Origin of the sequence: Corynebacterium sp. ACRPZ, from assembly GCF_022346205.1 — a bacterium.
GTDB classification, from domain to species: Bacteria; Actinomycetota; Actinomycetes; order Mycobacteriales; family Mycobacteriaceae; genus Corynebacterium; species Corynebacterium lehmanniae.
In genome coordinates this window covers 1-57,671 of record NZ_JAKRMR010000011.1, presented here as the reverse complement: position 1 = coordinate 57,671, position 57,671 = coordinate 1, and the positions used below count along the sequence as shown (strand labels likewise).

Here is a 57,671-nt window from a genome sequence, read left to right as displayed (position 1 = left end):
GAAGAGCCCGTCGCAGTCTTCAAGGATGCCACCCTCAATGCCATGCGCAGCTTGAAATTCCCGAAGACGGCGAACCGCATCGCTATTTCCCGAATCAAAGACCTGCGTTGCCACCTTGTCCATGCAGCACCTCCTGTATGCAAGCAGACCATATACACGGCGGGGTTAGTCCACAATGGTCAATTTTCCTTTTCGAAGCACCGTTGCAAATTTTTGAGCAACCATGCGATGATCGCGTGCAGGAACTCCGAGAGAGACTCCGTTGGTTCACGACCAAGATTTCCACGAAAGAGGGAGACTCGGGTTCGATTCCCGGCCCACCTTGGTGGTGTAGCTCAGTGGCAGAGCCCCTCTTTACTTTTATCCACTGTGGAACTCCCCCAAAATAGCCAGCTGTCCGCCCTCACGCACCACTGCGCGCCCGCCCGCGACAGCAACGGGTCCTTGCCCGCGCCAATCGACGACCAAGGCTTCCACCGCGTCGAGCTGGTCCCCTTGCACCGGCACGCCTTCCTCCAAGAGCCATGCTGCTAATCGACGCCTCCGGACCGGCTCCGCATCCGCCTTCAACTCCGCACAGCAGGTAGTCGGCGCGAGGTCGGTCAGCGACGCGATCAGGGCCTGGTCCGCCGCGATCCGGTCCGCGGTGGCCGCGAGCGCGGGGACGGCGTCGCCGCCGAGAAGCTCGCTGAGCAGGGGCAACACCTGGTTGCGCATCGCCACGCGGCGGAAGGCCGGGTCCGCGTTCATCGGGTCGTGCCACGGATCGAGGCCGAGCTCCCCGCAGGCGCCGACGGTGTCCGCGCGGCGGATGCCCAGAAACGGCCGGACGATGCGCCCATTGCGCGGAGCCATGCCGGACGGGTTGCCGCGCAGCGCGCCAAGCAGGAGCGTTTCCGCCTGGTCGTCGGCGGTGTGGCCGACCCAGACATCACTCCCGTACGCCAGCAGGGCCTCGTACCTGGCGCTGCGCGCGGCCGCCTCCAGGTTGCCCTCGCCCACCTCGACGCGGACGACTTCGGCTGCGAGGCCGAAAGCTTTGACTGTCTGTACCGCCCGTTCCGCCACCGCGTTGGAACCGTCCTGGAGGCCGTGGTCCACCACCACGCAGCGGACGTCCTTCTTCTCTGCCGCTGCCGCGGCGGCCAAGGCGAGCGAGTCGGGCCCGCCGGACAGGCCGATGATGGCGGGGGCGTCGAAGGGGCGGAGTGCTCGTCGGCAGGCAAGGAAGTGCGGCGAGCGGCGCGGCCAGAATGGGTCCATCAGAACTCGCGCAGTGCGGAGGTGAACTCGTCCATGGCGCGGCGCGCGGCGAGGACGTCGGCGTCGTTGCAGATCAGGGCGAACGTGTAGACGTTGCCGTTCACACTGGTCACGGTGCCGGCCAGCGACGCGGTGCCGTCGAGTGTGCCCGTTTTCGCGCGCACCCAGCCGCGGCCCGCGAGGTCGCTGTAGCGGTCCAGGAGCGTGCCCTCGCCGGCGGCCACGGGCAGCGCGGACAGCAGAGGACGCAGCGCGGGCTGGGCGGTGGCGTCGTACAGCAGCGCGTCCAAAAGCTTCGGCGCGATGCGGTTGTCCGCGGACAGCCCGGAGTTGTCGTGCAGGACGAGCCCGGCGGTGTTGAAGCCGCGCTCCTCCAGCACGCTCTGGGTCGCGCCCGGCGCGTCCGTGGTGCCGCGCGCCAGCGCCACTTCGCGCCCGATGGCTTCGGCGTAGACGTTGTCGGAGTTTTTCATCATCAGCTCGAGCCGCTCCACCAGCGTCGGCGACTCCACCGCGGCGACAACCTCGCCGTCGCCCTGGCCTTCACCGACGTTCTGCGCGCCGACGCGCTCCGCCAGCGCCTGCGCCACCTCGAGCGCCGGGGTGTGGGAGCGGGGCACGTCGCCGGAGGTCTCGCCGTTTAACCGCCCGCCGGACAGCATCGCGGGCTGCAGGGGCGCGACGAACCCGCCGTCGATGTCCAACGGGTCCCAGCCCGGCATGAGCTCCGGCATGCCGTCCCAGGCGGAGGTGTCGATGAGCACCGTGCCGGCCTCCCCCACCTGCGCCGCGAGCTCATCCAGAGCTTCACTGTTCAGCCACACGTCGCCTGCCGCCTTGATCACTACTTCCCCCGGGTTCGCACCGCGCACCACCTCCGTGGTGATGCGGTCCTGTGCGCCCAGGCTCAGCAGCGCCGCCGACGCGGTGAGCACCTTGGTCACACTCGCCGGCTTCAGTGCCTCGTCGGAGGCGCGGTCGAACACCGCCTCGCCGGTGCCCGCCTGCGTGACGTGGCCGTGGAACACGCCCAGGTCAGGGTTGTCGGCAAGCGATGCCAGGGTCGTTCGCAGTGAAGTGTCGTCGATAGGCGAAGGCACCGCAGGCTCCAACACAGACGGGGCGGACTGCAGCTGGTACGGCGGCGCGTGCGTGATCTCGGAGAGCTGCTCGTGCGCCGCGATGCCGAAGCCTGCGACACCGCCGACCGCAGCGAGCGCGACGGCGCCTGCGACCCAAGTCCATACCTTCATCGGCCAAAATGGTAGCCGAAGTATGATGGCGTGCAGACATTCACCGAACAAAGGAGAAGTAATGGCTATCGAGGTCATCATCGAGATCCCCAAGGGTTCCCGCAACAAGTACGAGGTCGACCACGAGACCGGTCGCGTCTTCCTCGACCGCTACCTGTTCACCCCGATGGCGTACCCGGCGGACTACGGCTTCATCGACAACACCCTTGCCGACGACGGCGACCCGCTCGACGCACTCGTGATCACCCCGGAGCCCGTCTTCCCGGGTGTGACCGTGATCGCGCGCCCGATCGGCGTGTTCAAGATGACCGACGAGGCCGGCGGCGACGACAAGCTGCTCTGCGTCATCGACGACGTGCGCTACGAGTCCTACCAGGACATCTCCGACGTCTCCGACTTTGTCAAGGACGAGATCGAGCACTTCTTCGTGCACTACAAGGACCTCGAGCCGAACAAGGAAGTCTCCGGTTCCGGCTGGGGCGACAAGGCCGAGGCGGAGAAGATCCTGCAGGCCGCACTCGACGAGTTCAAGCGCGTCGGCGACAACTCCCGCGAGAGCCTCGAGGAAGACAAGGAAGCCAAGACCGTCAACTAACTTGCTTATCGACGGCTAAAGCCGGGCCCGCATTCTCGCGTCGGCCCGGCTTTTGTTTTGCGCTGCTAGAACCAGCTGCGCATGAACGCGAGACCGAGGCCGATCGCGGAGATCGCGGCCGCGGCCACCGGCAGAATGATCGCCAGCGGCGAGACGCGCTTCGGCTGCTCGGGGGTGGGCTCCGGCGCGACCGTGGTTTCGATGACGGTCGTGCGTCGCTCGGTGGGCGTTTCGCTAGTCGTGGGCTGCGTCTTCGGCTCCCACGCCACCGTCGTCCGGATCGGAGTCGGTGCGACCTCGATGGTCGTGGAGTTGCGCTCGCCGACCCACTCGTAGACGTTGCCGTTGTTCGTCGGGGTGGGCTCAGGGGTGGGGGTAGCGGTAGTCGTCGATAGGCGAGCTGCCCGCAGGTCGTTCGCCTGGATGAGCACCTGGGCATCCAGCGGCTGCGGGGTTTTGGCCACCTTGCCGCGGTTGGTGCCGTCCTTCATCAGCGCGCCGTCGCAGGAGTGCGCCAGGCCCATGGCGTGGCCGAGCTCGTGCGCGATGGTCATGACCAGGCTCTCGTAGTAGCCGCTGCGCAGAATGTCCGGGTTGAGCAAAAGCTCCATGTTGTTCACGTTGCCCTGCACGCGGCCGACGACGTAGCCGCCCAGGTTGGCCTCCCGCACGGTGACCACCTTGTAGCCGGGCTGGTCCACGTACTCGAAGCGCATCAGGCCGCCGGTGGCGCTGACCCACTGGTCCGTGGCCTGGGTGATGTACGGCTTGTACTTCGTCGGCGCGAAGATGCGCAGGACGCCGTTGTCGATGGCGTTCTCGTTGCCGCTGAGTAGGTAGTTGCCGATGTTCGGGATCGGCTGGCCCATGTTCGCCGCTGCGGTGGCGGCGCGGCACTCCCGACCAATCGGGTCGACGGCGGCCTGGGCCGGGGTGGCGATCGTGCCTGCCGCGACGGCGGCGGCACAGCAGGATGCGAGCAGATGTCTATAATTCACCAACTCAGAGAACACCATTCTCCAAGCTGGCGCAAATCTGCGCGGCTAGATCAGGCGGCGGCGGGCGAACGCGAAGAAGCCTGCGCCCAGTGCGCTTGCCAGCGCAAGCGCGAACAGCGCGCGGGCGACGGTGTTGGAACCAGTCTCCGCTTCCAGGCCACGGGCGGGTGCGGCGTACGGGGATGCGATCTCGTCGTTGACGGCAGCCTCTACAGCCTCGCCTGCAGCACGCGCGGCCTCAAGCCCCTGACGACCGATCTCGCCAGCGTTGGCCTGGATCATCGCCTCGGATTCCGCAGTCTCCTCCGGGGTGACGTCCGCGTTGACGCGGGTGACATCGGCGACGAAGGTGTGGCCGTCCTTGTTCAGGAAGTACGTCTTGCCGTCCAGCGTGAGCACCGGCGGGAACTTCACCAGGCCGTGGGCGACGGGGTTGTCGTCGGCGGGATCCACGTCCTCGGCGCCGAGCGGCTCCTCCGGCGCGTTTTCCGGAGATGGGACGGGCGCTTCGGTGGGCGTTTCGGCGGGCGTTTCGGTGGCTTCCGTAGCTTCCGGGTCGGTCGGCACCGGCTCGCCCGTCGGCTGGTCGGCGGGCTGGTCCCGAATCACACCGGAGCCGATCAAACCTGCGACCGCGGCATCCGCGACCGCGACCGCGCGCTCCTGCTGGCCGCTGTCCAGCTGCGCATACGGCTGCGCCGCCTCCTGGAGCGTGCGCACGTAGTGGGAGCCCTCCTCGTTGAGGAAGTACTGCTCGCCGCGTGCGTCGGCGGTCTCGGCCGGCAGATCCTGCGCGGTTGCGGCGACCGGCACAGCGAGCAGAGCTGCGGCGGCAGCAGTTGCGACAGCGGCGGCGCGGGTGGTGCGGTTCATGACGGACTCCTAGGAAGTTCGGGGAAGCTCGAGGGGTCAAACCTCAAGCGTTGGTTGAGAGTTTACACACTTTGCCCCCATTTTTCACTCCAGTAACAGCTGTTTTCTTCCTGCTTGGGACTAACCAGACCTCAGCAGCAAACCAGACCTCAGCGGCGGGCGCGACCAGGGGTTTTAGATACGCAAAACGCTTGAGGTCTGGTTACGCGAAAGTAACCAGACCTCAAGCGAAGAAGAGGGGGTCGCCTAGACCAGGAAGCGGCGGCCAGCCACGAACGCGGCAGCGCCCAGCACGGAAGCGATCACCAGCGCGAACAGGGTGCGCACGAGCGTGTTGGAGCCGGTCTCAGCCTCGACGCCACGGTTAGCGGCGGCAGCGACCTGCTGCGCTGCGATCTCGTCGGCGTGCTCAGCGCGGAGCTGGTCGGACTTCTCCTTCTCCTCCGGGGTCGGCTGCTGGTTCACGCGCTCGGAGGAGCCGACCAGGGTCTCGCCGTCCTGGTTGAGGAAGTAGGTCACGCCAGCGATGACGACCGGGATGCCGATCGCAGCGGCTGCGATGCCCGCGATCGCGCCCGGGGACAGCTCGGCGTTGGCCTCGCCAGCTGCACCGTTGGAGCTGCCCGCGCCAGCGCCGGCGCCGCCCAGGTTTGCATCCACAGTTGCGGAGACGGTGGTGTCCGTACCCGCCGGCACCGTAAGCGTGGTCGCGGTGGAAGTGGAGGTTGCAGTAGCGGCAGCCTCGCCGGTCGCCTTCGGCGCCGGGGCCTGGGGAGTGGTGGTGGTGGACTCAGCGGCCGGCTCGGCCTTCCCCAGCACGATCGTCTCACCGGAGCCGTCCGCAAGGGTGGCGACAATGTCACCGTTGTCTGCCAGGGAAACCTCCGCGGCGTTCTCTGCGCCGGCCGGGGTGGTTGCGGCCCCCTTGTATTCGCCGTTGACCAGCTCGTAGTACGTGCCGTTCGGGGCAACGATGACGGCCGGGAAACGAGCCTCGATAGCCTTCGTGGCGATCTCGGTCGGGTCGATGGCGGTCTGGGCGTCGGCGGCGGGGGTCACGGAAATTGCGATCGCGCCGGCCATTGCGGCTGCGGCGAGCGTGCGGACGGTGCGCTTCATTGGGGCTCCTATCGGGAAAGTCTAAACCTCAGGTCGAAGGTTACGCCACAACAGTAAACACGTTTCACACAAGTCTCAACTAAAACTTCAGACTTTTTGGACAACACCTGTAAAGCCGCAGGTCAAACCCCGCAAAAGAGACGCAAAAATCTTGACTACCGCGGCTCGAAGGCCGTCTCAACCTCGTCATCGGTCGCCGTTCCGGCCAGCTGCCACCCCACCACGGCGTTGCGCACGCTGTCCGCCAGCAGGTTCGCCGGCTGGATGCAGGAAATGGTCAGCAGCCGCCCCGGCATCGGCCCCGTCCCCCAGATCTCCGCGTTGCCCGCCAGCGCGCCCTTGTCCGGATCGTGCAGGTCGGTCGCGGTGTACTTCAGCCAGTCGTCGCCCGAGGCTTCCGTGCGCAGGAACAGCGTGTCGCCTTTGGCTACGGTGTGGCGTTCGGCTTTGCCGTCGTAAAGCTTGTTAAACACCGCATCCACGCCCGCGCCGGTATGCCCCGCCACGACCACGATGTCGCCGGCGTCCGTGCCCGGCAGCTCGTACGGGTAGCCCTCCCCCGTCAGCGCGCACGCCTTATCCATGCTTTTCGGGTCGATCTTGCCGTCCACCACGCGGCAATCCGCCTGCTCGAACCCGGCGCGCAGCCCCAGCACCGGCACCACCATCTCCACCGGTCGCCCCTGCGCGATCGAAGCAGCAGCTTGCCGACGGGGCTCCGCCGACACCGACGTCTCCGGTGCTGCCGCTGGGGGGTCCGAAGGTTCGTCGTGAAGCAGTGCCTTGAAACTTGCGCGCACCAGAAGGAACAGAATCAGCAGTGCGACGATGCGGCGGACGTGGTACTTCACGGCAGTTATCATACGAGCCATGAAGGAAGTTTCCGTAGATAAAGTCCCCGCAGGCGCGCAGCTTATCGACGTGCGCGAGCCCGACGAGTACGCCGCCGTCCGCGCCGAGGGCGCCGTGAACATCCCCCTGTCCGAGTTCGTCGCACGCACCGACGAGATCGACCCAGAGCGCGACATTTACCTGATCTGCAAGTCCGGCGGCCGCAGCGCGCAAGCCGGCGAATACCTGGAGCAGGCCCGCGGCTGGGACAACGTCATCAACGTCGCCGGCGGCACCACAGCCTGGGTCGAACAAGGCCTGCCCCACCAGAATTAGGCAGTCTTAGGCGTTCCCAATTGTTGGGCGCCTAAACATAGTTATGATGAAGGCCATGCCCACGCTCCCCGAACTGCCGTCCGCACTGGCCAAGTCCCCCCACTTCCAGGTCGAACGCGTGCGCAGACACACCAAAGACGAGGTCGAGCGCACCCTGGCCAAGCACGACTCCACCATGCGCGAGTACTGGATCCTCACGTGCGTGGACGGGGAGCCGATGAGTCAGCGCCAGCTGTCGGAGCTGCTCACCATCGACGCGTCCGACATGGTCCGCCTCATCGACAACCTGGAGAACAACAACTGGGTCACCCGCGAGCGCGACCCGAAGGACCGACGCCGCCAGATCGTCGCCGCCACCAAGAAAGGCACCAAGGTGCTGGCGAAACTTGCCGCGGACGTGGCTGAGGCGGAGGACCGCGCGCTGGAGGCGTCTTCCAACAAGCAGCTGAAGAGCCTGCGCAAGCTCTCCCAGGCGCTGGACGGCGACGACTAGAACGTGGGCGGGCGCAAATAGTTGGCGTTTCCCATAATTTGCGGTTTTTCGTTGCGCTATTAGCCTTATCCGCATGTCTCAGCCCGACAACCCCCTCCTTCGCAGCCACCTGGCCCCGCCGGAGCGGACGCTCATCGACGTCCTCACGGCTACCGCCGCCGAGCACCCCGATGCCGCCGCCATCGACGACGGCGGCGCGAACTCCGCCGACGACGGCGTGCTCACCTACGCCGAACTGGTGGAGGAAATCGAGCGCCGCGCCGCCGACATGCGCAAGATGGGCGTGCGTGATGGGGGCCGCGTGGGGGTCCGGATGACATCGGGAAGCAGGGAGCTCTACCTTGCGATCCTGTCCACGATGCGCGCGGGCTGCGCGTACGTGCCGGTGGACGCGGACGACCCGGACGAGCGCGCGGAGACCGTCTTCGGCGAGGCGGACGTGGACGCGATCTGGACCGACGACGGGCTGCGCGTGCTCAAGCCTGCGCAGCCGGCCCCGTTGGGCGAGGTCACCCCGGACCACGACTGCTGGATCATCTTCACCTCCGGCTCCACAGGAAAACCGAAAGGTGTGGCGGTAACGCACCGCTCCGCGGCCGCGTTCGTGGACGCGGAGGCGCGCCTGTTCTGCCAGGACAACCCGCTCGGCCCGGACGACCGCGTGCTGGCCGGCCTGTCCGTGGCCTTCGACGCGTCCTGCGAGGAGATGTGGCTGGCCTGGGGCCACGGCGCCTGCCTGGTGCCGGCCCCGCGCGCGCTGGTGCGCTCCGGCCAGGACTTAGGCCCGTGGCTGATCCGCCGCGACATCACCGTCGTGTCCACGGTGCCGACGCTGGCCGGACTGTGGCCGAAGGAGGCGCTGGACAACATCCGCCTGCTCATCGTGGGCGGCGAGGCCTGCTCGCAGGAGCTGACCGACCGCCTGGCGGACGGCCGCGAGATGTGGAACACCTACGGCCCCACCGAGGCGACCGTGGTGGCCAGCGCGAAGCAGCTGTTTCCCGGTGAGGCGGTGACCATCGGTTGGCCGCTGGACGGCTGGGACCTCGCAGTCGCCGAAGACGGGGAGCTCATCATCGGCGGCGTGGGCCTGGCCCGCTACCTGGATCCGGAGAAGGACGCGGAGAAGTACGCCCCGATGGGCGACTGGGAGCGCGCGTACCGCACCGGCGACCACGTCAAGCTCACGGACAACGGCCTTGCCTTTATCGGCCGCGCGGACGACCAGGTGAAGATCGGCGGGCGCCGCATCGAGCTGGGCGAGGTGGAGGCCAACGTCGCCGCGCTCGAGGGCGTGTACAACTCGGCCGTGGCGGTGCAGACCCTGCCGTCGGGCGACAAGGTGCTGGTGGGCTACGTCTCCCCCAACGACGGCACCGAGCTGGACGTTCCGCACATGCGCGAGCGCCTCGCCGAGGTTATGCCGGCGGCGCTGGTGCCGCGCCTGCACGTCATGGACGAGCTGCCGATCCGCACCTCCGGCAAGGTGGACAAGAAGGCCCTGCCGTGGCCGCTGCCCGCCAGCGTGGACGCGGTCGGCCTGACCGAGACTGAAACGTGGGTGGCCGAGCAGTGGGTCGAGGTCCTCGGCCTGGACGTGCCGGGACGCGACGCGGACTTCTTCGAGCTCGGCGGCTCGTCGCTCGCGGCCGCCGCGCTGATCACCCGCCTGCGCGAGCGCGTGCCCACCATCGCGGTGCGCGACCTCTACGACCACCCCAGGCTAGAAACGCTTGCTTCGCTTATCGACGAGCTCACGCTTTCCAACCGCACCGCCAAGCGCGAACGCGAAGTAGAGCCCGTCGGCGCCGGCACCCGCGTGGCGCAGAGTTTGGCCCTGGTGCCGGTGATGACGTTGAAGGCAGCCACGGCGGTGACCTGGGTGGCCATCGCGGCGAACCTGCTGGGCCTGACCGAGCTGAGCTGGCCCTGGCTCGCCGCCGCGTTCGTGGTGCTGTGCACCCCGTTCGGGCGCATCCCGATCGGCGCGCTGGGCGCCCGACTGATCCGCGGGCGGGTGAAGCCCGGCGTGTACACACGCGGCGGCGCGCAGCACGTGCGGCTGTGGGCGGCCGAGCGCTGGCTGGTCGCCTCCGGCGCGCTGAACATCTCCAGCGCCAACGCCGCGAAGATCACCGCCCGCATGTTGGGTGCCAAGATCGGCAAGGGTGTGGACATGCACGCGTTCGCGCCGGTGACGGGCCTGCTCACGGTCGGCGAGGGCTCCGCCATCGAGCCGGAGGTGGACCTGTCGGGCGTGTGGCTCGACGGCGACGAATTCCACGTCGGCGAGGTGTCCATTGGCGCAGAGGCCCGCGTCGGCGCGCGCTCCACGCTCATGCCCGGCACCGAGATCCGCAACGGCGCGCACGTGGAGGCGGGCTCCACGGTCACCGGCCGCAAACCTGTGAAGAAGCGCTCGCGCTGGGCGGGCTCGCCCGCGCGCAAGGTGGGCCGCTCCAAGCACCGCTTCCCCGACGAGCGCCCGCCGCGTCGCCCGCTGTGGGCGCTCGGCTACGGCCTGACGTCGCTGTTCCTCGCGCTGCTGCCGGCTGCGGCCGGTGTCGCCGGCGCCGCCGCGACGGTGGGGCTGGCTCACATTGCGCATACCTCGTCGGTGTGGGGCCTTCTCGTGTTCGCCCCGGTCGGCGGACTCGTCTACATCGGTTGCGGTTTGCTGTTGACGTGGCTGGCCGTGAGGGTGGCGTCGATAGGCGTAAAGCCCGGCGTGTTCCCGGTGCGCAGCGTGCACGGCTGGGCGCTGTGGACCGTGACCAGGCTTATGGACGACGCCCGCACCCGCTACTTCCCCATCTACGCAGGCCTGGCCACCCCGGTGTGGCTGCGGTCGCTGGGCGCGCAGATCGGCGAGCGCGCCGAGGTGTCCACCGCCGTGATGGTGCCGAAGCTGACCGAGGTGCGCGACGGGGCATTCCTTGCCGACGACACGATGGTCGGCACCTACGAACTCGGCGACGGCTGGATCCGCACCGACCACACCGTGGTGGGCAAGCGCTCCTTCGTGGGCAACTCCGGCATGGTCGCGCCCGGCCGCAAGCTGGCGAAACAGTCGCTGGTGGCGGTGCTGTCCGCGTCGCCGAAAAAGTCCAAGGCGGGCTCGAACTGGTGGGGCTCGCCGCCGGAGCGCATGCGCCGCGTCGAGGTGGAGGCCGCCGGCGAGGCGACCTACAAGCCGTCCGCGTCGCTGATGCGCAAGCGCGGGTTTGTGGAGACGCTGCGCCTGCTCGCACCCATGACACAGGCCGTGCTGGCGGCGGTGTTCGCCGCTGTTGTGGTGACGCTTCTGGAGCGCTTCGGCTTCTGGACGTACCTCCTCGGCGGCCTGGTGTGGATGGCCGTGGGCGCGCTGGCCGTGGCCTCCGCCGTGGTGGCGAAGTGGGTGCTGGTCGGGCGGCACCGCGCGGGTGAGCACCCGCTGTACTCCTGGTTTGTGTGGCTCAACGAGCTGCAGGACCAGTTCGTCGAAGTTGTCGCCGCGCCGTGGTTCTTCAACTGGGCCTCCGGCGCCGGCGAGATGAACCTGGCGCTACGCGCGCTCGGTGTGCGCGTGGGCCGCGGCGCGTGGATCGAGTCCTACTGGTTCCCGGAGACGGACCTGTGCGTGGTGGGCCGCGGCGCGTCGGTCGGCCCGGGCACGGTGGTGCAGACGCACCTGTTCCAGGACCGCGTGATGTCGCTGGACACGGTGTCGATCCTGGAATCCGCGACGCTGGCCGCGCACTCGGTGTCCCTGCCGGGGTCCGCGATCGGCACCGGCGCGACGGTGGGGCCGGGCTCGCTGGTCATGCGTGGCGACGAGGTGCCGGCCATGACCGTGTGGCAGGGCAACCCCGTGGAGCCACAGTAGGGGTTTACGGCGCGGTTTCGTCCGCGGTCACCGCTCCCGAAACTCATCGGTTTGCCGAACGGGCTTTCTGCATCGAACAACTTCTGAAGTTTCGTTGTCTCAGCTGACCCCTCCAGAATCCGCTGCACTTGGCGAAAGTCCTCTTCGGAGAGGAAAATCTGCTTCTCTTCCATCGCTGCCTCCTGTGTATGACAGTTTGTACACGTTCCATGGCCGGTCATGGTCCTTGGCTGTGCGGAGGTTGCCTTCCCCCAGACATACTTTCCTATCCCGGAACGGCGCAGGCGTCCTTTCAAGGTTAAAAGCAAACCTCGAACGCCTGCTTGTTGGGTAAAACCACTGCAGCGGAGGTTCCTCCTGCTCCTCAAACCATTCCAGTTTCGATCCCGCGAATCGGTCGGAGTACGTCATCTCAGCTGCGGCTCTAATCAATCGATCCCAATCGGTGTCTCCAGTCGATTGTGGAGCAGAGTGCGCGAGCAAGAACTCTTCGTCTTCGGGTATATCTCGGATGTCAGAGACCACCCGTTTGAGAACCCGAACAGCGAAAGACGGGTCGTTCTCGGTCTGAATTTCGTTGCGCAACCAGTCCGCGAACTTGGGATACGAATAGTGCCGTTCCACAACCACACCTCCTTCCACCGAGGTCAATCAACCTAATGAGCAACAGATTACTTGGCTGGGCAAGCGAAGGCCCCGCCTTGCGACGAATCGCAAAGCGGGGCCGACGATCTCAGAGCACTTCGGCGCTATAGAGCCTTAGACCGTCTCGCGGCGGCTGAAGGCGTAGCCCGCAGCGCCCACGATGGACAGGATCAGCAGCGCGACCAGGCCAGCGGGCAGCTCTGCCACACCGGTGGAGGCGTTCATGCCGCGCTCGCCGTTCGCTGTGGCGGCGTTGCCGGCACCGTTCGCTGCGGCGCCAGCGTTGCCAGTGCCTGCGTTACCTGCGGCCGGGGCGCCACCGTTGGCCTCGACCTGCTGGGCGATCTCCTCGCCGTGGTCCTTCTTCACCTGGTCGGACTCGGCCTTCTCCTCCGGGGAGGCAGGCTGGTCGACGCGGTTCGGGTCCTTGACCAGGTCGCCGTCCTTGTTCACGAAGTACTGCACACCGGCGATGATCAGGCCCAGGCCGGCGAGTGCACCCAGGGAGCCGAGCACGATCGCGGCAGTGTTGTCCTTGGTGGTCGGCGTGGCGGTGGCAGTGGCGGTACCGGTCGCGGTCTCCGTCGCAGTTGCCGTCGCGGTGCCGGTGGCAGTGCCCTCAGTGCCCGCGGCAGCGCCCGAGTCGCCCGCCGTTGCCGTTTCCGTGGCCGTCGCGGTGGCAGTGGCGGTTTCGGTCTCGGTCGCAGCCTGCTCATTCGTGCCCAGGGAGTTCGACGAGGCCGGCTCCGAGCCCTCCGGGGCGCCCGGAAGCAGCTGGTCGTTGGGGTTTTCCGGAGCGTTGCCGGTCGCCTGCGCGGCGCCGTCGCCAGTGCCGTTGCCGAAGATGCCCGTATCGGCATCGTTCGGGCTGTCGGTGGCCTGCTGCACGCCGTCGTCGAGCTTCGGCGCGTTGCTCTCCTGAGCACCCGCAGTCGGGATTACGCCAGCACCAAGTGCGGCGGCGGTCGTCAGTGCGATTGCAGTCTTGTTCAAACGCATTGTCTGCTCCTTCACTTTCGGTTGTTTATCCCACCCACCTAATGCATCGGCCAGGTGGCGCGGTTACGTTACAACCGGACCCTCCACACACCCTGTCAGAACGGTACAAAATACCCGCACGGCGGGGCCCAAAAGCTATCCCCGAGGGATAGAGGGGGCGGGTTCAGCGGAACCGTCGATAGGCCCGGCGACACCTGCAAACTGCCAGCCCACAACCGCATTTCGCACCGACTGCTGGTAGAACGGCGGCTGGATGCAACTGATTGTCAGCAACCTGCCAGGGGTGGGGCCGTCACCCCAGATGGAGGTATCGCTGCTTAGTGACGCTTTCACCGGATCGTGAAAGTCCGTCGCCGTGTACTTCAGCCACGCCTCGCCGGAGGCCTCGGTGCGCAGGTACAGCACATCGCCGGCGCGGACGGTGTGGTGGTCGGCGGAGCCGTCGTAAAGCTTGTCGAAGACTGCCTCCACCCCGGAACCTGTGTGACCCGCGATGACCACAATGTCCTCGGCCTGCGAGCCCGGCAGCGCGTACGGGCGGTCGGGTGAGGTGTACGCGCACGCGAGGTCGAGCGTGGCCGGGTCGATGGTGCCGTCGTGCGCGCGACAATCATTCGGCTCGAAGTCCGCGACCAGGCCAATTGCGGGAATGTACATCTCCAGCGGGCGACTGTCCGCGATGTACGGCGCCTCCTGCTGCGGCGCCGGCGCGGGGGCCTCGGCGGCGGGCGGCTCGGGCGCGGGTTCGTCGGCCGGCTGGTCGTTGCCGGTCCACCACAGGTAGACGAGGGCCAGCAGCGTGACGACGACCAAAGGTCCAATCACGGACCTGCCGCGCCGTGACGCGTGGGAATGGCGAGCCGCCATGACAGGCCTCCTTCCCGGTTCGGTGTGGGTGCGATCGTAGTGCGCGGGATGAGAGGCCGGAAACCTAGGGCGGTTGTGTTCTTTTTATCGTCCAAGTGGCATCTCGGTCTGGAGCGGCGGTGGTACCGGGATGACCCCCTGGGGCCGTAAACGTCTCATCTCTTGCAGCGCCTCGCCCCAATGCGTCTGATCAAGGGGCATCCAATTTTCAACCTCGGACAGGTACGAGCTGGAGAGGATCTTGTTTACCCCAGCGCGTTCAGACTTTGTCAGCTCTCGTTTCGCCTCAGTTCTATCCGCGCACGCGAGTAAGGCGAGCGCATCTTGGACATGACGCTCCCGGTTCGCATCGGGGAGCCGCAGGGCATGGCCCTTCATCGCAAGGGCGGACCAGGCGTTAGGCAACCTGACCGTATGTGCCGCGCTGACCGGAACCTCAAGCACGTCTTTCGGCGTGCCGCTTGCAAGTCGCCCGAGCGCTGACTTGGAACCAGGGCATTTCACAACGTTGTATCCACGCCATCGGTCGGGCGTGCGGTCGCTGTCGATTCCCATCACGTCCACTTGGGGCCCCTCTTGGTGACGAAACTGGTGGAGAAACCCTTCCCGCCTCAGTGGCGTGATTTGCTCGTACCCTCCCTTCTCCAGCGCTTCCGCCACGCCGACCAGCGTCGAATGGTTCATCGGATCAACGACGACGTCCACGTCTTCCGTGGATCTTCCGTAGCCAACATCATTTAAGGTGCAATGCAGCTGGGTCATTGCCCCACCTACGAGCAACCAGTCCTCACCATCCAACACAGCTGCGACCTGGTGTAGCCCGGGGTACACGCCGCCCACCATGCCTATGCCGCGCTCGCCGCGTTCTCTCTGATGTATGTCCGGACTGCACCTTGCACACGTGCTCCCCCAAGCATGTAGGCATCTGCGAGCGCTTGCTTTTCTGAGCAATCTGGCTCTCTGACGAGGACACCTACGCGCGATGTCTGATCGCTCAGCCCTAAAATTCCTGCGTTGATGAGGTCCCTCAAACCAGCTGCCTGAACGTACCTCCGACCCCCTGGGGCAAGCCCCAACGCACTGGCATCCAACAGTCCGAGTTCAGCCGGGAGCAGCCGATCAGCGTGGTTGAAGTACTCCGCTTCAACAAAGCCGATATCCCGAGCAACGAAAGCCTGATCCGTACCGAAAAACTCAACAAACTCGTCGGACACATAGCGCGCCAACGCTTGGGCAAGCATGAGATTGACAGTCCCCTGCTCATCCAGAGCCACGCAACCGCTTTCAACGACACGCGCGATCTCATCGAAATCAGAGCGAAAGTAGTCGGCAGCCTGCGCTAACGTAACCCTCATCTCGCTTGCCCTCCTTTCTGGCCTCTCGGCTCAAGTGGAACTCAGCTTAAACGCTTGAGCTGCGTCTTTCTAGTCCCCTACTGCTGCACCCACCGCGGAATCAAGCGGTCCGGCGCGGGGCTTCGGCGGTGGGAGGCTCGAGCGCGGGCGCGTCAGTGCCGGCCCGAAGCATGCTAGCCGTTGCCCCAGGCGGTCAACTTCTGTACCATAAATGATACAAACCGTGACAAGAAGGGGGAGTCCTGTGAGCGATACATTCAACGCACTGCTGCGGGCACAAACAGAGAAGGACCCAGCGTTCGCTGAAGTCTATGAGCGTGAGCTGAAACGGATCCAAACCTACGACCGGATCGTCAACACGATTGAGGAGCACCGCGAAAATCTGGGGCTCACCAAAAAGCGCATGGCTCAAGATTCCGGCATCCCCTACTCTTCCGTTCGCCGGTTGCTTACCTCGTCTGGGCGTGAAGTGAATCCAACTGTTGGCACGCTCGCAGATTTGGCAGCATCTGTAAATCTACGTCTCACGCTAGAGCCTGATGCTGAACGCTTGGAAACACATTCGTAGGTTCACGTCCGAGCAATATAACTCGCAACCAGGCTAGCCGGGGCAAGAGACCGAACTGGCCGACCGTTTTCGTCGGGCCTGAAGTACTCGTCTCGAAGCTCACTTAATTCCACATAACGGCTCTCCGCGAATACCTCGCCATTCGGCTTCGAATCTGCGTCGATGACGGTTAACAGTGGCCGGTCCACGTTCTCCGCAAGAACATCGAGCACGCAGAACAGGCGGTAGTGCACGCCGTCGATCCTCGCCCTCACCTCATACATCCCAGTGCAGGTGCCATGCATTGCTTCCCACTTACCACCACCAGCGAACTTTTTCGGAGGAGCCTCTGCTACAGCAGCGAGGACAGGTAAGAGCTTCCTCGCTGCTTTATTTGGCCACGCGGCAAAGGTTTCAAGAGACGGCACTGCACCATCATCAGGACGCATGAAGAACTCAACCGAGTGCGATGCGTCGGACGAAAGCCGCGGTGTAGCCCTTTCGCGCGATTTCAACCGTTTACGTTTCCCCACCATTCCCCCTTGATGTTGGGGCAAACTTTAACAAACGCTGCGTCGACGCGCAGCCGAGTGTTCCCCTCAGCGCTACCGGAGCCCCGGGAGCAACCCGCGCAGCTGGTCGCCAAACTGCGAGGCGATGAACGCGAAGGCCCCACCAAGCGCCGCGACGATGCCGATGACCAGGGCGGCTTTCGCGCCAGCAGAGGATCCCTCCGCCGAAACGGAATCAGCATCTGTCTCCGGGGTGGGCTCTGCCGGGGGCTGTACCGGAGGCGTCGATAGGCGGTGCTGCTTTGCAAAGTCCTGGTACTTGATCATCTTCGCCTCGCCGTCGGGGTTGGCCAGGCCATGGCCGTCCTTGAAGTCCCAGGCCTCGACGCGGATGCGGTCGTCGTAGACCTTCACGCGCAGGCCGGTGGCGGCCTTGTCGTCCACGATCTCCTCGTCGTGGTCGCCGTCCGGCAGGTACTCGTTCAAGATCGCGCCGGTGTTAACCACGGGGAAGCCGATGGCGCCTTGCGGGGTGCCGTCGTAACGCCTGGTGCCCCACCAGTTGTTCTGCTTCAGCGAGGAGTGCGAGTGGCTGGTGAACGCGACGATGTCGTTGTACTTGGACAGCACATCCGAGATTGCCTGCTCGTCCTCGAAATCGTTCTGGTACCAGGCGGAATGGCTCATCGACACCGTCCCAGGCAGCAGCGGGTGCGTGAACACCAGCGCGGTCACGCCCTGCTTATCCCAGTGCGCGAGGCGCTGGTCCAGCCACTTCAGCTGCTCGGCGGAGATGCGCTGAAACGGCTCCTTACCGTCGCGGTCGACGTCCGAGTAGTACTCCGTGTTAATGCTGATCAGCGGGGTGCCGTCCACCACCACCTCGTTCCACGGCTTGTCCTGCCCGGAGTATTTGAGGAAGCGCTGCATGTGCACCTCCGAGGATTCCTTGCCGTACATCTCGTGGTTGCCAATGGTCCACAGCTCCACACCCGAATCATGCGGGACCTCCTTGCGCGCGGCGAGAAACTTGTCCCACTGCTCCTGGCTGCCGTTATCCACCAAGTCGCCGTTGATCACCAGCGCGCTCGCCTTCTCCGGCATAGCGTTGAGGCGCCGGACGGCCAGCTTGAAGTCCTCCGGGTCGTCCTGCGTATCGGAGATGACGTCGATGACGGTGTTCGGCTTCTCCGCGGCCTGGGTAAACGGCGCGCGCACCGCGACGTTGTCCACTGCCCACCAGTAGTCGTCGTTGCCCCCGAGGTAGCTAAACGTCACCTGCATTGTCTTCGCACCTTCCGGCACGTCGAGCTCGAAGTACTCGTGGGAGGAGTAGCGATCGCTAGTTAGCCTATCGACGACCTCCGGTTTCCCACCATCGAAACCCACCGCAACCAGCGCGGTTTGCCCCTTCTTGCCCTGCCGGTAGTGCTGGTCGAACTCGAGGGCGACCTTGCTCTGGCCGGCGATGTCGATCGGCTCGGTGGTCATGCGCGCGTCCATGGAGTCGCGCTCGGCAAGGCGCTGCTGCTTCGAATCGATGATGGCGAACTGGTCGTGCCCCTGGGTGAAAAAGTGGCGCTCGTCGGTGCCGGCGGCCCAGGTCCAGTGGCGCACATCCGAGACGGTCCAGCCGTTCCAGCGGGCCTCTCCGGAAGTCACCCCGTCGACGTCCTGCGACCAGCCGTCCGGCAGATCGTGCGTGAAGTGGGCGGGGTTGTCCACCCCGTCGAAGCTCTGGAAATAAGTGAAGCGGGGCGCCACAGGAAGACGGCGCCAATCGATTGAACCCGAGCACGACAGAAGGCGCAACGAGCTGCTCGCCATGTGGGCACTGGGTTTGAATACTGTCGGTGGGTTACGTCAGGCGCGCTAGAGAGTTTCTCCTTGCCACAATCGCACCGATCAACAGGAGAATCGCGCCGAATAGCGCGTGAGCGCCGACCCCGTGCCCGCCCGTGGCAGGGAGATTTCCTTGCCTAACGTTGGCAAGTTCCATCGATGCTGAAAGTCCGTCAATCTTCACTGAAGGGACCGCGATCGGTGGAGTAGACGACCAGGATTCAATGCCGTTCCTGTCCTCGAGAAACTCGACGGATTTACCATCCTCCGCTGCACTAATGCGGAAGACTATGGGCGCGGTCAGAAGGCTATACCTAGAGCCGTCGGCGGCTAACGGGGATCGGGTCTCGAACAGACGGTAAATCCTTCCGATCTCCAACCCATCCACTGCCTTATAGATTCCTGAAGCACTGTCTTCGAAAATAAATACATTGGGGTCGGATTGCCACGTTGAGCGGTCCCAATTCATTTCGTTTTCATCTAGAACTCCATTATTGTCGGCTGTAACGTCAAACAGCACAAACTCCGCACCGTTTAAAGGCACTTGACCTCCGCCTGAATCGACTTTCTTGATTTCAAAAGCGACCTTTTCAGGTTCCGGCTTAGGGCAAGCTGCTTCCGAAGAGTTGTTCCCCGGGTTCGAATCCTTGTCGTTATTCACAATTTCCGCGAGATTCGGGCCACATTTGCCCGTCGTTGAGTTTGCTCGCACGTACAGCCTCAACCACGCATTTGGCTGCATTTCCGGCAAACCGATCTGGAATACGTAGCCTTCGCCTGCATACTTTCTGTAAGATTTCGGGTTTCTGATGTTTTGGCTTTGCCCTTCGGACGCCGCCGTTCCGACCAGGCCAAACGTTCCCGGCTCGTACACCTCGGGTAGGTTCTCGATGAGTGTAGATCCCGAATTGTATGTGCGACCATTTCTAACCTCAATACGCCAAATGTCGCTGTACTTTTCAGCGTCCGGCAGGTTACTCAATTGCGCGTAATCTTGAGCCGTCTCTGGGTCATCTGGTGAAAGTCGCACTTTCCTCACAGACAGATCGCTTTCAGGCGTGGGGTACTGCAGGCCGTTACTTGCCGCATCAGTGTTATACGAAAATGGGGCTTCATCGAGAAGCTGTTCGACTCGGATAACCGGATTATCGGGGTACTGAATACTAATCTGAACGGTTTTGACGGAGCTGTTGCTTTTTCCACCCACACCGAAACCTAGATTACCGTTTCCGTATGTCCAAGCTTTTCCCCAGGTGGTTTGAACCTTAAGTTTCTCTCCATTGAGAGCCTCTGCACGCTCACCCTTCACTTCATAGTAATCAATTTCACCTGTATCTAGATTGATTCGCTCCATAACGGGAACCCCGTTAGGAAGGCTAAGTCCGGGTTTGGCGTTGTACGCGCCCGTACTGACTAGACCCCAGGCATAATTTGGCGCGGATGCAAGCTGGGCATAGTCCTCGGAAAGGGCTAGCACTGCATTGCCATTGTTGGTCATCTTTTCCACCGGGGGTAGCCCCGTAGAAAATTTCTGGTTGTCGGGCAGGGCGACTCTGTAGAGCTGTCTAGTACCCGAAGTTGCGGAGTTTGATACGTACAGATAGCCGTTATAGATGACACCGGAGTTCAGAAGTTCTGCGTCGTTATTCTTGGTCGCGCCTTCATTCGGAAGAGTCACTCCGGTCAAGGGACCTAGATTGGTCACTGCACCCGACAGCGGGTTGATTTGAAGAAGGTGTGCAGCGGGGAAGCAATCTTTGTCGGCTCCCCGGTACTGACTGACCGCATAAAGCCAGTTATCCGCGGGGTTATAGGCCAGCGCGTTGTAGATCCACTCGCTCTTACCCAACTGCTGGAATTTATCGGATCCCTGCTTCTCAAGGTTTAGTACAGTTCGGACCATTTTCCCACGATCAGTTGTCCCTCCGTTAGCATCTTCCGACGTAGAAACGTAGATGCGAGTTCCCGCCTGCTCCTCGGGCGTCAACGTTCGAGCTGGTTTCGGGTCGTTCACGAAACTTTCTGCAGGGCACTTGTAGTACACTTGGTTGCCCCACATTCGTACATCGTAGGTCCCCTTTCCAGGTCCTGAAAGATCGAGTTGCACAACGTCCCCGGAGCTCAACACGACGTCTTCATAGTTAGGCACCAACTCAAACTCAGTCTCGTACGACTTGTTGGCAGAGTTAAGACGCCTGAAATCTAAATTGGCCTTATCAAGCGTTCGGGAATAGATAAGCTTTCCATCCCTGACGACACTCATCCGGAGAGGGCCAGCAATGTCAACGGTGTCTGAATTATCTTTCTTCTTGCTCACCCTTACCCTGGTTATTCTGTAATTTCGCGTACTTTCATCAATGGTGAACTCGAGATGCGGATTCGAATTCGGGAAAGTCACTTGCAGATTCTCGACGTCAAGCGAAGAGTCCGAATAGCCGCTAACGCTCGCACGCGCCATCCCCGCGCCCTCCGGATTCACGGTGGCGGCGGCTTGGTCGATGCGTCCGTACCCGGTCTCCGAAAGTTCGCGTGCCGTCGGAACCTCATCCGGTTCCGCAATCGCGTACTCGCCGGCCTCGGTGGTTTCGACCTCGATCTCGAGCTTCATCGGCGGAATCGTCCAGAAGGCGTCCTCGTCGATGCCGATGACGTCGAAGCCCTCGCCGTTGACGTAGCCGAAGTACTGCGGGTCCAGCTCCTCGCCGTCAGCGACAACCTTCACAATGCGGGTGATATCGCCGTCGCCAATGCGCTTCACACCCCAGATGTACTCGTCAGACGCCTTGCGCCCGGAGTCCCACGGGTTGTCGTCGGTGTCGCGGATGGTGATGTGGTCAACATCGCCGTCGCGCTCGACCGTCACAGAGTTCGGCTCGACCACGACCGGCTTAGGCGCCTCGGAAGACGCTTGAGCAGAAGTAGGCGTCTCCGCCGTAGTCGTCGTGGAAGCTACGGTCTCGGCCGTCGCACTCGTCGTGGTTTCGGCGCTGGTCTCCTGCGCGTCCACCGGGTACGAACCCAGACCAGCGGCAAGCGCCACGGAGGCAACCACGGCAGCGATGCCACGGAGCGAGCGACGCGTGCGCGAGCTAGCAGTTCGCGCTGCAGGCTTCAAGATGTTTCGCATAATCGTTTTCCTAAATCCGCTGTCTTACCGTGATTGCTCTTCGTTTTTGCTGCCTCGGGCCAGGAAGAACCCGACCAGGATCAGCAGGCCGCCCAGGCCCGCCGCCCACAGGACATTCGCGCCGGTGTAGGCCAGGTCGCCGCTGCGTTCCTTATCCGCCGGCGGCTGCGTCACCGTGGTGACAGAACCGTTCGGCTGGGTGGTCACGTACGTCGACGGCCGGGTGGTGATCACCGTGGTCGAGCCGTTAGGCATGGTGGAGGTGATCGTGGACTCGACCGGGGTGAACTCCGTGGTGCGCTCTGTGGAGGTCTCGGTGGTCTTCTCCGTGGTGTTCTCGGTCGTGCGCTCCGTCGTCGTCGACGTCGATGGTGACGGCGTCGGGGTAGAGGTCGGCGGCTCGCCACCGTCGCTGCCGTCCCACTTGGTCACCACCACGTTCTCATACTTGAACTGGGTGCCACGCACGTCACCGAGCGGGAGGATGATCAGCTGTGGGCTGGACACGTGGTACTCGTGCCCGTCGTCCGGGGCGTCTTCCTCCAGCAGGTAAAGCCCGGGCTTCAGGTTGTCGAAGCCGGCTGCACCCTTCTCGCTCGTCTGCGTGGTGGCGATTGGGGTGAGGCCTTTGGCTTTAGCGTCGTCAAGCGAAAGCTTCTTGGCACCCGCGCGCCCTTCATCCGTGGTGACATCCACGCCCTTGACCAACGACAACTTGAACGTCGCACCGGCGATGGCCGGCGGCTTCTCCCCTGCCGGCACATCGTCGTACGGGTTCGTCGCTGCTTTCTTCACCACCAACGAGATCGGCTGGGTGGTGTCCACGCTCGCTGCGGGGATGTCGCGGTCGTTGCCGCTGATCACCTTCGCATCGGCAGCGGGGCCGAAGAACCCGCACGCAAGGACTGACGCCGCGCCGAGCGCCGCCACAAACTTCGAAGTGCGCATTAGGACAGAACCTCTCTAGTCATGGCGTCCTTGCGGTCGCTTTTCTTCTTCTCGCGGATGATCCACCAGATCAGCGCCAGCAGGACAGCGAGCGCCACGGCGCCGAGCACCCACATCCACCACTGGACGGTGGAGGTGGACTCGTCGAGCACCTTGGCTTCGTCCGGATCCAGCGGCACGCGCTCGGCGTGCACCAGCAGACGGTGGGTGTTGATGCCGTACGGGGTGCAGGTGACCAGCGTGAGCAGGTCGCGGCCCGCTTCCGCGCGTAGGCTGTCGGTCTCGTCCGGCAGTACGACCTCGGTCTTGTACACCTGGTACTTCAGACGCTTGCCAAAGGTGGACACGTAAATGGCGTCGCCTTCCTTGACGTCCACGAGGTCGTCGAAAAGCGTTGCCGTAGTCAGCCCGGTGTGGCCGGTGATCACCGAGTGGAAACCCTCGCCGCCGGTGGGCAGCGCCGAGCCGTACAGGTGGCCGAGGCCCTTCTGCAGCGTGTTGTCGCTGGTGCCGTGGTAGACGGGCAGGCGCACGTCAATGGACGGAATCGCCAGCTGCGACATCGCGGACACACCCGCGAGGTGACGCTCGTACTCCTTGTACTCGGCGTTGTCCTCGCTGATGCGCGCCAGCCACGGATCCAGGATCGGGCCATCGGTGTGCGTGCGGTTGTACTCCACCGCCGCGTCGTACGCCCGGTTCACCTGCTCCGGCGGCGCGACCGACAGCTGATCCTCGTACTGTTTGGCCACCTGCTCTTGCACGCGGTTGTTCCACTGCGTGGAAATCACCGGGTACATGAGCACAAGTAGCCCGACAAGAATGATGAGGACAGGCAGGCCGACACGCTGGAAAAAGGACTTCTGCGCCGGCTGTTGCCGGTGCTTCGCCTTCACTGCGGTAGTCACCTGTCGTGTCCTCTCTGTGGGGCCGTCGCCTATCGACGACCTCCGGTTTCAAACTGGGGCAGGAATTTTTCGCCCTCCTGCCGGCGGGCGTGCGCGCCCCGGTTGTTTCGCCGGGGCGCTTCCCGGCCTAGCGTTTGTTATCAGCCGCTAGACCTAGGTCCGCGCTTTCGCTTATGCGGACTGGGAGTTGCGACGTGCCGCGTAGACACCGCCGCCGATGATGGTCAGACCAGCCAGGGCCATGATCAGCACACCCATGCCACCGGTGTTCGGCAGGAACGGGACGCTGTTCTTGAGGTTGTTCACCGCAACGCCGTTCGCAATCTTGTCGCCAGCAGCCTCGAAGTTCGCGGACTTCGCGTTGGTGGTGGTGAGGAAGTTCGCCGGCTGACGGCCGTTCTTGGTCTCGCGCGTCAGCTCGAGCGGGTAGACAGCATCCTTGTCGAAGGTGTATCCGGCCGGCGCGGCGGTCTCACGCAGGCAGTACTTGCCCGGGTTTTCAACCACAGCGTCGTCGGCGTAGTCGGTGACGTGCAGGCCCTCGAAGGTGAGGGTGCCGTTTTCATCGGTTTCGCCATTGGCGATTGCGTCGCCGTCAATTGCGGTGCCTTCAGCGTTGCACTTGCCCACCTCGAACTTCGCTCCCGCGAGCGCGGTGCGCTTGCCGTCTTCCTCACCGGTCTTGAACACCTGGATGTTGCCGAAGTAGGAAACGACCTTGTCGTTCGGGGTCTCGTTCGGCGGGGTGTCGCCCGGCGGGGTGTTCGGCGGGGTCTCCGGCGGAACCTCGGAGAAGTTGCTGTCGTCGGTGGAGTGACGGAAGTACTCGCGAACGGAGTTCTCCACTTTCTGGTCGGCGTTCGCGCCATCGAGCAGGTCCGCGGTCACGGTTGCGATCACGCGGTCGCCCGGCTTGAGCACGGACGGATCCACACCGACGAAGAAACCAGCGTTCGCGCCATCGGCGAGGTTCTCGTCCGCGACGGAGGCGTAGCCCTCATCCGCGCCAACAGCGAAATCGGTGCCCTTGGTCAGGTCCTTCTCGGCACCGTCGACGCTGATGACCTTGACCGCCAGGTTCTCGTAGTCCGGCTTGATCTCGGTGTTGTTGTAAGCATCGCGCAGGCCGAACCAGTCGAGCTTCTTGCCCTCCTGGGCGGACGGAACGATACCGGTGAGGGTGTAAGTCACCTGATCCTCGTTGAGGACGTGCTTGCCCTCATCTTCAACTGCCTTCTCAACGCGTGCGAAGGAGTTCTTCGGATACACGTTGACGTTTGAGATCCAGCCGTCACCAGCCGGGTTGGTCATCGGCAGGAACACGATGAACGGGTCGGCCGGGACGAGAGTCTCCGTACCGTTCGACTCGTAGCCAGCCTCGGCCGGGCGTGCATTCTCCCACTCGGTCTCGGTGACGAGGTATACGCCAGCAGGCAGGTTAGAGAAGGTTGCCTGGCCGTTGCTGTCGGTAGCGATCTTTTGAGCGGTGAACCCGGTATCCTTGGTGATCTCCGGCTTCTCTGCGACGCCGGCCTTGTTGTATTCCTGGGTCAGCTTCGCCAGACGGTTGAACTCCGCCTGGTCGCGGATGTCGCCCTGGAGCTTCTCCACCTGGAACTTCGCGCCCTGAAGCGCCTCGCCGGAAATGCCGTCGTCAGCCTGGCCGGTGCCGATGCGCAGCTCGGTCGGGTTGTAGCGTTTGTTAACCACGAGGGAGAAGTTGTCACCCTCCGGAATGGTGGAGGATGCGGCGAGCTGCTCGGTCGCACGCGGCGTCGGTGCAACGGTGTTAGTGGTCTGCGCCAGCGCGTCCTGCGCGGCGATACCAGCGGAGCCGGCGAAAGTCAGGCCCGCGGCGATGGCGATCGCGGCGGTCTTCTTGATGGCAATTGCCATGGAAAATCCTTTCGGAGAATCGAAATTCGCTGGGCCCGAGTAGCGGTCAGCGATGGGAGGTTGAGCTGGGAGACGACAAACTCGTCCACGCCACCTCTGGGCCCAGCTTGGGCGCCAACGCTGACCATAACGGAACCGTAAATCGGTGTCCATACTCGCTTCACGCGAGCTGTCAAAACCGTAAAGCGCTGAGAAACATCAGGTCAGGTATACCTACGCTCGAAAGGGTGTTAGCCCAATGTTACTTCGCGTCTACCTCTAGGTTTTTCCCACACTTGCCAGCTGTACTGCCGTAATCAGGAAGCATGAATGCGTCAAAAAGTGAGGTTCTCTCAGTAATCAGAGTCCGAAGGGGGTACAGCACGGGGGTGCACCGCTATCAGCGGGTTAACCACCCATCCGATCAATGTCCCTGGGCACAATCGACAGGGGCATGCCTGCGGCCGCTGCCCCGCCCGAAATGTGACTTGCAAGATGCCGTTTATCGCCGTCGGGCCAGTGGATCAGCGGATCAGCTCCAAAGGCACTGCCGGCAGGCCGAGGCCACCCAATACTTCATGCACACGCGGCGCAAGCACCGCAAACGCCCCGCCAATCGCGGCGAGAATGCCAATAGCTACCGCGATCTTCTCGCCGGTGGAGGAACCGCCAGCGGTATCCGTGGGCGTATCCGGGTTGGGCTTGGCCGGGGCGTCGACCGCGGGCGCCGCCACGCGCTTTTGCTTGGAAAAGTCCTGGTACTTAATCATCTTCGCCTCGCCGTTGGGGTTGGCCAGGCCATGGCCGTCCTTGAAGTCCCAGGCCTCGACGCGGATGCGGTCGTCGTAGACCTTCACGCGCAGGCCGGTGGCGGCCTTGTCGTCCACGATCTCCTCGTCGTGGTCGCCGTCCGGCAGGTACTCGTTCAAGATCGCGCCGGTGTTAACCACGGGGAAGCCGATGGCGCCTTGCGGGGTGCCGTCGTAACGCCTGGTGCCCCACCAGTTGTTCTGCTTCAGCGAGGAGTGCGAGTGGCTGGTGAACGCGACGATGTCGTTGTACTTCGACAGCACATCCGAGATTGCCTGCTCATCCTCGAAATCGTTCTGGTACCAGGCGGAATGGCTCATCGACACCGTCCCAGGCAGCAGCGGGTGCGTGAACACCAGCGCGGTCACGCCCTGCGCGTCCCAGTGCGCGAGGCGCTCGTCCAGCCACTTCAGCTGCTCGGCGGAGATGCGCTGGAACGGCTCCTTGCCTCCGCGGTCGATGTCGGAGTAGTACTCCGTGTTAATGCTGATCAGCGGGGTGCCGTCCACCACCACCTCGTTCCACGGCTTGTCCTGCCCGGAGTATTTGAGGAAGCGCTGCATGTGCACCTCCGAGGATTCCTTGCCGTACATCTCGTGGTTGCCAATGGTCCACAGCTCCACACCCGAATCATGCGGGACCTCCTTGCGCGCGGCGAGGAACTTGTCCCACTGCTCCTGGCTGCCGTTATCCACCAAGTCGCCGTTGATCACCAGCGCGCTCGCCTTCTCCGGCATAGCGTTGAGGCGCCGGACGGCCAGCTTGAAGTCCTCCGGGTCGTCCTGCGTATCGGAGATGACGTCGATGACGGTGTTCGGCTTCTCCGCGGCCTGGGTAAACGGCGCGCGCACCGCGACGTTGTCCACTGCCCACCAGTAGTCGTCGTTGCCCCCGAGGTAGCTAAACGTCACCTGCATTGTCTTCGCACCTTCCGGCACGTCGAGCTCGAAGTACTCGTGGGAGGAGTAGCGATCGCTAGTTAGCCTATCGACGACCTCCGGTTTCCCACCATCGAAACCCACCGCAACCAGCGCGGTTTGCCCCTTCTTGCCCTGCCGGTAGTGCTGGTCGAACTCGAGCGCGACCTTGCTCTGGCCGGCGATGTCGATCGGCTCGGTGGTCATGCGCGCGTCCATGGAGTCGCGCTCGGCAAGGCGCTGCTGCTTCGAATCGATGATGGCGAACTGGTCGTGCCCCTGGGTGAAAAAGTGGCGCTCGTCGGTGCCGGCGGCCCAGGTCCAGTGGCGCACATCCGAGACGGTCCAGCCGTTCCAGCGGGCCTCTCCGGAAGTCACCCCGTCGACGTCCTGCGACCAGCCTTCCGGCAGATCGTGCGTGAAGTGGGCGGGGTTGTCCACCCCGTCGAAGCTTTCGAAGTACAGGTACGAGCGGGTGGATTCGGGGAACGCCTCCGGCTGGACGGCGTCGGCGGGAACGGCGGTGGTGGCGGTGAAAACGGCAGCGGTGGTGGCGGCGAGTGCGCGGCGGGACATCATGCGTCAAAAAGTAGCGCCATCTGAGAGGTCCCGCAGTGCGAACTCGAACCGCGCTGCTGCCTAGCTACCGATCGGGCCGCGTCCGCGCCGCTTCTTCCGCCGGTCCCGCCAGCGTTTCCACAGGATCAGCAGGAGCACCAGTAGGATGAGCACGAGCACCGCGATCATCCACCAGGACCATACGAAGGCGTCCACGGTCGGCTCAGGGGTGCCCGGGTCCAGGGGCGCGCGCTCGGCGTGCACCAACAGACGGTCCGTGTTCAGCCCGTACGGGGTACAGGTGATCAGTGTGATCTTGTCGTTGCCCGGCTCGTAGGTCACTGCGTCGTAGTCGTCGGGCTTGACCACGTCGCGCGAGGTCATGCGGTAGCGCAGCCGCTCACCCATGACGTCGATGAAGATGTCGTCGCCAGGCTTGAGCATGGGCAGCTGGTCAAACATCGCCGCATTCACCATGCCGGTGTGCGCGGAGATCACCGCGTTGGTGCCGTCGCCGCCGACGGGCAGGGTGGAGCCGTACATGTGGCCGGCGCCGTCGTAAAGCACGTCCGGCCTGGTGGTGTGGTACACGGGCAGGTCCACGTTGATGCGCGGGATACGCACGCGCGCCATCACGTGGTAGCTCTCCGGCAGGGTCAGCTGGGACATGTAGTCGTCGAAGCCGGGGTCCTCGTCACGCGGGGCGCGCGCGTGGGGGCCAGCAGCCAGCAACCGGTCGTTGTACTCGTGTGCGCGGGCGAGCTCGCGGGCCTTGGTGTCGTCGCTGAGCTCCTGCACCGCGCCCGCGTACTCTTCGTTCTGCTTGATCTGCCGGTACTGCGCGGACAGCGTGGACGCGATCGGGTACAGCAACAGCAACGCCCCCAAGATCAGCACGATCCAGGAGAAAAGATTGCTGCGGCGCTTACTCTTCTTCGTCGTCATTGCGCCTGCGCAGAATCAGTCCGAGGATGATCAACAGCACCGCCACGCCAGTGATGCCGATGACGCCCGCGCCGGTGGATGCGAGGTTGCCGACACGCTCGCCTATCGACGGCGTCCCGTCCCCCTCACCTTCCCTCACCACGGTTTCAGTCACAGTGGCCGTGGAACCGTCCGCCCGCGTGGTCTCTCGAGTGACCACCTCGGTGACGGTGGCGTCGGAGGGGGCCGCGCTGGTCTGAGTTGCGGTTTCGGTCTCGGTTTCGGTGCTTCGCTGGTCGCTGTCGGTGGCGGTGGTCGTTGCGGCGGCAGCGTCGAAGCACCTGGCGCGCTGGACCACGTTGATGTGGTTGACGTGCTCGACGGTGACAGGCGCGCGGGTGGCGTCCATGCCGTCTGCCGTTAGCGTCGCGGCGGCTGCGAGGTCCCCGAGCGTGGCGTTGCGTACCGGTCCACTGCCCCAGGGCTTCTTCTCGTTCGCCTTCGCCGGCACCCAAGTTTCCACCGTGGTGGCGGGGTCCGCCGACTTCGCGCGGGCGAGCTTAGCCAGGCCCGCGCTGGTGAGCGTGAAGGTCGCCTCGTCGTTGCCCTGCTGTTGCTCGTTGTAGTCCTCGCCGCGTTTCAGCTCGGTGCTCTTACCCGCGCCGTGAATGGTCAGACGCGGGGCTTGGAGCTTGTTTACCGGCTGGTCCTTGCGCGCCGCGCCAGGCATCTGCTTGGAGGTGGTCGCCGCCGCTGCGTCGAAGTGCAGCACGTGGTCGCCTCGCGCCACCACGCTGCGCGGACCGCCGTTGTCCCACTGCACGGTGTGGCCGCGCGAAAACTCCAAGGTCAGCGCGTACTGGTTCAACGTGCCGTCGGTGGAGAGGTTCGGCACGGTGGAGACGAAATCGTACTCCACGTAGGTGCCCGGCGCTGCGGCATCTTTCCATTCCGGGGTGTTGCACGCCGTCAGCGGGCCCACGCTGATCCCCAGTTCTTGTGCCTTCGGGGCCACCACCTGCGCCGGCTTGTCAGGGGTCACCGCCACCACGAATGGGGCGTAGGACACGCGCGCGTCATGCGTGCCGGGGTTGTCCGCCACCCGCACCAGGTACACGCCGGTGCCAAGGCCCGTGAATGTGGCGGTGCCATCTTCCGACGCTTTGGTGTCCACCTTGCGCAGGCGGTCGGGGTGGTCGCGTGCGATCGCCGGGATGTCCAGGGATTGGAGGGTTTCGGGGGTGGGCCGGAGGTCGTCGATAAGCAAGAGCTCGACGTCGCGGTCCCCGATGCGCGCGAACCAGTCCGCGCCGACGCTTTCGCGGAGATCGACCCGGAGGTCGGCGGCGGATGCGGCGGGCGCGCAGGCAAGGAAGGCAGCGGCGAGCGCGACGGCAAGCCTGGGTGCCCTGCGTGAGTGCATGGTGTCCTTCCTTGTCGTGGTGGGGGCTTGCGTGGGCCACAGATGGTGAATGGCAGATGGTGAAAATGCGCCTTCGCCGGGCATATTCACCATCGGTGTTTCACCATCTGCGCGGTTTAAGCGTTGCGGCGGCTCAGCTGGTACGCAGCGCCACCACCGAACAGCACGAGGCCGAGCGCGAGGATGTAGAGCATGGTGCGCTCACCGGTCGCGGGCAGGCGGCCCCAGATGTTGTCCGTCACGTCGTTGGTGGTCACGGTGTACACCGGACGACCGTTCACATCTTTGCCCTTGACGAGCTTCTGCGGCTCCGGGTTGAGCAGGAAGCCCTCAGGCGCCTTGGTTTCCACGGCGCAGTACTCGGTCTCCGGGTCGAACTGGAGCGCAAACGCAGTCACGGACGCCGGGGTGGAGTCGTCGCCGCCGACAGTGGTGAAGGTGTTGCCGGCCTGGGAGTTACCGGCCTCGTTCGCAGCGTTGAGCGCCACGGCATCATTAGAGACCTTGCCGTCTTGGCAAGGCACAACCTGGAACTCGGCACCGGCGCCGGTCTTCTCGTTGTCCTTGTTCTTGTCGTTGACGGTCTTGGAGAACACCACGTTCACGTACTGGGTCTTCGTGTCGTTCTTCTCTTTGTTTTCGTCGGAGTTCGACTTGTTGCCGTCGATGATGTCCCGCTCCGGCACGGACTTGATCGACCCATCGCGGTTGGGCACATACACCTCGGCGGTGTTGACCACGGTGCCGTTCGCAGGGATCGTCTTCACGGTGGCGCCGAAGACAACCTGGACCTGCAGCTCCGGGTTGTCCTTGCGCAGGTTCGCCAACTTCGTGCGGCCAGCGTCAGTGAACTTCACCACGAGGCGGTTGTTTTCGTAGGTGACGGTGTAGTCACCCTCGGCCAGGGTTTCAGTGCTGTTCAGGAGGGTGACCTCGGCGGAGCCGTCGTTAAGTGTGAATGCCGCGGGCACCTGGTCTTCGATGCGGTAATCGGAGATGGTGCGAGATCCGTCCTGCAGCACGTCACCGGCCGGGACCGGGGCCTTGACGGTGTAGGTGACGGTGTCGCCGACGTTCTTGTTGGTGTCGGAGACGGCCTTGGTCGGGTTGATCAGCTGGTTCTTCGGCTCGATCGTCGGGTTGTAGTTGATCGTGCCGTCCTCCTCCGTCAGCGGGAGGGTGACCAGGAAGGGTGCGGCGACGGTGTAGTCGCCGTTGGTCATTTCGGTGACGCGGTACAGGCCGACCTTGAGGTTGTCGAATTTGACGGTGCCGTCGGAACCGGTGGCCTTGGTGCCGATGGTCTCATCAACGGTCGCGGCAGTGGCGCCGCCTTCGACGATCTCGTTGGCCTCTTCCCAGCCCTTTGCGGTGTTCAGGCCGTTGGTCATCTTGATGCGCTCGACCTTGAACTCGGTGCCGGAGATGGCTTTCTGGTCCTGGCCCGGGGTGTTGTCCTGCTTGGAAATGGTCAGGCTCACCGGCTTCGACGCATCGATAGCGTTGTTGGCTTGCTGCGCGATGGCAACCGGCGCGAGGTCCGGGGCGACGGCGAGCGGGGTGGCGGTTGCGAACGCGGCCGCGGCGGCCAGCGCGAAGGTCTTCTTGGTCAGGTTCGACATGGTTCAGAATCCTCTTCTGGGAGTGGGTGGGTGTGTGGAGTTGGTTTTCGGAATTACGTGTGCCGGTTTAGGAAAGCCCGTACACCGTCCGCTTGTAGCGGGCGAATTTTCTACATCTCAACGAGCTCACCGCCTTCCGCGCGCTCGTCGCGGCGGCTCACCCGCCATGCGCCCCAGCCGAACAGCACCAGGCCGAGCAGCAGGAACAGCACCAGGGTCTGCTCACCGGTTTCGGGGAGCAGCATGCTTAGCGACGCCGAAGGTTTCAACGCCCCCTGCGCATCCTTCGCCGCCACCGTCTGGGTCGCGCCGCCAGCGTTCGCCGTGGCGGTGACGGTCACGGCGGCGTCGCCCTCGGCCGGGTAACGCCAGGTTTCGTCGGCGCTTGCCGGGATGGAGACGTTGAAGGTGCACGAGAAGTCCTCGCCGGCGGCTAGCTCGGTGGTCGGGCAGATGCTGCCCGGCACGGCGCCGTCGTCGCCGATGCGCGTAACCACCCCGCCGCGGGTGACGTCGAGGCCGGCGAGCGACGGGTCCGTCACCGTGAAATCCTTCAGCGGGAATTCGCCGGTGTTGGTCACGGTGTAGGTCATCCGCATGGAGGTGGCGTCGTGGCGCAGCAGCGTGGTGCCGAAGGCGTCGCCGGTGAGCTGGCCCAGCGGAGTGCCGTCGATAAGCTTCTGCACCTTCAGCCCGGGGAAGGTGTTCTTCGCGGTGAGCGACCAGCGGTCGCCGGAGCGGGCGAGGTCTGTCGGGTCGGAAACCGGCTGCGCGGTGAACAGCACCGAATCGGTGTCGCCCTCGAGCGGGGTGACCAATTCGCCGTTGGACACCACCTGGAACACGGACGCGGCGTCGGGGTTGCCGTCGTCGACCTCGTCCACGGCGCAGTCGCTGTCCACCGGCACGTCCGCGATGGTGTGCGTCTCGCCGGCGTGCAGCTGGAACTCTTCGCTCTGTGCCGAGCACGACTGGTGGAACGTGAACGTGCCGGAGCTCGGGCCGGCGGCGGTCTTGGTAAATGCGACGTCGTAGTGGGCGCGCGGGTGGTAGATGTCCGCGCCGACGGTCAGCGCGGTCTCCGCCGACGGCAGGTTCGCCGCGGTGGAGAAGCTGTACGAGTACTGCTTGTCGGAGCCCTCGACCTTGTCTGCGGCGAGACCGGACAGCGAGCCGGTGGGCAGCGCGGGCGAACCGCTCCCCCACGTGGCGTACTGCGCCAGCGGGGTGCGTGCGCCGTCGGTCACCTCGAGCTGGCCGCGAGCGGCGAGCGCCGCGCTGCCGGCGAAGTCGAGAGTGCAGTTCGCCCCCACCGGCAGGTCCACGACCTGCCCGCCCGCCGGGGCTTCGAAACTGCGGGGCATCTCCGATCCGGACAGGGCGGTCAGCGGGAACTGCCTGGTCACGGCGGTCTGCGCGGGGTCGTCGCAACGCAGCTGCGCGGTGTAGCCCGCCTCATCCGCGCCGACGAGGTAGCCGGAGTTGAACACCGCCAGACGCACCGGGGTGGTGCGCCGCTCCACCTTGTTCACGAAGTGGAGGTCCGCAGGCGCGGTTTCGCCCGGGTTGGGGGCGTAGCCGCGCACGACCTTCTGCTCCGGGGCGATGGTCAGCGCCTCCGGCACGTTCGTCGCATCCTGCTCGTTGAATGTGCACAGCGATCCGGCTGGAACCTTCGCCTCGCCGGAGATAAACGTGCCGTCGGTGAAGTCGCCCTTGCGGATACTTGCAGGAATGACGTAGCCGTCTGCCGGGCGCAGCTTCTCCGGGATGAAGGACGTCTCGCCCACGGAGCTGGTTTGGTAGCCGATCGCCTTGCACTGCAGCGTGAAGTTGAACGTGTAGTCGTCCGGGATCTCGCTGAGGTTGCCCGCCGCGCCGGCGAGGTCCTTGCTCAGGCGCACCGTGGAGGTCTCGTACTCGTAGTGGTTGTCCAGGCGGACGTGGTTCTTCGCCGGGTCGTCCACGGTGAGGAACACCGGCGACGTGGTCGTGTCGTTGTCCAGCTTCTGGTCCGGGTAGGCGTTGCCGCCTTCGCGGTCCACAACCCAATCCACAAAGGCCGGGCGCAGGAACGCCTTCAGGTCGTCTTGCCCGTCGTTCATTGCCAAGGCGAGGGAGCCGAACTTGTCGCCGGTGAGTTGGCAGTCCGCGCCGACCGGCACGCCGTCAAACGTCGTGGAGCCCTCGCCCTTGATCGCGCCCGACTGCTGCTGGAGCACCGCGGTATCGCCCGTCTCCGGATCGCGGCAGACAAGACTAAACGCGTGGTTGTACAGCGATTCCTGCAGGTCCTTTCCCGCGTTGGCGTACTGCGCGCGGATCGCGTCGGTGGGCAAGATGGCGCGCTTGGTCAGTTCGATCGACGTCGTGCGGCGCTCATAGGTGTTGACGAACAGCAGCGTCACGCCCTTGGCGTCGTCCACGGTGAACTTCGCGGTGCCGCCGTCGGTGCGCGCGCCGTTGACGTCGATAGCTTTCCTCAGCGTGATGCCCACCGCCGTGGTGGTGTCGCCCTCCGTAATGGTGCAGGTCGAGCCGGCCGCGGCGCGGGTGCCGCCGGGAGCTTGGCCCTGCTGCACCGTCGTGGAAATGTTCGGTCCCGCGGTGCCGTCCGGGTTGGTGCACACCAGGTTGACCGGAAAGATGCGATTCGACTTGATCGCGCGGCGCGGCTCGGAGATGAGGTTGTTCGGGTCGTTGAAGACCACCTGCTTCGTACCGGCCACTGGTGCTTCGATGAAGTCGTACTCGTGGTGGACGTCCATCGTCGACTGCATGCCGATGACGAACTCGCCACCGTTGTCCACGGCGGTGATGTCCTCGGCGTCCGACGCGTAGAGGTACTCGGATGTCGCCTGGATCGGGTAGTCGCGCCCGTCCGCGGTGGTGCGGGTGGCGCTATCGCCGGTTTCCGTCAGCGTGCACGCCGTGCCCTGCGGCACCTGCGCGGCGGTAAACGCCCGTCTTTCTCCAGGCGCGAGGTCGAACGATTCGGTGAACCCGTTGTCGCAGTTCAGGGCATAGCTTAGCGACGACAACGCCAACGATTCGCGCCCACCCGTACGCAGACTCACGGTCAGGCCGTTGCCCGCGGGGCGGTACGTGTTGGTCACCGTGGCGGTGTTCTGCGCCGCGTCGACGCCGAGCTTCACGTCTTGCACGTCGGTGGAAAACAGGATGCCGCCGGCTACCTTCGGGGTCTCCTCGGCGAACGTGCAGGTGTTGCCGTACGGCACACCCATGGCGCCGTTCTGGTCGTTCGCGGCGGCGTCGTTGGCTGTCAGTGTGACCGTGCCGTCGGCGGCGACGGTGGCGCGGCCGGTCAGTTCCACCGCGCGCGACTGGCCCGCCACCGAGGTGGCGACGTTGCGCGAGCCACAGCGGAACGTAAAGGCGTACGACTGTGGCAGCGCGCCCTGCACCTGCGCGTCGACCACCTTGCGCAGCGAGACCGTCCCCAGCTTCGGGTCGAAGGTGTTCACCAGTGTCACTTGGTTGCGGTCCGTGCCGGAGACCACGCGGATCGTGGTCACAGGCTGCGTTTTCGCTTCCTCGTTGGTCAGTGTTGTCGCCTGGTCGCTCGCATCCGAGGCGCGCACCTTCGCCCCCTTGAACAGGGTGGTCGCGGTATCGCCCGGCAGGTCTTCCCAGACGGTGCAGGAGGCGGAGGCCGGGATGTCGTCGATACGCGCCTCGCCCTGGGAGCCGTTCAAGGTGGCGGTGCCCTCGGCGACGGTGCGTCCCTCCACCTGGCAGCGGTAGTGCACGGTGTAGCGCAACCGCTCCACGTCGGCGGCGCCGGCGGCTAGGCCGTTGACCTCGTTGCGGACGAACAACGGGAACGTCAGGTAGTCGTAGCTGGTGGTGAAGTGCAGTTCCGGGGTGGTGCCTTCACGCAGCGTGAAGTGGTAGGCGCCGGCTGCGTCCGGGGTTGCCGGTTGGCCCGCAAGCGTCGCGTCGCGGCTGATGAATTGGATGGTCTCGCGCTGCTTCTGCGTCAGGTCGGTCAGGGGCGCGATCGAGCAGTCGCGCTCGACCGGGATGCCGTCGAGCTTCGTGGCCGCCGAGGGTTTCGCGCTCGTGAGGTTCAGTTCAAACTCGCGCTTGACGTCCGTGCCCGCGCACACCAAGCGGAAGCGGTACGTGCCGCCGACTTTGCCGTCGGTAACCGGGTCGCCCACGATGGTCTTGCTGAAGTTGAGCGAACCGGCCCGGTACGAGTAGTTGTTGTTCGCACTCGCCGCGCCCACTGCCGTCGGGGCTGCGCCGGTGGTCGGCAGCACGACCGTCACAGGCGCCTTCGCGTCGCCTGCCACGCCTTTGTTCCACGACAGTTTCAGATCGGTGCCGGCTGGCGGCTGCGCCACACGCTCGGTGACGGTGCACGTGGTCCCCTGCGGCAGGTTGCCCACCGTGGAGATGGTGCCCGGCTCCACCACCGCGTCGCCTTCCAACTTGACGTCCGGGTACGCCTGCGCGAAGCCCTCCGGCGCACGGCACGCGTAGTGCAGGGTGTATTTCTGCAGCTTGATCTCGTCGAAACCCGCGGCGTTGCCGTCGACCGTCTTGCTCAAATCCAGCTTCGCCGGCTTGAACTTGGGTTCCCAACTCACGGTGCAGTTGAGTTTGTCGTTGTCCGGGCTATCCACTAGAAGCGTCGACGTCTCGCCCTGGTTAGTCAGCTTGTAGCTGGCCGGTACGGCGCCCGCGCGGATGGTCTCGGACGTCGCGCTGCCCCCGGAGGTGGTCAGCACGCACTTCCACACCGGGTTGTAGCGGTTCGGGGCATTGCTTAACGACGACCGAAACCCCAACGTATCCTCCGGCACACCGTTAACATCCAGCGACCGCATGAGTGTTGCCGTGCCGCCTTCGGTGACCTTGATCGGCGATTCTTTGCCGGTCGCATTGTTGCGGGAGAAGGCCTCGTAGTTCGCCGTGGCCTTCGACTCGGCGCCGAGGAAGTAGTTCTCGGCATCCTTATTCACCGTGGCCAGGGCATCCTTGTTGGCAAACTCGACACGGCTTAAGCCGATGCCGAGTGCGAACGCCTGCTGGCCAGATCCGCCGACGGAGCCGATAGCGATTTCCATCGACGACGGGCTGTTCACACCGACGATGAACCCGCCGTACGCTCTCGTCGACGCACGGTAGTCCGCGTCTTCCTGAACCCAGCAAATGAAATCGCGCTGCATCGACCCGGTTGTGCCCCACAGGCTGGCCTGCGGCTCAGCGCCGGGGCCGTAAATCGCCTTGCCGTTTTGCTTCGCGGTGCACGCGTCCTTGTAGCCGTCGGGGGTCAAACGCGTCGCAGGTGTCACTCCCTTGCTGTTCGGGCTGGTGTTGGATACGTCCAGGATCTCGCCCGGGGACGCGCCGGCGCCGGTGGATTCGGCGTCCGCCATGGCGAAGCGGTAGTTGCTCACGCGGTTGCCGGCGGCGTCGGTGATCGCGATGTTGCTGAAGGTGTAGCGGGCAAGGCCGCCACCGCGGATGGCGACGACATCGTTCGCCGTGGCCGAGCTCTGGCGCTCGAAGAAGCCGGTGCCGGTCTTACCAAATGCGGATTGATCCCACGGGGATTTCGTCGCCGCCTCTTTGACGGTCGTGCCCCTGGACTCGAGCTTCACGTCGAACTTCAGCGTGTAGTCGCCGACCTTTTTGGTTAGCGTCGCTGTGCCGCCATTCGTGGTCGGCAGGCCGGTCAGGTCGAGCCAGCAAATCTGGTTCGCCCAGTTCTCCGCCACCCCGGTGCCCGCGCGGAACGAGCAGTTGCCAAAATTCACGCCGTCGGCGGTGGCCGCGGTCGACTGTGCCTGCGCCTCCTGCGAGCCCGGGTACACCGTCGCGGCGACGGTAAGCACCGCCGCGAGTGCGAGCGCAGCCCACACCACCACCGCACGGCGTGCGCGGGTGGCAAAGGTGGGGCGGGCGCATTGAGTCATAGATCCTCGGCTCGACAGAATATAGATGACACACCACCTATCTGGTTGTGACGGCCAAATGTTACGCCCGGGAGCCCGAGAAATAAACAGATCTTTTCCCGGCCTAAAAGTTGGACATCCTTCTTACCTGCGGTTTTCACACAGGAATTACCCAGGCTTCCCCATATCCGCACGTCGCCCGCGGCCATGATGCCCGAACATGTTTCACTGCGAACCATCGGGGCGGTCGGTGATTTTCATCACGCCAAACGGCCACGACCCCCGGCACCGTGGGGTGCAGGGTGCGTCGCAAAGCGAAGCGCGTTTAGTCGCCGATCTGGTCGCGGCCGCGCTTCACAATCAGCGGATCTGGCTGGCCCACAACCTCGTGGTCCTTGTTCGTGTACTCGAACTTGGACAAGATGTAGCGCATCGCGTTGAGGCGGGCGCGCTTCTTGTCGTTGGACTTAATGGTGATCCACGGCGACTCGTCGGTGTCCGTGTAGCGGAACTGCTCCTCCTTGGCGCGGGTGTAGTCCTCCCACTTGTCCAGGGAGGCCAGGTCCATCGGGGAGAGCTTCCACTGGCGCACCGGGTCCACCTGGCGGATGGCGAAGCGGGTGCGCTGCTCCTTCTGGGTCACGGAGAACCAGAACTTGGTCAGGGAGATGCCGGAGCCGAGGATCATATTCTCCAGCATCGGCACCTCGCGCAGGAACTCGGCGTGCTGGGACTCGGTGCAGAAGCCCATGACGCGCTCCACGCCGGAGCGGTTGTACCAGGAGCGGTCGAAGAAGACGATCTCGCCGGCGGCCGGGAAGTGCTCGATGTAACGCTGGAAGTACCAGGAGGTGGACTCCCGCGGCGACGGCTTCTCCAGCGCCACGGTGCGCGCACCACGCGGGTTGAGGTGCTCGTTGAAGCGCTTGATCGTGCCGCCCTTGCCGGCGGCGTCACGGCCCTCGAAGAGGATGATGTGGCGCTGGCCGGTGTCCTTGGTCCAGTTCTGCCACTTCAGCAGCTCGATCTGCAGGGCGCGCTTTTCCTTCTCGTAGTCGTCGCGGGAAAGACGCTCGTCGTAGGGGTAGTTCTCGCGCCACGTCTGGATGGCGGTGCCGTCCGGCATGAGCAGGACCGGGTCGTCCTCGTCGGTGTCGTCCACAACCCAGCCCTCGGTCTGGGCGAGGTCGATCATCGGCAGTTCGTCGTCTTTGTTGTCAGCCATGTTCTTCAGTCTATTCGGCGCGGGCGCGGTGTGCCGGAGAAGTATGCGGGAATGCAAAAAGGCCCCGCCGCTTTGCGACGGGACCTTCGGCTAGTGCGCGTTACAGTTACGCGACCAAGCCGATCAGCTCAGCGATGTTGCCAGCCAGCTTGCCCAGCTCGCGAAGCAGGTCGAGCAGAGCGCCCGGAACCTGGGTGACGCCGTTGGCGCCGTTACCGGAGGAAAGTGCAACCCAGTTGGTCAGTGCGTTGTCCATGATGATTCTCCTTTAAAGAAAGTTTGTGTTGAGTGAGGTGAAGGCTTACGCGGAGACCTTGTCAGCGAAGTTCTTGATGGTCTTCGGGGTGTTCTGGAACAGATCAGCCAGGTTGGTGGCGAAGGTCTTGAAGGTCTTCAGCTGCTTCTGGATGAACTTGAGATCGAAAGGCATTGATTTCCCCTTTTCGATAGGTGCCAGTGTGTGTCTGGCAAATCTTGACAGGTACTGACACCCGGTGGGCGTCACAGGAGGAATTTTGCCACATCGACCAGCTACGTCAAGCGCATTCTCAAAATAGGATTTGCACCACACAGGCAGCTTTAAGCTGGTATGCGTTCACCGAAACGTAACCTTTTCGCGACCGGGCCGATAACCTGCCCTGACCGAAACCGGAAGGTGAACACCAATTGAATTGGTGGCAGAACGTGTAACTCATTCGGCCGCAAGGACGATCTGTACACGCCCAAAACTGCCGTCCGCCTGTGACGTTTTACACCAATACGGGGGTGGGGCGGAGCTGACGTCGATAAGCAGGAAAAAAGCGCGCCCCGAAGGACGCGCTTTCATCGGCTAAGACTGATTTACATCATGCCCATAGCTTCCGGGTCCATGCCCGGGTTTGCGCCAGCCGGCTCCGGCTTATCAGCCACGACAGCCTCGGTGGTGAGGAACAGCGCGGCGATGGACGCGGCGTTCTGGAGCGCAGAACGGGTCACCTTCGCCGGGTCGGCGATGCCGCTGGCGAGCATGTCCACGTACTCGCCGGTGGCGGCGTTGAGACCTTCGCCGTCCGGAAGGTTGGCAACCTTGTCGGCCACCACGCCCGGCTCCAGGCCAGCGTTCAGCGCGATCTGCTTCAGCGGAGCGGACAGGGCCTCGCGGACGATCTTCACGCCGGTGGCCTCGTCGCCCTCCAGGCCGAGGTCGTCGGTGAGCTCGTTGGCGGCCTGCAGCAGAGCCACGCCGCCGCCGGCGACGATGCCCTCCTCAACGGCAGCCTTCGCGTTGCGCACAGCATCCTCGATGCGCAGCTTCTGCTCCTTTAGCTCCACCTCGGTGGCGGCGCCGACCTTGATCACCGCAACGCCGCCAGCCAGCTTGGCCAGGCGCTCCTGCAGCTTCTCGCGGTCGTAGTCGGAGTCGGAGTTGTCAATCTCGGCGCGGATCTGCTTCACGCGGCCGTCGATCTGCGCCTGGTCGCCAGCACCCTGGACGATGGTGGTCTCGTCCTTGGTCACCACAACCTTGCGGGCCTGGCCGAGCAGCTCGATGCCGGCGGTCTCCAGCGACAGGCCGACCTCCTCGGAGATGACCTGGCCGCCGGTGAGGATGGCCAGGTCCTGCAGCATGGCCTTGCGACGGTCGCCAAAGCCCGGAGCCTTCACAGCCACGGACTTGAAGGTGCCGCGGATCTTGTTCACCACGAGGGTGGACAGAGCCTCGCCCTCGACGTCCTCGGCGATGATCAGCAGCGGCTTGCCGGACTGCATGACCTGCTCCAGCACCGGAACGAGCTCCTTGACGTTGGAGATCTTGCCGGAAACCAGCAGGATGTACGGGTCCTCGAGCACTGCCTCGCCGCGCTCCATGTCGGTGGCGAAGTATGCGGAGATGAAGCCCTTATCAAAGCGCATACCCTCGGTAACTTCGAGGTCCACGCCGAAGGTGTTGGACTCCTCAACCGTGATCACGGATTCCTTGTTCACGGCGCCGTTGCCCACGGCGTACATCGCCTCCGCGATCTTCTTGCCGATCTCCGGGTCGGACGCGGAAATACCGGCGGTGGAGGCGATCTCCTCCTGGGTCTCAACTTCCTTGGCCTGGTCCAGCAGGTACTTGGACACCTTGTCGGTGGCGGCCTGGATGCCGCGCTTGATGCCCATCGGGTTGGAGCCAGCCGCGACGTTGCGCAGGCCCTCGCGCACGAGCGCCTGGGCGAGCACGGTAGCGGTGGTGGTGCCGTCGCCGGCGACGTCGTCGGTCTTCTTGGCAACTTCCTTGACCAGCTCGGCGCCGATCTTCTCGTACGGGTCCTCGAGGTCGATCTCCTTGGCGATGGTCACGCCGTCGTTGGTGATCGTCGGGGCGCCCCAAGACTTCTCCAGCACCACGTTGCGGCCCTTCGGGCCCAGCGTGACCTTCACGGCGTCAGCCAGGGTATTCAGGCCGTTTTCGAGGCTGCGGCGCGCTTCCTCGTCGAATGCAATCATCTTTGCCATGTGAGTGTGTCACTCCTTGTAAATAGGCGTACGTGGACGGTCACTCAGTTCGTCGGTGCAAGCAGGCGCCCGCGACGGCACGGCTGACGAGTGGTCTCAGCCTCACCCGCTTTTGTTCGTTTATTGGCACTCGGTTTGTGTGAGTGCCAGCCACATTTTTAGCACTCGACGGGGTTGAGTGCAAGGAGCGCAAGGGGGCGTGGTTGTGCCGGGGCAAGGATACTTACCCCAGGATGCTTACCGGTTCGAGGATGCTTACTGCAGGATGCTTACTTCTCGAGTAGCGCGGGCAGGCACGCCGAGGGTTACTCGGACAATAAGCATCCTTGGGTAAGCATCTAGCCGGGTAAGCATCCTGGGGTAAGCATTTAGCCGACCACACCGCCCACCACCGCCCCCGAAACCGCCAAACCGGCCCGGCCAACGCTGCTAGCGTGGTGCCATGACTGACAACGCAGCAAACGCCACGTACACCCCACAACGCGACCGCATCTTCAGCGACCTGTCCAAGCTGGTCTCTTTCAACTCGGTGCACTCCACGCCCGAGCTGGCGGACCAGCACGAGGATGCCTGCGCCTGGACGGTCAACGCCCTGGAGGATCTGGGTCTGGACGTGACTCGCTACCCGACGGTGGATGACGCTGACACGATCGTCGCCAAGCGGGAGCCCAAAAACGGCGCACCGACGGTGCTTTTGTACTCCCACTACGACGTGGTCCCCGCGAACAACCCGGACGCCTGGACGAACAGCCCGTTCGAGCTGACGGAGCGAAACGGCCGCTGGTACGGCCGCGGCGCCGCGGACTGCAAGGGCAACCTGGCCATGCACCTGGAGGCGCTGCGCCTGCTGGAGGAGAACGGCGGCACTGACCTGGGGCTGAAGGTCGTGGTCGAGGGCTCTGAAGAGCTCGGTGGCAAGGACGGCCTGGGCAAGCTCATCGTGGAAAAGCCGGAGGTGTTCGAGGCGGACGCGATCCTCATCGCGGACTCCGGCAACGTTGCCGCAGGCGTGCCTACGCTGACCACCTCGCTGCGCGGCGGCGCGCAGGTGAAGGTCACCGTGGAGACGCTGGCGAACCAGGTCCACTCCGGCAGCTTCGGCGGCGGAGCTCCGGACGCCGCGCACGCGCTGGTGGTCATCGCGAACTCGCTTTTCGACGAGCACGGCCGCACCACCATCGACGGCGTCGACACCACCACGAAATGGGACGGCGACGCTTACGACCGCGAGTCCTTCCGCGCCGACGCCACCGTGCTCGAGGGCGTGCAGCTGCTCGGCACCGCGGACGACGAGCCGGCCGACCTGGTGTGGGCGCGCCCGGCGGTGACCATGATCGGGTTCACCTCCACCCCGGTGGCCGAGGCGATGAACGCGGTGAACTCGCGGGCGGAGGCTCAGTTCAACCTGCGCGTGCCGGCCGGCCAGAGTGCCGCCGAGATCGCGCAGAAGATGGAGGAGCACATCAAGTCCCACACCCCGTGGGGCGCCAAGGTTGAGGTTGAGGTCAGTGGCGTCAACGAGCCCTTTGCGACGGATCCGTCGGCCGGCGCCGTCGCCGCGCTCGGCGAGTGCCTCAAGGAGGCCTACGGCGCCGACAAGCTGTCCGTGGTCGGCTCCGGAGGGTCCATCCCGCTGACCATCACGCTGCAGAACACCTTCCCGGACGCGGAGATCGCGCTCTACGGCGTGGAGGAGCCGATGTGTGGCATCCACGGCGTGGACGAGTCCGTGGATCCGACGGAGATCGAGCGCATCGCCGTGGCGGAGGCTGCTTTCTTGCAGCGTTTCGGCAAGTAGCATCAAAAATCGCTAGAGTGAATTTCTAACGGCCGCGCCACCGGTGTTGACGCCTAGATACCCAGTGACAGCTGGAGTGAGTATTTTCTGTGTGAACTCAATGAGCTCCCCCGCTTGAGGCGCGGTGTGCCCTGTACGCACACGACCAGAGGAGGGCTGCGCACCTCGTGCTGATACTGCTCATTGCGCTCACCGCCGCAACACTGGCCGCCCCTGTGCTCATCCGCACGGTGGGCCGCGCCGCCTTCGGGCTTCTCGCGCTCGTGCCGCTGGGCGGATTCATCTGGGTGGTGCGCCTGTTCGCCACCGGGGTGTTCCGCGACGGCGGCGAGGTCAAAGCGGTGTTCACGTGGATGCCGTCGACGAACCTCAACTTGGAGTTCCGCCTGGATGCCCTCGCGGGGCTGTTCAGCCTGATCATCCTGGGTATCGGCGCGCTGGTGCTGCTTTATTGTTGGGGGTACTTCGACTCCAACCCGCGGCGCCTGGCCAAGTTCGGCTTCGAGCTGACATTTTTCGCCACGGTCATGTACGGCCTGGTCATCGCCGACAACTTCCTGCTCATGTACGTGTTCTGGGAGTTGACCTCGGTGCTGTCGTACATGCTTGTGTCCTATTACGGCGAGCGCGCATCTTCTCGACGGGCCGCCATGCAGGCGTTGATGGTGACAACCCTCGGCGGGCTGGCCATGCTCGTGGGCATCAACCTGCTCGGCTTCAAGGCGCAGATTTGGAAGCTGTCGGACATCCCCCAGATCACCGACATCGAAAACACCCCGGCGATCTCCACCGCCATCGTGCTGATCATGCTGGGCGCGCTGACCAAGTCCGCCCAGTCGCCCTGGCACTTCTGGCTGCCCGGCGCGATGACCGCGCCCACCCCGGTGTCCGCCTACCTACACTCCGCGGCGATGGTGAAGGCCGGCATCTACCTGGTGGCGCGTCTGGCGCCGGACCTGTCGGCGGTGAACACCTGGCACCTGGTGGTGCTGTCCACCGGCGGGTTCACCATGCTGCTGGGCGGCTGGATGGCGCTGAAGCAGCGGGACCTGAAACTGATTTTGGCCTACGGCACCGTCAGCCAGCTGGGCTTTATCACCACCGTCATCGGCGTGGGTTCGCGCGAGGCCACGATGGCCGGGCTGGCCATCACGTTCGCGCACTCGCTGTTCAAGGCCACGCTGTTCATGATCGTCGGCGCAATCGACCACACCACCGGCACCCGCGACATCCACGAGTTGTCTGGGCTGGGCCGAAAGCAGCCGCTTTTGGCCACGCTGGCGATTATCTCCGCCGCCTCCATGGCGGGCATCCCGCCGCTGTTCGGGTTCGTGGCCAAGGAGACGGCGCTGGACGCCATCCTGCACGAGGAGCTGCTCACCGGCATGCCCGGCAAGATCACCCTGGTGGCGCTGGTTGTCGGCTCGATCCTCACCATGGCGTACTCCCTGTACTTCGTCTACGGCGCGTTTGCCACCAAGGGCCAGCCGTGGGCGGACGGGCAGTCCCCGGCCGTGCGCGACATGCACTCCCCCGGCCCGAAGCTGTGGCTTTCCCCCGCGGTGCTCACCGCCTGCACGGTGGGCTTCGGCGTGGTGCCGGCGGCACTGTCGGCGCCGATCAACGAGTACCTCGACGTGCGCTTCCCGGACGTTGAAGGCTCCGAGCTCGCGCTGTGGCACGGGTTCACGGTGCCGCTGGCGCTGTCCGGCGTGATCATCTTCGCCGGCGCGATCATGTTCTGGCAGCGCGACGTGGTGGCCAAGGCGCAGTTCGAGCGCCCCGCGCTCGGCGACGCCAACGCGGTGTGGGACACCATCATGGACACGCTGCGCCGCTGGTCGCTGAAGCTGACTGCGTCCACGCAGCGCGGCTCGCTGACCATCAACTTGGCCGTCATCTTCACGTTCCTGGCCGTGGTGCCGCTGGCCGCGCTGATCCTGGGCGATTCCAACAACATCCGGATGCAGGTGTGGGACAACGTTTGGCAGGGCCTGGCCGTCACCGTCATGGCGGGGCTGGCGTTTTTCGCCGCGGTGCAGCGCAACCGCCTCTCCGGCGTGATCCTGGTGGGCCTGACCGGCTACTTCATGGCGCTGATCTTCGTGCTGCACGGTGCGCCGGACCTGGCGCTGACGCAGGCGCTGGTGGAGACCATCGTGATGGTGGTGTTCATGCTGGTCCTGCGCAAGATGCCCACGGAAACGGAGCAGCGCAACGAGGACAACCGCCTGCGCGCCTGGCTGGCCATTGGTACCGGCGTTTCCGTGGTCACGGTGGCGATGACGGCGATGTCCGCACGCGTCGCCGAGCCGATTTCCAAGTACATGCCGGAGCTGGCCTACGAGATCGGCCACGGCCGCAACACCGTCAACGTGCTGCTGGTGGACCTGCGCGCGGCCGACACGTTCGGCGAGACGCTGGTGCTGGTGGTCGCCGCCACCGGCATCGCCAGCCTGATCTTCGGCACCTTCCACTTCGACCCGGAGTCACGCCGGCCTACCCTGTCCACCACCAAGGCGCGCTGGCTCGCCTCCGGCGTGGAGACGGAGACCGCGCAGAACCGCTCCATCCTGGTTGATGTGGTCACGCGCCTGCTCTTCCCGTCGATGATGCTGCTGTCGGCCTACTTCTTCTTCTCCGGCCACAACGCTCCGGGTGGCGGGTTCGCCGGCGGGCTCGTTGCGGCGCTTGCGCTGACGCTGCGGTATCTGGCGGGAGGACGTCGAGAGGCAGAAGAAACGCTCCCGGTGCACCCGGGCAAGGTGCTGGGCATCGGCATCATGTTCACCACCGCGGCCGCGGTCGCCCCAATGTTCTTCGGGATGCCTCCGCTGACCTCCTCGTACGCGGAGTTCGACGTGCCGCTCATCGGCGACGTGACGGTGCCGTCCGCGCTGATCTTCGACGCGGGCGTCTACATCATCGTCGTCGGGCTGATCATGCACGTGCTGGCCTCCATGGGCGCCTACCTGGACCGCGAGGAGGACACTCGAAAGCAGCGCGCCCGCGACCGCGCGCGCAAGCTGCAGGCCAAAAACGAGCAACGCCGCAGGCTCATGTCCAGGAACCGCAGAGCCCGTTACAACGAGCGCAGGGCGGTGGCGGCCAGCGGATCGTCCATAAGCAAACGCGGAAAGAGAGGCGAGTAAATGGAAGCGAACCTGTTCCTGCTCATCGGCTCCGGCGTGCTGATCGCGTGCGGCGTGTACCTGATGCTGGACAAGTCCATGACCCGCATGATCATGGGCGTGACCCTGATCGGCAACGGCGCCAACCTGCTGCTTCTGCAGTCCGGCGGGCCCGCCGGCTCCCCGCCGATCATCGGGCGCGACTCCAAAGCGGCCGCCGACAGCGCGGACCCGCTGGCGCAGGCGATGATCCTGACCGCGATTGTGATCTCCATGGCCATGGTCGGGTTCATGCTCGCCCTGGCCTACCGCCAGTACCGCTACCGCACCGACGACATCGTGGAGCGGGACGAGGAGGATCGCGCAATCGCCGCGCGGCCGAAGTCCGCCTCCCCGGACCGCGACAAGTCCGACGACGCGCAGACCGGCAAAGCCAGCCCGTCCGGCGACGAGTTCGGCCCCAAGCCGTTCGAGGACCCGGTGAAGGAAGTCAAGGGAGGCCAAGATGCGAAATAGCTTCATGGCCTTCGCCGACTGGGTGCTGCCCGCCATGCCCTACATGATCGTTATGCCGATCATCCTGCCCGCGTTCGCCGCCGGGCTGATCGTGCTGTTCCGCGGCGTGAACCTGCAGCGCTTCATCGCCCTGGGGACCCTGGCGGTGCTGACCGTGATCGCCGCGGTGATGATCATCGTCGCCGACACCCACGGCATCCAGACCGTGCAGATGGGCGGCTGGGACGCGCCGGTGGGCATTACCATGGTGGCGGACCGGCTGAGTTCCATCATGCTGTTCGTCTCCTCCATCGTGCTGTTCGCTGTGATGTGGTACGGCATCTCGCAGGGGCTTCGCGACGGCGACGACGACGACCCCGTCGCCGTCTTCCTGCCCACCTACATGCTGCTCAGCATGGGCGTGAACCTGTCCTTCCTCGCCGGCGACCTGTTCAACCTCTACGTCGGCTTCGAAGTGTTCCTGGTGGCCTCCTACGTGCTGCTCACCCTGGGCGCGTCGCCGCAGCGCGTGCGCGCCGGCATCGGCTACGTCATGGTCTCCATGGCGTCGTCCATGGTCTTCCTGTTCGCGCTCGCGCTGGTGTACGCCTCGGTGGGCACCGTGAACATGGCGCAGGCCGGCATCCGCATGGAGGAGCTGCCCAACGGCACCCGCGCCGCCATCTTCGCCACCTTCATCGTGGCCTTCGGCATCAAGGCGGCGATCTTCCCGCTGGACGCGTGGCTGCCGGACTCCTACCCCACCGCCGCCTCCATCGTCACCGCCGTCTTCGCGGGCCTTCTGACCAAGGTGGGCGTGTACGCCTTCATCCGCGTGCGCTCCACCGTGTTCACCGACGGCGCCCTAGATTCCACGCTGATGGTCATTGCGCTTTTGACCATGATCGTGGGTGTGATGGGCGCGATCGCCCAAAACGACATCAAGCGTCTGATGTCCTTTACCCTGGTCAGCCACATCGGCTACATGATCTTCGGCGTCGCCCTCGGTTCCGTTGCCGGCCTGTCCGGCGCCATCTTCTACGCGGTGCACCACATTCTGGTGCAGACCTCTCTGTTCCTAGTGGTGGGCCTGGTGGAGCGGCAGGCGGGCTCCGCGCAGCTGCGCCGGCTCGGCTCGCTGCTCTACACCGCGCCCGTGATTGCGGTGCTCTACTTTATCCCCGCGCTCAACCTGGGCGGCATCCCTCCGCTGTCGGGCTTCCTGGGCAAGGTGATGCTCATCCAGGCCGGCGCCGAAGACGGCTCATGGCTGGCGTGGGTGCTCATCGGCGGCGCGGTGGTCACCTCGCTGCTCACCCTTTACGCCATGATGAACGTCTGGTCCAAGGGCTTCCTCCGCGACCGCGCCGACGCCCCCGAAGGCGACGTCGTCCTTGCGCGCCCCGCGAATCTGGCCGCGCGCGACGAAACCGTCTCCTCCGGCGACCGCGACGACGTCGGCCGCGTGCCCACCGGCATGCTATTGTCGACCGCGTTCTTGGTGCTTGCGTCGACAAGCATCACGTTCCTCGCTGGCCCGATCTCCAACATCACGGACCGCGCCGCCCAATCCGCCCAGGACCTGTCCATCTACAGAAGCGCCGTGCTTATCGACGACCCTTCGGCCCCCACACGCAACCTCGACGCATTCCGCGAACAGACCAGCGCCGGCGGCGGCCGCGACTCCCTGGAGCACAGGGACTCCTCCCGCCCCGCCGGGCCCACCAGCACCGGTGTGACCACCGAGGTCGTGCCGGAGCCCGCGGACGCTGAATCGAACGAGGTGACCCGCTAATGCTCCAAGGAGTCGCCCACCGCTTCCGCCCGCTGACCGTGGCGTGGCTGACGTTCATGTGGATCCTGCTGATGGGCCAGCTCAGCTGGGGCAACCTCGTCGCCGGGCTGGGCCTGGGGTTGCTCATCGTGCTGGCGCTGCCGCTGCCGCCGGTGCCGCGCAGCGGCAACCGGGTGAACTGGCTGAAGCTCGCCGCGTTCATGTTCGAGTGGTTCTTCGACCTGCTCGTGGCGTCCGCGAAGGTGGCGTGGCTGTCGCTGCGCCGCGCGCCGCAGCCGCGCAACGCCGTGCTGCGCGTGCCCATGCGCCTGAGCAACGAGCTGGTGTTGTACCTGGCCACCTGCGCCTACAACCTGCAGCCCGGCGGCACCGTCACCGACATCGACCTGGCCAACCGCGAATGGACCATCCACGTCCTCGACGCCGAAGGCGACGCCGCCATCGCCCGCGAAATCGCCAACGTGCAGAAACTGGAGCGCCAAATGATCGCCATCTTCGAAGGAGGCCGCTGACATGCACAGCACCGCCTACACCGTCTGCCTCACCGTGGCCGCCGTGTTCCTGGTCGCCGGGTTCTTCATCTTCGCCTGGCGCGCCATCGTCGGCCCCGACTCCATGGACCGCATGCTGGCCAACGACGGCATCACCGCCTCGCTCCAGTGCGCCCTGGCCCTGTACATCTGCTGGACGCTGGACACCACGGTGGTCAACGTCATGATCGTCATCGCCCTGCTCGGCTTCATCGCCACCCTGTCCGTGGCCCGCTTCCGCAAGAGGGACGGTTCCCTATGATTTCCGACATCATCTCGCTGGTGTTCATCCTCCCCGGCGCGTTCATGGTCTTCTCCGCCGCCGTGGGCACCGCCCGGTTCAACTCCACCCTGGCGCGCGTGCACGCTATCACCAAACCCCAAACCACCGGCCTGGTGCTGATGATCACCGGCACCATCATCCGCGTGGTCACCGCCGAGGAATTCAGCGTGCACGAACGCGGCGACATCGGCATGATGGTGCTGCTCGTGATTTTCGCCCTGATGACCAGCCCCGTTACCGCGCAGCGTCTCAGCCGCATCGCGCGACGCGAAGGCCTCTACGGCGACGACGAGCAACTCACCCGCAACGACCGCCCCGCCAGCTACCACCCGCGGCGCGTCAACCCTAAAGGCTAAGCTCCCACATCTCCGCGCAGGTCGCGTCCACGACGTCCTTCCAATCCCCGGTGCGCTGGAAGATCGCGCGCTGGCGCTCGTAGCCGGCGCCGCGCTCGATGATCTCGCGGACCAAGTTCAGCTCGTCGACGCAATCGAGGTCGGCGGCGACGGGCGTGAGCTCGTCGATAAGCAACTGCAACTCGTTTTTGATCCAGTCCTCGTCGGTGTCGCGACTCGTGATCACCAGGGCGTCCATGCCGTAGCGGGCGCCGCGCCACTTGTTCTCCGCGACATGCCACTGCTGCAGCGTGGGCAACTTCTCGCCGCGCTCGAGCATGCGGTCGTAGTGGACCACCAGGCAATGCGTCAGCGCCACGACGGCCGCGAGCTCGCGCAGATTACTCGTCGCGTCCGAGATGCGCACCTCGACGGTGCCCCACTTCGCGGCCGGACGGACGTCGAAATGCATCGAGCCCGTGTGGTTGATCACGCCCGACGTCTGCTGGTCGCGCATGAAACCGACCCACTCGTCCCAGCTCTGGAATTGATACGGCATGCCCGCGGTGGGAAGCTGCTGGTACAACATCGTGCGGTTCGATGCGTACGACGTGTCGATGCCGTCCCAACCCGGGCTCGACGCGGAAATGGCCAGCAGGTGCGGATACTTAGTCATCACCGCGTTGATGATCGGCCACACCTTGTCCTCGTGGCTGATACCGACGTGGCAGTGGATGCCCCACAGCAGCATGTGCTGGCCCCAATACTGCGTACGGTTAACGATCTCCTCGTACGTGTGCTTCGGACTCAGCGGATTCGCGCGGAAATCCGAAAACGGGTGGCCGCCACTTGCCCAGAGTTTCAGGCCCATCTCGTCGGCGACCTCCTTGACCGCGTTGAGGTCGCGCTGGAGGGCCTGGATGGCCTCTTTGGTGTTCGCGCAGATCGGGGTGACCAGCTCGATGGTGTTCTGCAGGAACTCCGGCTCGAGGTGGATATCCGGGTGGCGGGCCTGCACCTCCTCGATCACCTCTGCGGCGCGGGGCACCAGGTCGCGCGTGACCGGGTCGACGAGGCAAATCTCCCACTCGACGCCGAGGGTGGGGCCGTCGGACCTGGCAAAATCGCGGAATGGATCCATAATGGACGAGCCTATCCTCTGCGGCGGCTGGGGCGGGTGCCGGAGGCGGGTTTATATGCGCGGGGTGGTCTCTGTTCACGCACCGCCGTGCCACCAACGCCGGCTCGCTCCCGTCCATGCGCCGAAACCGGCTACCTAGAACCGGTTACCAGCTTGATTTTCGCTTGGTAGCCGGTTCTAGGTAGCCGGTTTTTGGGAGGGGGCGCTCTGGGCGCGCGGGGCTATCCCGCCAGGACCACCGCCACGGCGGCGCTGTTGTTTGCCGCCTGTTCAGGGATGCTCGTCGCGCCCTCGGGGAGGTCGCCCTTCGCGCGGGCGGCGCCGCCGACGCGACGGGCGATGTCTGCCGCCACCTGCTCGGCGCCCGGGACGGCCGGGTCGAAGAAGACGTAGGTCTCCGGGAAGACGCCGTAGACCTGCTCCGGCATGTTCATCACCGCGGCGTCGGCCGAGTTGTTGGCCACGTTGTACTGGCCCTTCAGCTGGTCGGCGGTGCGGCTGGCCAGGTCCGGGGTGCCGGAGTTGTTGTAGACGTACACCTGGGCCGACGCGTTGTCGAGGCCCGCGCCCGCCGGGGCCGGGGCCGGTGCGGGCTGGCCGTTCTCGCCCTGGCCCTCGGCGCCCTCCGGACGCTGGGCGTTCGGGTCCTGCGCGTTCGGATCCTGGGCCGGCTGGCCGTCGGTGGTCTGGGTGTTTTGATCGGCGCCCGTTGCTGCGCCGCCCTGGCCCTCGGCACCCTGACCAGCGCCGTCAGCGCCCTGGCCGTTCTGGCCAGCGCCGTCGCCGGCCGGCGCCGCCGCGGAGGTGCCCACCACGGTCGACGAGGTCGGCGCGGCACCCTCGCCGTCGCCGCCCTTGTCGTCCTGGGTCATCTTCCAAATCCCCCACAGCGCCAGCAGCGCCGCCACGGCGATCAGTATCATCGCCAGGCCGCGCTTCGGCAGGCCGCCTTCCGCGGCGCCGCCAGCAGCAGCTGCCTTACGACGTCCCTTCGGCTCGCCGTCGTAATCCTCCTCGTAGGCGCCGTCGTAGGGCTCGTCGTAAATAGCGTCGTCGGCGTTGCGGGAGCGGCGGCGCGCCCCGGCGGCACCAGCAGCCCCGGCACCAGCAGCGCCCGCCGCGGCGGCGCCTGCGCCGGGGAGGTAGCGGGTGTCGTCGGCGTACCCGGCCTGGCCAGCACCGTAATCGACGTCCTCGATGTACTCGGAGTCGTCGTCGCGGCGGTGGGCGCCGCGGTACTCGGTGTCGTCGACGATTTCGGCGTCGATCGGCTCGGCAGCGTACGAGCCGTCGTAAGCCTCGTCGTACGCGCCGCCAAACGAGTCGGAGTTGCCGGTGTAGCGCGTGGAGCCGGAGCCCGGCTCGAACTCGGAGTCGGGACGGTTGTTGCCATAGTTGTCGTTAGTCACATCGGCAACTCTAACCACACCGCCCCGGAATCCAGGCGCAACACACCGTAAACCTGAACTAGAGGTTGGGGGACCTTTGGCCGTCGCGAAGCCTTTGCAAACGCCGCACCAGCTGGGGCTCGGCCGCGAGCGCATCGGGCGAGTCGAGCAACCGGTTGAGATGCTGGTAGTAGCGGATGGGCTGCATGCCCAGCTCAGCGCGCACCGCATCCTCGCGCGCGCCGATCGACCTGGGGGCGCGCGCGGCGAAGCGGAGCACGGAAAGGTCGGTCTCGGTAAGCATGCCTAATATATTGGCATGACCATCCGACCCATCGTTATCCACGGCGACCCGGTGCTGCATGAGCCGACCAAGGAAGTCACGCAGCCCGTCGAGGAGCTGCAGGAGCTCATCGCCGACATGCACGAAACCATGGACGCCGCCCACGGCGTGGGCCTGGCCGCCAACCAGATCGGCGTGCCGCTGCGCATCTTCGTCTACCACTGCCCGGACGGCGAGACCATGCGCCGCGGCACCGTGATCAACCCGGTGCTGGAGACCTCCGAGATCCCGAAGACCATGCCCGCCGACACCGGCGAGGACGACGAAGGCTGCCTGTCCGTGCCGGGCTACGGCTGGCCCACTGGCCGCGCGGACTGGGCGAAGGTGACCGGCCTGGACGAAAACGGCAACGAGATTGAGGTCGAGGGCACCGGCTTTTTCGCCCGCTGCCTGCAGCACGAAACGGGCCACCTGGACGGCTTTTTGTACACCGACGTGCTCACGGGCCGCTACAAGAAGGAGGCCAAGCGCGTGATCCGCGACAACGGCTGGAAGGAAGCCGGCCACACCTGGCTTCCGGGCACGGACGAAGATCCGTTCGGCCACGACGATTAACGCGCTAAGATATCCGCCATGCGTATCCCCGCCGCCATCACCGCCGCGTCGCTCACCCTCGCTCCGGCGACGCCCGCGGAGCCAGTCGAGCAATTGCTTGACGACGTCTCCGCCACCCACGAGACCTCCATCACCGCCATCAACAGCGCAGAGACCGACGACGAGGTGCGAGACGTGCTCATCGCCTGGCGCAAGGAGCTCATCGCGGCCTCCGACGAGCTGGCCGAGCTGCGCGAGGAAGCCGCCGAAGACGGCCTGACCAAGGACGAGAAGGCCACCTTCGACGAGGCGGCTGCGGCGCTGAAGCGCGAGCGCGCGGGTGTGCGCCAGTTACGCTCGGAGCTTTTGCCTGACGACGAACCCGTGGTCGTGCCCGCCCCCATCGAGGGCCTCGGCGGGATCTTGGGCACCACCGCCATTGACGCGTTCGAGCGCTCCGAAACCGGCGACGCCCCGATCGTGTTCGGCATCCCCGGCGCGGAGCGCACGCACGATGCGGAGGAGGCGACCACACCGACGGTGGTCGAGGAGCCGACCACCCCGTCGACGTCGCCGGCTGTCGTCACTACGCCGGCCACCAGCGCGCCGGCCAGCACCGAAAGCAGCACCTCCCCCGCGTTCGGCCCCGAGGTGACGCACAGCGTGGAGCGTCTCCAGGACACCGAAACCTCCACCGACGAAACCACCACCACGGACACCACGACGACGGAGACCTCGTCCACCACCACGGACTCGTCGACCAGCTCTTCCTCGTCCACCACCACGGACACCTCCGCAACCACCACCGCGTCCTCGACCACCACGTCGAGCAGCCGCACGGTGCTGGAAAACCGCACCACGTCGGCGACGTCCAGCTCGACCACACCCACCTCATCCTCGTCCACCACGTCGAAGACGTCGTCGGCCACCACGACCGAGGACGATGACGAGCGCGACGGCGACCTCGCCGACACCGGCACCCCGATGCGCGCCCTGATCGCCATCGGCATGCTCTCGCTGATGATCGGCGCTGCCCTGGTGCTGACCGGCGCGATCCGCCCGCGCGGGGCCCGCAAGTAGGCGTGTCCCGGATTTTCCGCTCAGACGACGTCGCGGTGGGCGATCGCGTCGTGGTGCGCCAGCGCCGCGGCGAGCACGCCAGCGACATCATCGGGCACGTCCTCAGCCTCGACCCGCTGGTGATACGCCCGCAGGAGGTCGGCGGCTTCCCCTCCTCCAAGGAGGCGATCGAGGTCACGGACCTGCACATCATCAAGAAGCTCTCCCCACGTACCGTGCGCAACTCGGAGATCCGCGGGCTGGAAAAATGCCTCGCAGACCGCCTCGACGTGCGCGAATCCGCGTGGGCCGGCGGCTGGCTCATGCGCGTCGGCGACACCGAGGAGGCCAACTCCGCGGTCCCGCTCGGCCCCTCGGCGGGCTTCGAGCCCTTGCCTATCGACGCCATCCGGTCCTTCTACGACCAGCGCGACCTGCCGGTGCGGCTGGTCATCCCGGAGCGGATCGGCAAACCGGCGCTGAAGGTGCTCGATCACGCATGGGAGCTCCAGGACGAGCAGATTGCCTGGGTTGCGGGGGAGGCCTTTGGCGTGGCGTCGATAGGCGAAGTGCCCGAAGGGGCGCTGGAACACCACCGTAGGCGGCTGGCGCTAGGCTAGGCCGCATGCGAATCGCCACATGGAACGTCAACTCGGTGCGCACCCGCGCCGAGCGGATCGCCGCCTTCCTCGAACGCGAGGACGTGGACGTGCTGGCGATGCAGGAAACCAAAACCGCGGACGACAAGTTCCCCTACGCCACCTTCGAAGCCGCAGGCTACGAAGTCGCGCACGTGGGGGTCAGCCAGTGGAACGGCGTGGCGATCGCCTCGCGCGTGGGGCTGGACAACGTCCGCGACAGCTTCACCCGCCAGCCCGCGTTTGCCAAAAAGGGCGACCCGTCGGTGGAGGCGCGCGCGGTGGGTGCGGTGTGCGGCGGGGTGGACGTGTGGAGCCTGTACGTGCCCAACGGCCGCGACATCGGCGACCCGCACTACGACTACAAACTGCAGTTCCTCTGGTCCCTTGCCGACCAGGTCCAGCCCGGCGAGCTGCAGGTATACATGGGCGACTTCAACGTCGCACCCCGCGACGAGGACGTGTGGGACGTCGCCTGGTTCGAAGGCAAAACCCACGTGACGGAGCCGGAGCGAGCCGCGTTCCAGATGCTGATCGAGGCCGGGCTGCACGAGGTCACGCACGAGCAGCAGTACACGTTCTGGGACTACAAAGCCATGCGCTTTCAGAAGAACGAGGGCATGCTCATCGACTTCCAGCTGGCCACCAAGCCCATGTTCGACCGGGTCCAACGCGCGTTCGTTGACGTGGAGGAGCGCAAGGGCAAGGGCGCGTCCGACCACGCGCCCGTGATCGTGGACTACGACACCCGCGGCCTGGCCTACGACGAGGTGCGATGAGCCTGGATTTGTCCTGGTGGCAGTTCGCCGCCATGGTGGTGGATTACGCCATCAAGTTCGTGATGATCGGCGTGGTCCCCGGCGGGCGCAAACCCTCCTCCGCCAACGCCTGGCTGCTTTTGATCCTGCTGCTGCCGGTAGTGGGCCTGCCGCTGTACCTGCTGTTCGGCTCCACATTCGTCTCGCGCCGCCGCCACCGCATCCAAGTCCAGGCGCGCCGCGCGCTCGACGGCGCGTGGGCCGGCCCCGACGACACCATCGCGCACCTGCCGCCTGAAACCGCCTCGCTGGTGCGCCTCAACCGCGAGCTCACCGGCTACCCCGCCGTCCGCGGGTCGGTGCGCGCGTTGTGGGCGGACTACCGCAAGACCATGCTGCGGATTGCCAAGCTTATCGACGAAGCATCCGCCACCATCTCCATCGAAATCTATGCCGTCGCCTGGGACGACACCACGGACGTGGTGTTCCGGGCGCTTGAGCGCGCCGTGGCGCGGGGCGTGCACGTGCGGCTGCTTTTCGACCACATCGGCTCCGCCAAATACCCCGGCTTTAGAAAACTGAAGCGGCGGCTGACCGACATCGGCGTGGACTGGCACATGATGCTGCCCCTGGCTCCCCTGCGCGGCCGCTGGCGCCGCCCCGACCTGCGCAACCACCGGAAAGTGGTGGTCATCGACTCGGAGGTGGCGTTCGTCGGCTCGTTCAACCTCATCGACCGCGGCTACCTCATGCCGGGGCATGTGAAGGCCGGGCGCCAGTGGGTCGACGCTTTCGTGGAGCTGGAGGGGCCGATCGTGGAGTCCGTCGAGTCCATGTTCGCCGTGGACTGGTACACCGAATCCGGCGAGCGGTTGGATGTGCCGGGGGCGTCGGAGGAAACGTCGACAAGCAATGGCGATGTGCTCCAGCTTGTCCCCTCCGGCCCCGGCTACCTCACCGAGCCGAACCTGCGCATGTTCAACTCGATCGTCCACAACGCGAAAGAGCAGCTCACGCTGTGCTCGCCGTACTTCGTGCCCGAGGAATCGCTGCTGGAGGCCATCACCTCCGCGTGCTACCGCGGCGTGCGCGTCGACCTGTTCGTCGGCGAAAAGGCCGACCAGTTCATGGTGCAGCACGCCCAATCCGCGTACTACGAGGCGCTGCTGAAAGCCGGTGTGCGCATCTGGGAATTCCCCGCGCCGTACGTGCTGCACACCAAGTTCGTGCTTGCCGATCCGGGGCGCGAGGGCGCAGTCGGCGTGCTCGGGTCCTCCAACATGGACATCCGCTCGTTCTCGCTGAACTACGAATCCTCCCTGCTCGTCGCCTCCGGCGCGCTGCTTGGGGCGCTGGAGCAGCTGGGCGCGAACTACCAGGCCGTCTCGCGAGAGCTGACGCTGGAGCGGTGGGCGCGCAGGCCCTGGTACCGGCGGTACGTGGACAACGTGATGAAGCTGACGTCGGCGCTGCAGTAGGGGTCGCGGTGCGCGGTGGTGCGCGGTGGTGCGCGGTGGTGCCCCGGCCCGGCCGCCTCCGCCTCCTCGCCCCCACCGCTAAACCGGCTACCTACAACCGGCTACCAGGCGTTTTATGGGAGCGCGGACAAAAAGTTGGAGTGTTGGGGGCTGGAAGGTATTCCGATGCCCGCAGGGTTTCCATCTGATATCCGCGATGGTGCGGTTGAGAGGTTTTTGGCTGGGTCGTCTGCCCGTGAGGTCTGCGACTGGGCTGAAGACGTATGTGGTCGCCGACCGTCGGTGGCCACGGTCGGCAACTGGGTTGCAGCCAGACGTCGCGGCCAGTTGTTTGATGGCACGCGACGCGCCTACGACGCTGAGACCATCGCGAAGGTTGTCGCACGCAGGTTGACCTCGCAGGCGACGGTGCGTGATATTGCCGTGGAGTTCGATGTCAACGACACCGCGGCGCTGACCTGGACGAAGCGGTATTGGCCAGACGATGACGAACGTGATTCGGCAGCGTCGATGACGTTCGACGAGGCGTTTGCGGTGACAATGGAGCGTGTGAGCAAACACCGCAAAGTCCAACGCAACCATCAGCAGCAGCGAGTCGATGAGGCAGCCGATGCGAAAAGGCCACCCCGGCCGGTCAACGAGTGGCTGCCAGGGCCTGGGCCGATAGACGATATCGCTGATTTACCCAGTGACATGGACGAGCTGAAAAAGCTCGTTGTTGAGATGCGCGACCGGGAAACGGTCAAAGACGCCATTATCCAAGTGCTCATGAGCGACGGTGAGCCACGGGGAAAAGGCAACGTCCGCGACGGTGAGTCGCGGGGAAA

At 65.1% G+C, this 57,671-nt stretch carries 47 protein-coding genes (1 of these 47 running past the window's edge); 18 read left to right on the top strand and 29 right to left on the bottom strand.

Annotated elements, in window-relative coordinates; genetic code table 11:
- The 3 genes from MHX64_RS08550 to dacB form a co-directional block, all read right to left on the bottom strand.
- Positions 1-123 carry the 5' portion of a hypothetical protein gene (locus MHX64_RS08550; protein ID WP_239306352.1) on the bottom strand. 42 nt of this gene lie to the left of the window's left edge, so 123 of the gene's 165 nt are visible here — the first part of the coding sequence; its start codon is at positions 121-123; its stop codon lies beyond the left edge, outside the window.
- 237 nt (positions 124-360) lie between these two features.
- Complete coding sequence (gene tilS, locus MHX64_RS08545; RefSeq protein WP_239357119.1) at positions 361-1,263, bottom strand: tRNA lysidine(34) synthetase TilS; 903 nt, start codon at positions 1,261-1,263, stop codon at positions 361-363.
- Positions 1,263-2,516, bottom strand: coding sequence for a D-alanyl-D-alanine carboxypeptidase/D-alanyl-D-alanine-endopeptidase (gene dacB / locus MHX64_RS08540; protein ID WP_239357117.1), 1,254 nt, complete (start codon positions 2,514-2,516; stop codon positions 1,263-1,265). Before dacB ends, tilS begins: the two co-directional genes overlap by 1 nt.
- A gap of 61 nt (positions 2,517-2,577) precedes the next feature.
- Here dacB and MHX64_RS08535 point away from each other — a divergent pair, with 61 nt between their 5' ends.
- A complete protein-coding gene (locus tag MHX64_RS08535; protein WP_239357115.1) occupies positions 2,578-3,111 on the top strand; it encodes an inorganic diphosphatase in 534 nt (177 codons plus the stop codon).
- A 65-nt stretch (positions 3,112-3,176) separates the two neighbouring features.
- Here the strand turns inward: MHX64_RS08535 and MHX64_RS08530 are convergent, their stop codons facing one another.
- From MHX64_RS08530 to MHX64_RS08515, 4 genes are all read right to left on the bottom strand, one after another.
- Complete coding sequence (locus tag MHX64_RS08530) at positions 3,177-4,109, bottom strand: zinc-dependent metalloprotease family protein (protein WP_239357113.1); 933 nt, start codon at positions 4,107-4,109, stop codon at positions 3,177-3,179.
- A 45-nt stretch (positions 4,110-4,154) separates the two neighbouring features.
- Positions 4,155-4,982 (bottom strand): hypothetical protein, encoded by an 828-nt coding sequence (locus tag MHX64_RS08525; protein WP_239306347.1) that lies wholly within the window; start codon positions 4,980-4,982, stop codon positions 4,155-4,157.
- 246 nt (positions 4,983-5,228) lie between these two features.
- Complete coding sequence (locus MHX64_RS08520) at positions 5,229-6,101, bottom strand: hypothetical protein (RefSeq protein ID WP_239357112.1); 873 nt, start codon at positions 6,099-6,101, stop codon at positions 5,229-5,231.
- 155 nt (positions 6,102-6,256) lie between these two features.
- A complete protein-coding gene (locus tag MHX64_RS08515) occupies positions 6,257-6,952 on the bottom strand; it encodes a hypothetical protein (RefSeq protein ID WP_239357110.1) in 696 nt (231 codons plus the stop codon).
- Positions 6,953-6,971: 19 nt separating this feature from the next.
- Here MHX64_RS08515 and MHX64_RS08510 point away from each other — a divergent pair, with 19 nt between their 5' ends.
- From MHX64_RS08510 to MHX64_RS08500, 3 genes are all read left to right on the top strand, one after another.
- Positions 6,972-7,268, top strand: a complete 297-nt coding sequence (locus tag MHX64_RS08510) for a rhodanese-like domain-containing protein (RefSeq protein ID WP_181889094.1) — start codon at positions 6,972-6,974, stop codon at positions 7,266-7,268.
- Between the two features lie 55 nt (positions 7,269-7,323).
- Positions 7,324-7,761 (top strand): MarR family winged helix-turn-helix transcriptional regulator, encoded by a 438-nt coding sequence (locus MHX64_RS08505; protein WP_239357109.1) that lies wholly within the window; start codon positions 7,324-7,326, stop codon positions 7,759-7,761.
- Positions 7,762-7,834: 73 nt separating this feature from the next.
- Positions 7,835-11,629 (top strand): Pls/PosA family non-ribosomal peptide synthetase, encoded by a 3,795-nt coding sequence (locus MHX64_RS08500; protein ID WP_239357108.1) that lies wholly within the window; start codon positions 7,835-7,837, stop codon positions 11,627-11,629.
- A 759-nt stretch (positions 11,630-12,388) separates the two neighbouring features.
- On the opposite strand, the gene MHX64_RS08495 is transcribed toward MHX64_RS08500, so the two are convergent.
- The 4 genes from MHX64_RS08495 to MHX64_RS08480 all read right to left on the bottom strand — a co-directional run bounded on the left by MHX64_RS08495 (position 12,389) and on the right by MHX64_RS08480 (position 15,495).
- The gene (locus tag MHX64_RS08495) at positions 12,389-13,273 is read right to left on the bottom strand and encodes a hypothetical protein (RefSeq protein ID WP_194560669.1); all 885 of its coding nucleotides are present in this window, start codon (positions 13,271-13,273) and stop codon (positions 12,389-12,391) included.
- 135 nt (positions 13,274-13,408) lie between these two features.
- Positions 13,409-14,140, bottom strand: coding sequence for a hypothetical protein (locus tag MHX64_RS08490; RefSeq protein WP_239357107.1), 732 nt, complete (start codon positions 14,138-14,140; stop codon positions 13,409-13,411).
- 84 nt (positions 14,141-14,224) lie between these two features.
- Positions 14,225-14,902 (bottom strand): hypothetical protein, encoded by a 678-nt coding sequence (locus MHX64_RS08485; protein ID WP_239357106.1) that lies wholly within the window; start codon positions 14,900-14,902, stop codon positions 14,225-14,227.
- Between the two features lie 83 nt (positions 14,903-14,985).
- The gene (locus tag MHX64_RS08480) at positions 14,986-15,495 is read right to left on the bottom strand and encodes a hypothetical protein (protein WP_239357105.1); all 510 of its coding nucleotides are present in this window, start codon (positions 15,493-15,495) and stop codon (positions 14,986-14,988) included.
- 244 nt (positions 15,496-15,739) lie between these two features.
- On the opposite strand from MHX64_RS08480, the gene MHX64_RS08475 reads away from it, so the two are divergent.
- Positions 15,740-16,063: a helix-turn-helix transcriptional regulator gene (locus tag MHX64_RS08475; RefSeq protein ID WP_181889102.1), complete on the top strand. Its 324-nt coding sequence runs from the start codon at positions 15,740-15,742 to the stop codon at positions 16,061-16,063.
- A gap of 2 nt (positions 16,064-16,065) precedes the next feature.
- Here MHX64_RS08475 and MHX64_RS08470 read toward each other — a convergent pair whose 3' ends face one another.
- From MHX64_RS08470 to groL, 15 genes are all read right to left on the bottom strand, one after another.
- On the bottom strand, positions 16,066-16,575 hold the full coding sequence (locus tag MHX64_RS08470; RefSeq protein WP_239357104.1) for a hypothetical protein: 510 nt from the start codon (positions 16,573-16,575) through the stop codon (positions 16,066-16,068).
- A 72-nt stretch (positions 16,576-16,647) separates the two neighbouring features.
- Complete coding sequence (locus MHX64_RS08465; RefSeq protein WP_239406329.1) at positions 16,648-18,318, bottom strand: metallophosphoesterase; 1,671 nt, start codon at positions 18,316-18,318, stop codon at positions 16,648-16,650.
- Positions 18,319-18,412: 94 nt separating this feature from the next.
- Positions 18,413-21,448, bottom strand: coding sequence for a hypothetical protein (locus MHX64_RS08460; RefSeq protein WP_239357610.1), 3,036 nt, complete (start codon positions 21,446-21,448; stop codon positions 18,413-18,415).
- Positions 21,449-21,547: 99 nt separating this feature from the next.
- Positions 21,548-22,471, bottom strand: a complete 924-nt coding sequence (locus tag MHX64_RS08455; RefSeq protein WP_181889106.1) for a prealbumin-like fold domain-containing protein — start codon at positions 22,469-22,471, stop codon at positions 21,548-21,550.
- Positions 22,471-23,379 carry a class C sortase gene (locus tag MHX64_RS08450; protein WP_239357608.1) on the bottom strand — a complete coding sequence of 303 codons (909 nt, stop codon included), beginning with the start codon at positions 23,377-23,379 and terminating at the stop codon, positions 22,471-22,473. Before MHX64_RS08450 ends, MHX64_RS08455 begins: the two co-directional genes overlap by 1 nt.
- A gap of 171 nt (positions 23,380-23,550) precedes the next feature.
- The gene (locus MHX64_RS08445; protein ID WP_239306333.1) at positions 23,551-25,275 is read right to left on the bottom strand and encodes a SpaH/EbpB family LPXTG-anchored major pilin; all 1,725 of its coding nucleotides are present in this window, start codon (positions 25,273-25,275) and stop codon (positions 23,551-23,553) included.
- Between the two features lie 503 nt (positions 25,276-25,778).
- The gene (locus MHX64_RS08440; protein WP_239406328.1) at positions 25,779-27,560 is read right to left on the bottom strand and encodes a metallophosphoesterase; all 1,782 of its coding nucleotides are present in this window, start codon (positions 27,558-27,560) and stop codon (positions 25,779-25,781) included.
- A gap of 60 nt (positions 27,561-27,620) precedes the next feature.
- Positions 27,621-28,484 carry a class C sortase gene (locus MHX64_RS08435; RefSeq protein ID WP_239357482.1) on the bottom strand — a complete coding sequence of 288 codons (864 nt, stop codon included), beginning with the start codon at positions 28,482-28,484 and terminating at the stop codon, positions 27,621-27,623.
- Positions 28,465-29,886 carry a hypothetical protein gene (locus MHX64_RS08430; RefSeq protein ID WP_239357483.1) on the bottom strand — a complete coding sequence of 474 codons (1,422 nt, stop codon included), beginning with the start codon at positions 29,884-29,886 and terminating at the stop codon, positions 28,465-28,467. Before MHX64_RS08430 ends, MHX64_RS08435 begins: the two co-directional genes overlap by 20 nt.
- A 116-nt stretch (positions 29,887-30,002) precedes the next feature.
- Complete coding sequence (locus MHX64_RS08425; protein WP_239357484.1) at positions 30,003-31,508, bottom strand: SpaH/EbpB family LPXTG-anchored major pilin; 1,506 nt, start codon at positions 31,506-31,508, stop codon at positions 30,003-30,005.
- A gap of 110 nt (positions 31,509-31,618) precedes the next feature.
- Positions 31,619-37,456, bottom strand: coding sequence for a DUF5979 domain-containing protein (locus tag MHX64_RS08420; RefSeq protein WP_239357485.1), 5,838 nt, complete (start codon positions 37,454-37,456; stop codon positions 31,619-31,621).
- Between the two features lie 304 nt (positions 37,457-37,760).
- Complete coding sequence (ppk2, locus tag MHX64_RS08415; protein ID WP_194560662.1) at positions 37,761-38,660, bottom strand: polyphosphate kinase 2; 900 nt, start codon at positions 38,658-38,660, stop codon at positions 37,761-37,763.
- Positions 38,661-38,766: 106 nt separating this feature from the next.
- Entirely contained in the window at positions 38,767-38,916 is a 150-nt protein-coding gene (locus MHX64_RS08410) for a hypothetical protein (RefSeq protein ID WP_239306327.1), read from the bottom strand.
- 45 nt (positions 38,917-38,961) lie between these two features.
- Entirely contained in the window at positions 38,962-39,090 is a 129-nt protein-coding gene (locus tag MHX64_RS11995) for a hypothetical protein (RefSeq protein ID WP_255711455.1), read from the bottom strand.
- 410 nt (positions 39,091-39,500) lie between these two features.
- Entirely contained in the window at positions 39,501-41,138 is a 1,638-nt protein-coding gene (gene groL, locus MHX64_RS08405; RefSeq protein ID WP_239357486.1) for a chaperonin GroEL, read from the bottom strand.
- A gap of 442 nt (positions 41,139-41,580) precedes the next feature.
- Here groL and MHX64_RS08400 point away from each other — a divergent pair, with 442 nt between their 5' ends.
- The 7 genes from MHX64_RS08400 to MHX64_RS08370 all read left to right on the top strand — a co-directional run bounded on the left by MHX64_RS08400 (position 41,581) and on the right by MHX64_RS08370 (position 49,526).
- A complete protein-coding gene (locus MHX64_RS08400; RefSeq protein WP_239357487.1) occupies positions 41,581-42,936 on the top strand; it encodes a dipeptidase in 1,356 nt (451 codons plus the stop codon).
- 167 nt (positions 42,937-43,103) lie between these two features.
- On the top strand, positions 43,104-46,088 hold the full coding sequence (locus tag MHX64_RS08395; RefSeq protein ID WP_239357488.1) for a Na+/H+ antiporter subunit A: 2,985 nt from the start codon (positions 43,104-43,106) through the stop codon (positions 46,086-46,088).
- Positions 46,089-46,583, top strand: a complete 495-nt coding sequence (locus MHX64_RS08390) for a Na(+)/H(+) antiporter subunit C (RefSeq protein ID WP_239357489.1) — start codon at positions 46,089-46,091, stop codon at positions 46,581-46,583.
- A complete protein-coding gene (locus MHX64_RS08385; protein ID WP_239357490.1) occupies positions 46,573-48,357 on the top strand; it encodes a Na+/H+ antiporter subunit D in 1,785 nt (594 codons plus the stop codon). Before MHX64_RS08390 ends, MHX64_RS08385 begins: the two co-directional genes overlap by 11 nt.
- The gene (locus MHX64_RS08380; RefSeq protein WP_239306320.1) at positions 48,357-48,869 is read left to right on the top strand and encodes a Na+/H+ antiporter subunit E; all 513 of its coding nucleotides are present in this window, start codon (positions 48,357-48,359) and stop codon (positions 48,867-48,869) included. Before MHX64_RS08385 ends, MHX64_RS08380 begins: the two co-directional genes overlap by 1 nt.
- A 1-nt stretch (position 48,870) precedes the next feature.
- A complete protein-coding gene (locus MHX64_RS08375; RefSeq protein WP_070474753.1) occupies positions 48,871-49,149 on the top strand; it encodes a monovalent cation/H+ antiporter complex subunit F in 279 nt (92 codons plus the stop codon).
- A complete protein-coding gene (locus MHX64_RS08370) occupies positions 49,146-49,526 on the top strand; it encodes a monovalent cation/H(+) antiporter subunit G (RefSeq protein WP_181889122.1) in 381 nt (126 codons plus the stop codon). Before MHX64_RS08375 ends, MHX64_RS08370 begins: the two co-directional genes overlap by 4 nt.
- Here the strand turns inward: MHX64_RS08370 and MHX64_RS08365 are convergent.
- From MHX64_RS08365 to MHX64_RS08355, 3 genes are all read right to left on the bottom strand, one after another.
- Positions 49,516-50,646, bottom strand: a complete 1,131-nt coding sequence (locus tag MHX64_RS08365; protein ID WP_239357491.1) for a glutamate--cysteine ligase — start codon at positions 50,644-50,646, stop codon at positions 49,516-49,518. The two genes, MHX64_RS08370 and MHX64_RS08365, sit on opposite strands and share 11 nt — an antisense overlap.
- 221 nt (positions 50,647-50,867) lie before the next feature.
- Positions 50,868-52,055 carry a LytR C-terminal domain-containing protein gene (locus tag MHX64_RS12095; RefSeq protein ID WP_239357492.1) on the bottom strand — a complete coding sequence of 396 codons (1,188 nt, stop codon included), beginning with the start codon at positions 52,053-52,055 and terminating at the stop codon, positions 50,868-50,870.
- Positions 52,056-52,113: 58 nt separating this feature from the next.
- Positions 52,114-52,338 carry a DUF3263 domain-containing protein gene (locus tag MHX64_RS08355; protein WP_239357494.1) on the bottom strand — a complete coding sequence of 75 codons (225 nt, stop codon included), beginning with the start codon at positions 52,336-52,338 and terminating at the stop codon, positions 52,114-52,116.
- 15 nt (positions 52,339-52,353) lie between these two features.
- On the opposite strand from MHX64_RS08355, the gene MHX64_RS08350 reads away from it, so the two are divergent.
- The 6 genes from MHX64_RS08350 to MHX64_RS08325 all read left to right on the top strand — a co-directional run.
- Positions 52,354-52,932, top strand: coding sequence for a peptide deformylase (locus MHX64_RS08350; protein WP_239357496.1), 579 nt, complete (start codon positions 52,354-52,356; stop codon positions 52,930-52,932).
- An 18-nt stretch (positions 52,933-52,950) separates the two neighbouring features.
- The gene (locus tag MHX64_RS08345) at positions 52,951-53,991 is read left to right on the top strand and encodes a hypothetical protein (RefSeq protein ID WP_239357498.1); all 1,041 of its coding nucleotides are present in this window, start codon (positions 52,951-52,953) and stop codon (positions 53,989-53,991) included.
- Between the two features lie 2 nt (positions 53,992-53,993).
- On the top strand, positions 53,994-54,590 hold the full coding sequence (locus tag MHX64_RS08340; RefSeq protein ID WP_370642139.1) for a hypothetical protein: 597 nt from the start codon (positions 53,994-53,996) through the stop codon (positions 54,588-54,590).
- 5 nt (positions 54,591-54,595) lie between these two features.
- Positions 54,596-55,387, top strand: a complete 792-nt coding sequence (locus MHX64_RS08335) for an exodeoxyribonuclease III (RefSeq protein ID WP_239357499.1) — start codon at positions 54,596-54,598, stop codon at positions 55,385-55,387.
- The gene (locus tag MHX64_RS08330) at positions 55,384-56,844 is read left to right on the top strand and encodes a phosphatidylserine/phosphatidylglycerophosphate/cardiolipin synthase family protein (RefSeq protein ID WP_239357500.1); all 1,461 of its coding nucleotides are present in this window, start codon (positions 55,384-55,386) and stop codon (positions 56,842-56,844) included. The genes MHX64_RS08335 and MHX64_RS08330 overlap by 4 nt, the downstream gene beginning before the upstream one ends.
- 165 nt (positions 56,845-57,009) lie before the next feature.
- Positions 57,010-57,671 (top strand): hypothetical protein (locus MHX64_RS08325; RefSeq protein ID WP_239357452.1); only part of this gene is annotated, 662 nt, incomplete at its 3' end.

Coding starts and splice junctions, on each gene's coding strand:
- MHX64_RS08495 (WP_194560669.1), bottom strand. CDS start 13,273: ATGCGTTTGAACAAGACTGCAATCGCACTGACGACCGCCGCCGCACTT.
- MHX64_RS08425 (WP_239357484.1), bottom strand. CDS start 31,508: ATGTCGAACCTGACCAAGAAGACCTTCGCGCTGGCCGCCGCGGCCGCG.
- MHX64_RS08370 (WP_181889122.1), top strand. CDS start 49,146: ATGATTTCCGACATCATCTCGCTGGTGTTCATCCTCCCCGGCGCGTTC.
- MHX64_RS08365 (WP_239357491.1), bottom strand. CDS start 50,646: ATGGATCCATTCCGCGATTTTGCCAGGTCCGACGGCCCCACCCTCGGC.
- MHX64_RS08480 (WP_239357105.1), bottom strand. CDS start 15,495: ATGAGGGTTACGTTAGCGCAGGCTGCCGACTACTTTCGCTCTGATTTC.
- dacB (WP_239357117.1), bottom strand. CDS start 2,516: ATGAAGGTATGGACTTGGGTCGCAGGCGCCGTCGCGCTCGCTGCGGTC.
- MHX64_RS08355 (WP_239357494.1), bottom strand. CDS start 52,338: ATGCTTACCGAGACCGACCTTTCCGTGCTCCGCTTCGCCGCGCGCGCC.
- groL (WP_239357486.1), bottom strand. CDS start 41,138: ATGGCAAAGATGATTGCATTCGACGAGGAAGCGCGCCGCAGCCTCGAA.
- MHX64_RS11995 (WP_255711455.1), bottom strand. CDS start 39,090: ATGCCTTTCGATCTCAAGTTCATCCAGAAGCAGCTGAAGACCTTCAAG.
- MHX64_RS08375 (WP_070474753.1), top strand. CDS start 48,871: ATGCACAGCACCGCCTACACCGTCTGCCTCACCGTGGCCGCCGTGTTC.
- ppk2 (WP_194560662.1), bottom strand. CDS start 38,660: ATGGCTGACAACAAAGACGACGAACTGCCGATGATCGACCTCGCCCAG.
- MHX64_RS08390 (WP_239357489.1), top strand. CDS start 46,089: ATGGAAGCGAACCTGTTCCTGCTCATCGGCTCCGGCGTGCTGATCGCG.
- MHX64_RS08525 (WP_239306347.1), bottom strand. CDS start 4,982: ATGAACCGCACCACCCGCGCCGCCGCTGTCGCAACTGCTGCCGCCGCA.
- MHX64_RS08330 (WP_239357500.1), top strand. CDS start 55,384: ATGAGCCTGGATTTGTCCTGGTGGCAGTTCGCCGCCATGGTGGTGGAT.
- MHX64_RS08400 (WP_239357487.1), top strand. CDS start 41,581: ATGACTGACAACGCAGCAAACGCCACGTACACCCCACAACGCGACCGC.
- MHX64_RS08430 (WP_239357483.1), bottom strand. CDS start 29,886: ATGCACTCACGCAGGGCACCCAGGCTTGCCGTCGCGCTCGCCGCTGCC.
- MHX64_RS08505 (WP_239357109.1), top strand. CDS start 7,324: ATGCCCACGCTCCCCGAACTGCCGTCCGCACTGGCCAAGTCCCCCCAC.
- MHX64_RS08455 (WP_181889106.1), bottom strand. CDS start 22,471: ATGCGCACTTCGAAGTTTGTGGCGGCGCTCGGCGCGGCGTCAGTCCTT.
- MHX64_RS08335 (WP_239357499.1), top strand. CDS start 54,596: ATGCGAATCGCCACATGGAACGTCAACTCGGTGCGCACCCGCGCCGAG.
- tilS (WP_239357119.1), bottom strand. CDS start 1,263: ATGGACCCATTCTGGCCGCGCCGCTCGCCGCACTTCCTTGCCTGCCGA.
- MHX64_RS08380 (WP_239306320.1), top strand. CDS start 48,357: ATGCTCCAAGGAGTCGCCCACCGCTTCCGCCCGCTGACCGTGGCGTGG.
- MHX64_RS08420 (WP_239357485.1), bottom strand. CDS start 37,456: ATGACTCAATGCGCCCGCCCCACCTTTGCCACCCGCGCACGCCGTGCG.
- MHX64_RS08510 (WP_181889094.1), top strand. CDS start 6,972: ATGAAGGAAGTTTCCGTAGATAAAGTCCCCGCAGGCGCGCAGCTTATC.
- MHX64_RS08385 (WP_239357490.1), top strand. CDS start 46,573: ATGCGAAATAGCTTCATGGCCTTCGCCGACTGGGTGCTGCCCGCCATG.
- MHX64_RS08435 (WP_239357482.1), bottom strand. CDS start 28,484: ATGACGACGAAGAAGAGTAAGCGCCGCAGCAATCTTTTCTCCTGGATC.
- MHX64_RS08410 (WP_239306327.1), bottom strand. CDS start 38,916: ATGGACAACGCACTGACCAACTGGGTTGCACTTTCCTCCGGTAACGGC.
- MHX64_RS08350 (WP_239357496.1), top strand. CDS start 52,354: ATGACCATCCGACCCATCGTTATCCACGGCGACCCGGTGCTGCATGAG.
- MHX64_RS08345 (WP_239357498.1), top strand. CDS start 52,951: ATGCGTATCCCCGCCGCCATCACCGCCGCGTCGCTCACCCTCGCTCCG.
- MHX64_RS08535 (WP_239357115.1), top strand. CDS start 2,578: ATGGCTATCGAGGTCATCATCGAGATCCCCAAGGGTTCCCGCAACAAG.
- MHX64_RS08440 (WP_239406328.1), bottom strand. CDS start 27,560: ATGATGTCCCGCCGCGCACTCGCCGCCACCACCGCTGCCGTTTTCACC.
- MHX64_RS08520 (WP_239357112.1), bottom strand. CDS start 6,101: ATGAAGCGCACCGTCCGCACGCTCGCCGCAGCCGCAATGGCCGGCGCG.
- MHX64_RS08445 (WP_239306333.1), bottom strand. CDS start 25,275: ATGGCAATTGCCATCAAGAAGACCGCCGCGATCGCCATCGCCGCGGGC.
- MHX64_RS08500 (WP_239357108.1), top strand. CDS start 7,835: ATGTCTCAGCCCGACAACCCCCTCCTTCGCAGCCACCTGGCCCCGCCG.
- MHX64_RS08490 (WP_239357107.1), bottom strand. CDS start 14,140: ATGGCGGCTCGCCATTCCCACGCGTCACGGCGCGGCAGGTCCGTGATT.
- MHX64_RS08485 (WP_239357106.1), bottom strand. CDS start 14,902: ATGACCCAGCTGCATTGCACCTTAAATGATGTTGGCTACGGAAGATCC.